Source organism: Pseudomonas japonica (assembly GCF_900188455.1).
Taxonomy (GTDB): Bacteria; Pseudomonadota; Gammaproteobacteria; order Pseudomonadales; family Pseudomonadaceae; genus Aquipseudomonas; species Aquipseudomonas japonica.
On sequence record NZ_FZOL01000008.1, the window covers coordinates 57672 to 115144 of the forward strand.

49 protein-coding genes (2 of these 49 cut by a window edge) are annotated in these 57473 nt (G+C 66.2%); 33 read left to right on the forward strand and 16 right to left on the reverse strand.

Annotation, left to right across the window (positions count from 1 at the left end):
- The 5 genes from CHB99_RS11990 to CHB99_RS12010 all read left to right on the forward strand — a co-directional run.
- Positions 1 to 43 carry the 3' portion of a phytanoyl-CoA dioxygenase family protein gene (locus CHB99_RS11990; protein ID WP_042129317.1) on the forward strand. It extends 632 nt beyond the left edge of the window, so 43 of the gene's 675 nt are visible here — the last part of the coding sequence; its start codon lies off the left edge, out of view; the stop codon is at positions 41 to 43.
- Between the two features lie 31 nt (positions 44 to 74).
- Positions 75 to 440, forward strand: a complete 366-nt coding sequence (locus tag CHB99_RS11995) for an avidin-fold protein (RefSeq protein ID WP_042129315.1) — start codon at positions 75 to 77, stop codon at positions 438 to 440.
- Between the two features lie 72 nt (positions 441 to 512).
- Positions 513 to 809, forward strand: a complete 297-nt coding sequence (locus CHB99_RS12000) for a DUF3144 domain-containing protein (RefSeq protein WP_042129313.1) — start codon at positions 513 to 515, stop codon at positions 807 to 809.
- A 433-nt stretch (positions 810 to 1242) separates the two neighbouring features.
- On the forward strand, positions 1243 to 1947 hold the full coding sequence (locus tag CHB99_RS12005) for an MgtC/SapB family protein (protein WP_042129311.1): 705 nt from the start codon (positions 1243 to 1245) through the stop codon (positions 1945 to 1947).
- A 545-nt stretch (positions 1948 to 2492) separates the two neighbouring features.
- Complete coding sequence (locus tag CHB99_RS12010; protein WP_042129588.1) at positions 2493 to 3122, forward strand: LysE family translocator; 630 nt, start codon at positions 2493 to 2495, stop codon at positions 3120 to 3122.
- A gap of 51 nt (positions 3123 to 3173) precedes the next feature.
- On the opposite strand, the gene CHB99_RS12015 is transcribed toward CHB99_RS12010, so the two are convergent.
- The 6 genes from CHB99_RS12015 to CHB99_RS12040 all read right to left on the reverse strand — a co-directional run bounded on the left by CHB99_RS12015 (position 3174) and on the right by CHB99_RS12040 (position 11435).
- Positions 3174 to 3659 carry a P-loop nucleotide/nucleoside kinase family protein gene (locus CHB99_RS12015; RefSeq protein WP_042129586.1) on the reverse strand — a complete coding sequence of 162 codons (486 nt, stop codon included), beginning with the start codon at positions 3657 to 3659 and terminating at the stop codon, positions 3174 to 3176.
- Between the two features lie 217 nt (positions 3660 to 3876).
- Positions 3877 to 4977 (reverse strand): type VI secretion system protein TssA, encoded by a 1101-nt coding sequence (gene tssA / locus CHB99_RS12020; protein WP_042129584.1) that lies wholly within the window; start codon positions 4975 to 4977, stop codon positions 3877 to 3879.
- A complete protein-coding gene (locus tag CHB99_RS12025) occupies positions 4974 to 8783 on the reverse strand; it encodes a type VI secretion protein IcmF/TssM N-terminal domain-containing protein (RefSeq protein ID WP_042129582.1) in 3810 nt (1269 codons plus the stop codon). Before CHB99_RS12025 ends, tssA begins: the two co-directional genes overlap by 4 nt.
- Complete coding sequence (locus CHB99_RS12030; RefSeq protein WP_042129581.1) at positions 8780 to 9550, reverse strand: DotU family type IV/VI secretion system protein; 771 nt, start codon at positions 9548 to 9550, stop codon at positions 8780 to 8782. Before CHB99_RS12030 ends, CHB99_RS12025 begins: the two co-directional genes overlap by 4 nt.
- A 17-nt stretch (positions 9551 to 9567) precedes the next feature.
- A complete protein-coding gene (gene tssK / locus CHB99_RS12035; protein WP_042129579.1) occupies positions 9568 to 10908 on the reverse strand; it encodes a type VI secretion system baseplate subunit TssK in 1341 nt (446 codons plus the stop codon).
- A 56-nt stretch (positions 10909 to 10964) separates the two neighbouring features.
- A complete protein-coding gene (locus CHB99_RS12040; RefSeq protein WP_042129577.1) occupies positions 10965 to 11435 on the reverse strand; it encodes a hypothetical protein in 471 nt (156 codons plus the stop codon).
- A gap of 200 nt (positions 11436 to 11635) precedes the next feature.
- Here CHB99_RS12040 and tssB point away from each other — a divergent pair, with 200 nt between their 5' ends.
- The 9 genes from tssB (at position 11636) to CHB99_RS12085 (ending at position 23058) form a co-directional block, all read left to right on the forward strand.
- Entirely contained in the window at positions 11636 to 12214 is a 579-nt protein-coding gene (gene tssB, locus CHB99_RS12045; protein ID WP_042129575.1) for a type VI secretion system contractile sheath small subunit, read from the forward strand.
- 58 nt (positions 12215 to 12272) lie between these two features.
- On the forward strand, positions 12273 to 13766 hold the full coding sequence (tssC, locus tag CHB99_RS12050; RefSeq protein ID WP_042129572.1) for a type VI secretion system contractile sheath large subunit: 1494 nt from the start codon (positions 12273 to 12275) through the stop codon (positions 13764 to 13766).
- Between the two features lie 77 nt (positions 13767 to 13843).
- Positions 13844 to 14341, forward strand: a complete 498-nt coding sequence (locus CHB99_RS12055; protein WP_042129570.1) for an Hcp family type VI secretion system effector — start codon at positions 13844 to 13846, stop codon at positions 14339 to 14341.
- Positions 14342 to 14365: 24 nt separating this feature from the next.
- Entirely contained in the window at positions 14366 to 14791 is a 426-nt protein-coding gene (gene tssE / locus CHB99_RS12060; RefSeq protein ID WP_377697271.1) for a type VI secretion system baseplate subunit TssE, read from the forward strand.
- The gene (gene tssF, locus CHB99_RS12065) at positions 14775 to 16577 is read left to right on the forward strand and encodes a type VI secretion system baseplate subunit TssF (protein WP_042129565.1); all 1803 of its coding nucleotides are present in this window, start codon (positions 14775 to 14777) and stop codon (positions 16575 to 16577) included. Before tssE ends, tssF begins: the two co-directional genes overlap by 17 nt.
- A complete protein-coding gene (tssG, locus tag CHB99_RS12070; protein ID WP_042129563.1) occupies positions 16541 to 17605 on the forward strand; it encodes a type VI secretion system baseplate subunit TssG in 1065 nt (354 codons plus the stop codon). The genes tssF and tssG overlap by 37 nt, the downstream gene beginning before the upstream one ends.
- Positions 17568 to 20123, forward strand: coding sequence for a type VI secretion system ATPase TssH (tssH, locus tag CHB99_RS12075; protein WP_042129561.1), 2556 nt, complete (start codon positions 17568 to 17570; stop codon positions 20121 to 20123). The genes tssG and tssH overlap by 38 nt, the downstream gene beginning before the upstream one ends.
- 386 nt (positions 20124 to 20509) lie before the next feature.
- Complete coding sequence (gene tssI, locus CHB99_RS12080; protein ID WP_042129554.1) at positions 20510 to 22516, forward strand: type VI secretion system tip protein TssI/VgrG; 2007 nt, start codon at positions 20510 to 20512, stop codon at positions 22514 to 22516.
- A 5-nt stretch (positions 22517 to 22521) separates the two neighbouring features.
- Positions 22522 to 23058, forward strand: coding sequence for a toxin-antitoxin system YwqK family antitoxin (locus tag CHB99_RS12085; RefSeq protein ID WP_042129558.1), 537 nt, complete (start codon positions 22522 to 22524; stop codon positions 23056 to 23058).
- Here CHB99_RS12085 and CHB99_RS12090 read toward each other — a convergent pair.
- Both CHB99_RS12090 and CHB99_RS12095 read right to left on the reverse strand, forming a co-directional pair.
- Complete coding sequence (locus CHB99_RS12090; RefSeq protein WP_084702973.1) at positions 23055 to 23513, reverse strand: type II toxin-antitoxin system YafO family toxin; 459 nt, start codon at positions 23511 to 23513, stop codon at positions 23055 to 23057. The genes CHB99_RS12085 and CHB99_RS12090 overlap by 4 nt on opposite strands.
- A 298-nt stretch (positions 23514 to 23811) precedes the next feature.
- On the reverse strand, positions 23812 to 24204 hold the full coding sequence (locus tag CHB99_RS12095) for a DUF4280 domain-containing protein (RefSeq protein WP_042129550.1): 393 nt from the start codon (positions 24202 to 24204) through the stop codon (positions 23812 to 23814).
- A gap of 368 nt (positions 24205 to 24572) precedes the next feature.
- Between CHB99_RS12095 and msuE the strand changes: the two genes are divergently transcribed.
- The 5 genes from msuE to CHB99_RS12120 all read left to right on the forward strand — a co-directional run bounded on the left by msuE (position 24573) and on the right by CHB99_RS12120 (position 29483).
- Positions 24573 to 25139, forward strand: coding sequence for an FMN reductase (gene msuE, locus CHB99_RS12100; RefSeq protein ID WP_042129548.1), 567 nt, complete (start codon positions 24573 to 24575; stop codon positions 25137 to 25139).
- 9 nt (positions 25140 to 25148) lie between these two features.
- Entirely contained in the window at positions 25149 to 26333 is a 1185-nt protein-coding gene (locus CHB99_RS12105; protein WP_042129556.1) for an acyl-CoA dehydrogenase family protein, read from the forward strand.
- A 9-nt stretch (positions 26334 to 26342) separates the two neighbouring features.
- Positions 26343 to 27443 (forward strand): sigma-54 interaction domain-containing protein, encoded by a 1101-nt coding sequence (locus CHB99_RS12110; RefSeq protein ID WP_042129547.1) that lies wholly within the window; start codon positions 26343 to 26345, stop codon positions 27441 to 27443.
- Positions 27444 to 27504: 61 nt separating this feature from the next.
- Positions 27505 to 28641 (forward strand): FMNH2-dependent alkanesulfonate monooxygenase, encoded by a 1137-nt coding sequence (gene ssuD / locus CHB99_RS12115; protein WP_042129545.1) that lies wholly within the window; start codon positions 27505 to 27507, stop codon positions 28639 to 28641.
- A complete protein-coding gene (locus tag CHB99_RS12120; protein WP_042129544.1) occupies positions 28638 to 29483 on the forward strand; it encodes an amidohydrolase family protein in 846 nt (281 codons plus the stop codon). Before ssuD ends, CHB99_RS12120 begins: the two co-directional genes overlap by 4 nt.
- Before the next feature lie 644 nt (positions 29484 to 30127).
- On the opposite strand, the gene CHB99_RS12125 is transcribed toward CHB99_RS12120, so the two are convergent.
- Positions 30128 to 32017, reverse strand: coding sequence for a propionyl-CoA synthetase (locus tag CHB99_RS12125; protein WP_042130268.1), 1890 nt, complete (start codon positions 32015 to 32017; stop codon positions 30128 to 30130).
- 143 nt (positions 32018 to 32160) lie between these two features.
- On the opposite strand from CHB99_RS12125, the gene CHB99_RS12130 reads away from it, so the two are divergent.
- Positions 32161 to 33447 (forward strand): leucine-rich repeat-containing protein kinase family protein, encoded by a 1287-nt coding sequence (locus CHB99_RS12130; RefSeq protein WP_042130270.1) that lies wholly within the window; start codon positions 32161 to 32163, stop codon positions 33445 to 33447.
- Between the two features lie 123 nt (positions 33448 to 33570).
- On the opposite strand, the gene CHB99_RS12135 is transcribed toward CHB99_RS12130, so the two are convergent.
- The gene (locus CHB99_RS12135; protein ID WP_042130272.1) at positions 33571 to 34281 is read right to left on the reverse strand and encodes a YebC/PmpR family DNA-binding transcriptional regulator; all 711 of its coding nucleotides are present in this window, start codon (positions 34279 to 34281) and stop codon (positions 33571 to 33573) included.
- Between the two features lie 115 nt (positions 34282 to 34396).
- Complete coding sequence (locus tag CHB99_RS12140; protein WP_042130274.1) at positions 34397 to 35713, reverse strand: MFS transporter; 1317 nt, start codon at positions 35711 to 35713, stop codon at positions 34397 to 34399.
- A gap of 251 nt (positions 35714 to 35964) precedes the next feature.
- Between CHB99_RS12140 and CHB99_RS12145 the strand changes: the two genes are divergently transcribed.
- Both CHB99_RS12145 and CHB99_RS12150 read left to right on the forward strand, forming a co-directional pair.
- Entirely contained in the window at positions 35965 to 36843 is an 879-nt protein-coding gene (locus tag CHB99_RS12145; protein WP_042130276.1) for a LysR substrate-binding domain-containing protein, read from the forward strand.
- Between the two features lie 104 nt (positions 36844 to 36947).
- The gene (locus CHB99_RS12150) at positions 36948 to 37535 is read left to right on the forward strand and encodes a LysE family translocator (RefSeq protein WP_042130278.1); all 588 of its coding nucleotides are present in this window, start codon (positions 36948 to 36950) and stop codon (positions 37533 to 37535) included.
- On the opposite strand, the gene CHB99_RS12155 is transcribed toward CHB99_RS12150, so the two are convergent.
- The 3 genes from CHB99_RS12155 to CHB99_RS12165 form a co-directional block, all read right to left on the reverse strand.
- Positions 37524 to 38309: an AraC family transcriptional regulator gene (locus tag CHB99_RS12155; protein WP_042130281.1), complete on the reverse strand. Its 786-nt coding sequence runs from the start codon at positions 38307 to 38309 to the stop codon at positions 37524 to 37526. The two genes, CHB99_RS12150 and CHB99_RS12155, sit on opposite strands and share 12 nt — an antisense overlap.
- A 70-nt stretch (positions 38310 to 38379) precedes the next feature.
- Complete coding sequence (locus tag CHB99_RS12160; protein ID WP_052419570.1) at positions 38380 to 40806, reverse strand: hypothetical protein; 2427 nt, start codon at positions 40804 to 40806, stop codon at positions 38380 to 38382.
- A gap of 73 nt (positions 40807 to 40879) precedes the next feature.
- The gene (locus tag CHB99_RS12165) at positions 40880 to 41419 is read right to left on the reverse strand and encodes a helix-turn-helix domain-containing protein (protein ID WP_042130283.1); all 540 of its coding nucleotides are present in this window, start codon (positions 41417 to 41419) and stop codon (positions 40880 to 40882) included.
- A 162-nt stretch (positions 41420 to 41581) separates the two neighbouring features.
- On the opposite strand from CHB99_RS12165, the gene CHB99_RS12170 reads away from it, so the two are divergent.
- Together CHB99_RS12170 and CHB99_RS12175 are read left to right on the forward strand one after the other, a co-directional pair.
- Positions 41582 to 42364: an aldolase gene (locus CHB99_RS12170; protein ID WP_042130284.1), complete on the forward strand. Its 783-nt coding sequence runs from the start codon at positions 41582 to 41584 to the stop codon at positions 42362 to 42364.
- Between the two features lie 19 nt (positions 42365 to 42383).
- Entirely contained in the window at positions 42384 to 43271 is an 888-nt protein-coding gene (locus CHB99_RS12175) for a dihydrodipicolinate synthase family protein (protein WP_042130286.1), read from the forward strand.
- 569 nt (positions 43272 to 43840) lie between these two features.
- On the opposite strand, the gene CHB99_RS12180 is transcribed toward CHB99_RS12175, so the two are convergent.
- Entirely contained in the window at positions 43841 to 44362 is a 522-nt protein-coding gene (locus tag CHB99_RS12180; protein WP_042130438.1) for a DUF4123 domain-containing protein, read from the reverse strand.
- Positions 44359 to 45063, reverse strand: a complete 705-nt coding sequence (locus tag CHB99_RS12185; RefSeq protein WP_042130439.1) for a hypothetical protein — start codon at positions 45061 to 45063, stop codon at positions 44359 to 44361. The genes CHB99_RS12180 and CHB99_RS12185 overlap by 4 nt, the downstream gene beginning before the upstream one ends.
- Before the next feature lie 251 nt (positions 45064 to 45314).
- Between CHB99_RS12185 and CHB99_RS12190 the strand changes: the two genes are divergently transcribed.
- From CHB99_RS12190 to CHB99_RS12230, 9 genes are all read left to right on the forward strand, one after another.
- Positions 45315 to 45917 (forward strand): tetratricopeptide repeat protein, encoded by a 603-nt coding sequence (locus tag CHB99_RS12190; protein ID WP_042130441.1) that lies wholly within the window; start codon positions 45315 to 45317, stop codon positions 45915 to 45917.
- Between the two features lie 252 nt (positions 45918 to 46169).
- Positions 46170 to 47072: a LysR family transcriptional regulator gene (locus CHB99_RS12195; RefSeq protein ID WP_042130443.1), complete on the forward strand. Its 903-nt coding sequence runs from the start codon at positions 46170 to 46172 to the stop codon at positions 47070 to 47072.
- Positions 47073 to 47306: 234 nt separating this feature from the next.
- Positions 47307 to 48887 (forward strand): flavin monoamine oxidase family protein, encoded by a 1581-nt coding sequence (locus CHB99_RS12200; RefSeq protein ID WP_042130444.1) that lies wholly within the window; start codon positions 47307 to 47309, stop codon positions 48885 to 48887.
- A gap of 20 nt (positions 48888 to 48907) precedes the next feature.
- Positions 48908 to 49408: a RidA family protein gene (locus CHB99_RS12205; protein ID WP_042130446.1), complete on the forward strand. Its 501-nt coding sequence runs from the start codon at positions 48908 to 48910 to the stop codon at positions 49406 to 49408.
- 132 nt (positions 49409 to 49540) lie between these two features.
- Positions 49541 to 51898, forward strand: coding sequence for a TonB-dependent receptor plug domain-containing protein (locus tag CHB99_RS12210; RefSeq protein WP_042130454.1), 2358 nt, complete (start codon positions 49541 to 49543; stop codon positions 51896 to 51898).
- Between the two features lie 303 nt (positions 51899 to 52201).
- Positions 52202 to 53536 carry an LLM class flavin-dependent oxidoreductase gene (locus tag CHB99_RS12215; RefSeq protein WP_042130448.1) on the forward strand — a complete coding sequence of 445 codons (1335 nt, stop codon included), beginning with the start codon at positions 52202 to 52204 and terminating at the stop codon, positions 53534 to 53536.
- A 44-nt stretch (positions 53537 to 53580) separates the two neighbouring features.
- Positions 53581 to 54684, forward strand: a complete 1104-nt coding sequence (locus CHB99_RS12220) for an LLM class flavin-dependent oxidoreductase (RefSeq protein WP_042130451.1) — start codon at positions 53581 to 53583, stop codon at positions 54682 to 54684.
- A gap of 972 nt (positions 54685 to 55656) precedes the next feature.
- Positions 55657 to 56901 carry a multidrug efflux RND transporter periplasmic adaptor subunit MexE gene (gene mexE, locus CHB99_RS12225; RefSeq protein WP_042129306.1) on the forward strand — a complete coding sequence of 415 codons (1245 nt, stop codon included), beginning with the start codon at positions 55657 to 55659 and terminating at the stop codon, positions 56899 to 56901.
- A 12-nt stretch (positions 56902 to 56913) separates the two neighbouring features.
- Positions 56914 to 57473, forward strand: the 5' portion of a protein-coding gene (locus tag CHB99_RS12230) for an efflux RND transporter permease subunit (RefSeq protein WP_042129304.1). 2620 nt of this gene lie beyond the right edge of the window; 560 of the gene's 3180 nt are visible here — the first part of the coding sequence; its start codon is at positions 56914 to 56916; the stop codon falls past the right edge of the window.

Below are 57473 nucleotides of genomic sequence, written 5' to 3' on the forward strand. Positions count from 1 at the left end.
CACCAGCGAACGCTTCGAACCCGCGGATTTCGCCTTTCTCTGAAACCCCTGCCCCACGCAAGGATGCCTCGAACATGGAAACCTTCTTCAGCACGATCAGCGAGCGCCTGCACGATCGCCGCTTCGTCACCACCCACAACGCTCAGGGACTCTCCAACGCCAGCACGGTGTTTCACTACCAGGTCGCCGGCAACGATATCTTCGGCACCTATCAGGGCGGGCACATCCGCCTGGGGCACCAGGTCGGCCGCGCCACCGGCCCCGACAGCATCGAACTGCTCTTTCACTGCCTGACCGGCAATGGCGAAATGCTCGCCGGCTGGTCCCGTGGCAAGGTCGGCGTGGATGCTGACGGGCGCACCACGCTGAGTTTCGTCTGGGGCTGGTTGTCGGGCGCCAGCGGTGGCGGCGAGTCCCATTACGTCGAGGCGCGCGACTGATCGCCAGCGGCTAGCCGCGCGCGGGCCAAACATGCTCCAATCGCGCCCCCCAATCCCGAGGCCTCCGTCCCCATGTCCCAAGCCACCGACGACTCCTTCTACGACCGCGCCGACGCCCATATCGCCCTGGCCAACCAGCAGATCGACAGCCTCCAGGACCTGGGCAAGGTCAGCGCCTCGATGACCTTCGGCGCCAGTCGCTTCAACGCCTGGATGAGCGCGCGCAGCTTCAAGTCCGCCGACGAGATGGCCGCGGCGCGGGAGGAGTTGCTGAAGTACTTCTGCGAGCAGTACCGGATGATGCTGGAAGACAACCTCGACGATCACATCCAGCATTTCGACCGCTACAGGCTCGGCAAGCAGGACTGATCGCAAGCGCTCCACGAACCTGTCGAATCTTTCATCAAACCCGCCCTCCGCGGCCTGCGCGGCGGCTCTGCACTGCGCGTGTGAAAGGCAAAGCGCAGCGCTTGACCCAGCACTTTCACGGGCGTAAGGTGCGCCGCAATTTCTCATCACACAGGAGTCCTGCCTTGGACAGTTGCCCCAGTCGATTGCGACAGGTCTGAACAGCGAGCACGTCCGGCAGCCTTTCTCCTGCCACTGTCTCGCTGATCACAGCGGACAGTGGCGATCCGCATCCCGCCCGGGATGACGCATCCCCATTCTCCCTCCCCGCTTCCCCTGGCCGCACGCGCGCGGCCTGGCGACGCCCGGTGACCTTTCGCCATCCGGAACCCGAATTCGCGCCGGTCGACGACCTGCGTCAGCACCGGCCCCTGGCCGGAGAAAGAGGTGAATCATGGATTGGAAAGTCTTTCTGCTGCGCGCCGCCGCAGCCCTCGCCCTCGGTGCCCTGATCGGCGCCGAACGGCAACTGCGTCAGCGCCTCACCGGCCTGCGCACCAACGCCCTGGTCAGCACCGGCGCCTGCCTGTTCGTGCTGATGACCCAGAGCGTGCCCGGCCTGGCCAGCGACGCCTCGCGCATCGCCGCCTACGTGGTCTCCGGTATCGGTTTCCTCGGCGGTGGCGTGATCATGCGCGACGGCCTCAACGTGCGCGGCCTCAACACCGCCGCCACCCTGTGGTGCACCGCCGCCATCGGCGTGCTGTGCAGCATGGGCCTGCTGCTGGAGGCGGCGCTGGGCAGCCTGGTGGTGCTCTGCGCCAACATCCTCCTGCGCGATATCGCCCAGCGCCTGAACCATCAGGACGTGGTGCCCGCCAGCGAGTCCGAACAGCGCTACAGCGTCGAGATCGTCTGCCGCGCCGAGGATGAAATCCAGGTGCGCAGCCTGATGCTGCACAGCTTCGACGGCGCCAGCCTGCGCCTGCAGTCGCTGCACAGCGAAGACCAGGCCAACCCGATCAAGCTGGAGGTACGCGCCGAACTGCTTGGCAATCACGACGCCACCAGCCAGCTGGAACGCCTGGTCAGCCGCATCAGCCTGGAAAAAGGCGTCAGCTCGGTGCGCTGGCAAGTGTTCGAAGCGGTCACTGACTGATGGGCATGGGCATGGGTATCTACACAACGCTGAGCGTCTGGCAGGAAAGCGCGTCAGGGGCGCCGGGGGTTCGCCTCAAGATGTGCAGCGCCCTCAAGATCGAGCGCCGCCCGCGCGGCGCTTCGCGAGCAAGCTCGCTCCCACAGTCTGTTGCAACGCGCCATGGCCTGTGGGATTTGAGTTGCCAGCCTTTGGCGCCTGGCGATCTATCGTGGGAAAGCTTTTGGGGTCGACGCAATACCGCGTCGTACACACAAGGCGTTCAACCATGGCCTGTCAGGCATAGGTTCGTTGCAACAAACTGTGGGAGCGAGCTTGCTCGCGAAGCGCCGCGCGGGCGGCGCTCGATCTTGAGGGTGCTACACATCTTGAGCCGAACACCTCGCGGCCCTGATGCGATTTGCTGCCAGGCACTCAGCGCTGTGTAAATCCCCATACAGAGATGACACCGACAACAACACAGCCGAACAAAAGCGCGCAGCAGTTCCCAGCCACCCCGCTTTTCGGCAACATGGCCCCACCCTCTCCGCCCGCCCGGTCCCGCCATGACCTACCTCTACTCGCTCCTGCTGATCACCGGCATCTACCTGGCGGTCCTCGCCAGCCCCGGTCCGAACTTCTTCATCCTCAGCCAGATGGCCCTGGCCCAACGCCGTCGCGACGCGCGCTATGTCGCCTTCGGCATCGGCACCGGCTCGGTATTCTGGGTCATCGTCTCGATCGCCGGCCTGGCCACGCTGCTGGCGCAGCACCCCTGGCTGTCCTCGGCGGTGCGCCTGCTCGGCGCCAGCTACCTGGTCTGGTACGGTGCGCGCCTGCTCTGGTCGGCATTCCATCCTACACCCCGCGGCGGCCCCATCGAGCAGCCACACCTGGACGGCTCACGCCTGGCCGCCTTCCGTACCGGCCTGCTGACCTGCATCACCAACCCCAAGGGCGCGGCCTTCTGGACCAGCGCCTTCGCCGCGATCTTCCCGAGCCATCCGCCGCTGTGGTTCTACGCCGCCACCGTGGTGCTGATCGGCGTGCTCTCGTTCGGCTGGCATGTCGGCCTGGGCATGGTCTTCGGCACCTCGCACCTGCGCGGCCTGTACCTGCGCATCGAGCGCTGGATCAACGGCTGCGCCGGCGGCGCGCTGGTGGCGCTGGGGCTGCAGCGGATGTTCAGTCGCTGACGCCGAGGTCCCTGGACAAGGTGTGACATCGAGGCAGGGCAGCAAGCAGGCTCAGGCGCGATGTCGACTGATCGCCAGCCCCTCCTCCTCATCCGGGACTTCGAAGTAGCGGGTGATCAAGTCGAACTCGGCATCGGTGGCGGCGAACTCATATTCGCCGCGGGCATTGCGTGCATGCAGGCGGGCGCGGCAGGTGGCGTCGTCGACATCGAGGTGATGCAGGCGATGAGGAACCTCGGCAGCTTCGGCGAGGCCGCGCAGCCATTGCCGGGCAGCGCGGGTGTTGGCCGGAAAGTCGAGGACCAGCGTGACCCTGGCGCGCAGCAGGTCGATGACCAGGGGGCCGACCACTTCCTGTACGCGCCGGGCGCATTTCACATAGTCGCTCACAGAGCCGATCTCGCCGGGATACAGGCGGGCCAGCCACTGGTCTTCGCTGAGCAGCAGCGCCGAATGCTCGGCGACCAGGTTGCGGGCCAGGGTGGATTTGCCGGCGGCGATCTTGCCGCAGAGCAGGTGCAGTGTGGGTGGGATCATCGGGCAACGTCCTGTTTGTCGGTACGAACGACGCGGTACCTGTAGGAGCGGATTCATCCGCGATTGGGCGCGAAGCGGCCATGAAACCTGAGTGCACGGTGTGTCAGGCAAACCCGGGACTCAGCCTCTACGACGGCTGCGCCGCCGTTCGCGTGGTACGGCATTCCGGCTAAAGCCGCATCCAATTACAGGTTCCGCGTACACCGTCCTCAGCGGTTCACAACACCCCCAGCAACGTCCACAACCGCCGCGCTTCCGCGTCGGACTCGATCAGCTCGGCCAGCAGGTCGCGCAGCGGTTTGTTGCCCCACTCCACGCCGCGGCGAATCAGGTACGGCACCGGGCTGTGCGGTTCGGTGCGGGCCAGGTAGTCGGCGATCACCAGCAACTGGCGATAGGCTTCGTCACGGGTACGCGGTTCGGCGAAGGGCTGGCGGCTTTCCACGAATGCGGGCACGTCCATCGATTGCGAATTCTCCTGTTGCGATTGCACCACCGCCGGCGCTTCGGGCTCGGTCGGCAGCAGTTGCGGCGGATGCAGGGCGATGAACTCGCGCACGGTTTCTTCCAGATGCTGCAAGGTCCGCCGCAGGTCGGCGAAGCCGGGCGCATCATCCCCCAGGTTGCGGTCGCACCAGCCATCCAGCAGGACCAGTTGCGCCTGCGCCGTGGCGATGGTCTTGACCCCCTGCAACCACCAGGTCACCGGGGTGTTGCGGGCCAGCTCGGTGACCTTCTTCTGCAACGCCTGGGCCGCCTCGGCGGCGGCCTTGGCCGGCTTGCTGTCGTTGACCGGCACCTGGCGCCGTTTCATCTGCGACCACTGGTACAGGCTGAAGCCATCCAGGTCCGGCGGCGATTCAGGGAACAGCTGCACGCGAGTCAACAGCACCTGATCGTAACGCCGGGCCATCCACGCCAACGGCGCCGCGCGCCAGGCCAGGTCGCCGTCCTCGGGCTGCGGATGGAGGTCGTCGGGGAAGCGTTCGCACAGCCCGCCGATCAGGGCCAGGGCATCGGTGATGCCCTTGAATCCTTCACGGTGCAGCCAGGCCTCGCCCAGCCAGATGGCGATCATCAGTTCCTTGCTGCGCTCCTGCAGCACCTGCGTGGCCAGACGCTCGACGCCTGCCCAGTCGGCGCGCTTGACCTCGCTGGTGGACCAGACACCGGTGGGCAGGCTGGTGTCGTCCTCGCGGCGCAGGTCTTCGAGGCGATCGAAGACGGCGTCGTAACGCATGCTCTTGCCGCAGGGCAATTCGCCGGGAATCGGTTCGAGCAGTTGGCTGACCCGCTGGGAAAAGCCGGGTGTGGTCATGGGTAATCTCCTGAATCGGCCACCGAACGCGGTGCGTAGCCGAACGGTGAATGCGGTGCCTGTACCGGCAACGGGTGAATGGACAGCGGTGCCTTGCCGCCCTGACTCATCAGCGACAGGCGCAGGAACATCTGGGTCTGGTTGTCTTCCTCCGGCTGGGCGTGCACCGGCACCTCCAGGCTCAACGGGAATTCGGTGTAGTCGACGTTGGGCTGGCGCAGCATCGAGCTGTGCGCGGCCATCATCCGCAGCAGCGCCCAAGGGCCCTGGTACTGCCACTCGGCCTCCAGGCCACTGACGTGCAGTTGCTGCTGCAACGGATCGTTGACCGGCCGCTGGGTGCCGTCACGGGCCCAGCGCAGACGCAGACTCAGCGGCTGGCCGACGCTCCAGTGCAGGACCTGCTCGTCGCCCGGCCAGGCGATTTCACGCACGCCGCTGCCGAGGGTCCAGGCGATCACCTGGTCGGCGCCGCGCTCGCTGTCGCGGTCGGTGCGCCAGGTCACCTCCAGGTCGATCCCCGACAGCCCCGCCTTGTCGCGCACCAGCATGGCCCCCAGCCACGGCCGCGCCTGGGCGATGCGGTCGAGGAACTCGCCGGCCGCCGCGCGCTCGCGCAGGGTCAGCAGGCCAAGGCCATCGCGGGCCTGGGCCAGGCGGTTGTCGATCAGCGTGAGGAAGTACTGCACCCGCGCCGGATCGGCGTCCGGCGCATGACGGTCGAGGGCGAACGGGAAGCGCCCGGCCAGGTACTGGTTGAAATAGCCGGCCAGGTCGTTCCAGGCACTCGCTACCGCCTGGCGCTGGAGCCACTGGCAACGCTGCAGGGCCGCCTGCTGCAGGCTGACCCAGCGCTGGGTCAACTGCCCGGTGGCATGCGGGGCAGTGGCCGAACCGAGGATCTTCAGACAGTTGCTCTGGTCCATGTCGTTGAAGTCGCGAACGATCAGCTGGGTGATCAGCGCCGGCGAGCTGGACGGGTTCTGCCCCTTGTACTTGACCATCTCCTCGCCGAGGGAGTTGAAGCGGCTGACCAGCTCCGACTCGGTGAGGTTGAGGTTGGCCAACTGGGTCATCAGCCAATCCTTGGCCGGCGCCGACTCCTCGGTGATCGCGGTGATCACGGCGAACTGCTGGTCCAGGCTGCTCCTCAGGTCCTGCGCATCGATCGCGCGGAACAGGCGCAGGCCGAACTCCTTCGAGCCGTCCCACTGGTTGATGTCGGCGCGATCACGGAACATCGGCTGCTGGAACACTTCGTCGATGGCCTGTGAAACGTCGGCCAGGGCGCTCTGGTTGAGCGCACCCTGCAGACCGCTGGCCAGGTCCGGGCGCTGCAACTGGACAAAGGCGCGATGCACGGCCAGGGCCTGGTCGGTACGCACCTGGAAGCTCGGCGCGCTGAGCAGCTGGCGTTCCGCGGTCTGCCGGTTGAGGCTGGCCCACATGGCATCGCCGGCGGTGTTCTCGGCGGTCTTGAGCAGCGCGTTGCGGTATACCGGGGGAATGCCCGAGAGGGATTCGTGGGCATACTGCTTGTAGCTGTCGTAGTAACTCTGGGCCAGGCGCAGCCCTTCGCTGTCGACATGGGTCAGTTGCGCCGCATCGCCCAGCGGCTCTTCGCGCAGAGCCCGGGCGACGAAATCACGCTTGAGCAGCAGGTTGATCGCACTCTGCAGGTGGAGGATGCGCTCCTGCAACGACAGCTGGCCGGTGCTGCTCTGCACCAGCAGGTGCTTGCTCGCCCCGCCCTGGGCGACCCACTGGTCCTTGAAGCGATACTGCAGCTGCTCGGCCACGCGCTCGGTTTCATCGGCGATGGCCGGCCCCAGCAGCTTGCTCTGGCGGACCTTTTCCAGCATCTCGCCGTAACCGGCGACCAGGTCCTGGCCCTTGCCGCGGCTCCAGGTGGCGTTGGTCAGGTCGATGGAGGCCTGCAGGTCCTCGATCAGCGCGTCCATGTGCTCCAGTTCGCGCAGGGTCTGCCCCGAACCGTTCTCCAGGCGGTCGAGGTACAGCTTCAGGTAGCCGGCCGAGGTGACATAGCCATCGGTGCGGAAGTAATGCCCCAGCCAGGTTTCCATCAGCTGGTTGAAGCTGGCCTGGATCGCGCTGCGGTGCAGCGACAGGTCGATCGGCTTGAGCGGGCTGATGCCCTGGTTGACCAGCAGGCGGTTGTAGTACTTCTCGTTGGGCAGGGTGCCGACGTTGAGGTTCATGTCCAGGGTCTGGTTGCTCAGCGGAATCAGCTGGTCCAGCGGACTCTTCTGGTTGGCCTGGGCCTGGGCGTAGAGCGTGGCCGCCTGCTCCAGGCGCAGCGTCTTGTCCACCAGTTCGCGGGCCTTGAGGTAGCTCGGCCACTGCGCCGGATCGCCGCCCTGGGGGGCGCTGCCGCGCCGGCCGGCTTCGCCGAGGGCGAGGACATCGCGCAGTTCGGCCTGCAGCAGATTGTGGATCGGCTGGTTCATATGGCTCATGGCGGTGTGCTGCAGCACCTGGTCCATCTGCCCGTCCAGCGAGGAGAACCACGAGGTCGGGTAGGCCAGCGAGGTGAAGTGCCAGCGCGGCGCGCGTTCGAGCACGTTCCAGAAACTCTGCACGTTGTGCCGGGTCAGTTCCTGGCGATGGCTGTCGTCGCTGATGGCGACGTAGTCGTTCTGCGCGTTCTGCAGCAGCCGCGACAACTCGCCGGCATCGCGCAGCGAATCGCGCCAGACCCAGACCATGGCGATGGCCCAGATCACCCCGACCAGCGCGGCGCTGAACGCGGCGACACGCTGCCAGCGCTGGCGCAGTTGCAGCAGACGCGGAATCGGCCGGGCCAGGCCGCGCTCGGCATTGATGCGCTGCTGCCACAGACCCTGGGCGAAGACGTTCTGCAGCGGCGGCTGGTCCAGCGCGGTGAAGCTGTCGGCCGCGCCGGCGATGGCCTGGGCGCCGGTGAAATACAGGCCGCGCAAGGCCGGCGCCTCGCCGTGGGTATTGCCCTGGAACACCGGCCAGAGCAGCATCTGCAGGTTGCGCCGCATGCCATCGAAACGCTGCGGCAGGGTGTCCAGGTCGCCGCTCAACTGCCCGGACAGGGTGCCCATCTGCACGATGGCTTCGGACAGCGCGTAGGTGATGCCATCCAGCGCATCGTCGGTCCACTGCGACTGCCAGGCGGCATCCGCGGCGAACGGCGACGACCAGCCGAGCACCTGCCGGCGTGCCTCCTCCGGCAGGGCCCGGGCCAGTTCCTGGAAGCCCGGCACTTCGTCCATGCCGGTGATCACCACATACACCGGCAGGCTGATGCCCAGGCGCTGCAGCAGATCGATGAAGCGCCGCCGCGCGTCCAGGCCAAGGGTGGCGGCGCGGTCGGGATCGAGCAGGTCGGCGGCGGCGACGGTCCAGACCACTCCGTCCAGCGGCCGCCGCGCGCGCAGGCGCAACAGCAGGCTGATCAGGTTCCACCAGCCACTGGACTGCTTCATGCCCTCGCCGGGCATGAACAACGCCTGCGGCACCACCAGCACGGCGCCGCTGGGGTCGGCCCACCAGCGGCCGAACCAGGCCGGTTTGTCCACCGGGTTGAGGTTCCAGCTGGCGCACAGGCGCTTGCCCTCGACCTCGTCGCCGAGCATCAGCAGCCAGGGCGCCTGGTAGCGATCGCTGACCCCCTGTTCGTGTTCCATCTGGCGCACGGCCAGGTAGAAACTGCGCACCGCCGCGCCATTGCGATTGCGCAGCCAGAGCACCAGCAGCAGGACGATCAGCAGGACAACGACGAGGCCCACCACCCAGGCCAGCATGGACAGGCTCATGAGCTGCGCTCCTGGATCTGGAACGGCGTCGCCAGGTGCAGCACCGGCGACAGTTCCTGGCCGATATCACGCCAGAACAGATGACCGACGCCGATCAGCAGCAGGGCCACACCCAGCACCAGCAGCCCCAGGCGCAACCCGTCGCCGAGGGTTTCCCGCATCGGCGACTGCTGCGGCGCCTTGCTGGCCGGCTCGGCCAGCAAGGCGCTGACGTTGGCGTAGTCGGGGTCGCGCTGGCGAGTGAAGTTGAACAGTGCGTAGCGCCACTTGGCATGCAGCGCCTCGCCAGCGGGGCCGCGCAGGCGACCACGGAAGCCAAGGATCATGCACAGCAGGTAGACATTGCCCAGGTCATGGCTGGTGGGCGCCTGCTCGTCCAGCAGGCGCTTGATCTCCACCGGCAGGCGATCACCGGCCTGGCGGCTGGCATACAGGCGCAGCTCCAGCGGTCGTTCCTGCCAGGCCGGCTGGCCGGGCCAGTCGGCGAACAGCAGGGTCTCGTCGACCAGGGCGACGAAGGCATAGACCATCGACTTGATCTGCAGCGGCGCGGAATCACCGACACTGGCGAAGGCCGTGCGCCACAGGCGACGGGTCGCGGCGGTGGACAGCTCGACCACCTGGTCGAGCAGTTTGTCGGTGTCCTCGGCGCGCTTGTCCAGCTCGTCCCAGGCCTGCGCCCAGTCTTGCCAGACCTCGCGAAAGGCGCTGGTCAGCGGCGCATCCTGCACGCCGCGAAAGCGCGAGACAGCAATCCCTTCTGGCATAGGCTTCCCTACCCTTGTCAGGCATCTTGTTGTTCGTGGTTGTCATCGATCAGCAGGACGATCTGCCAGGGCCGGAACGTCTCCCCGCCCGCCGCCGATACGATCTGCAACGGCAGTTGCGGATCGAAGCTCTTGCCATCGGCCTCGATGACGAACAGGCAGGTGTCGTCGCCAACGCCGTAGGCGACCTGGTCCTTGCGGCTCATGGGCATGTGCCCCAGGCCCGGACTGCGCTGGCGAGCCAGGTCGGGAACATGAGCGGCGGAGGCGATGATGGTGCGTCCCAGCCACAGGCTGGCGTCCTGTTCCGGCGAACCGGCCGGCATGCGCAGGCCGATGACCAGTTGCTGGCTGGCCTCGCGGGACGGCAGCTGGATCTCGTAGACATTGCCCTTCTGTTCGAACGGCACACTGCGAAAGCCCAGGCGCAGGTTGCCCAGCACCCGCTCCATCCAGCGCAGCACTTCGTCGAAGCCGCGGTACAGGTCGAGGAAATCCAGCGGGGCGAAAGCCGGCACGCCCTTGATCGGGTCGAGCACCGACCAGCTCCCGGCCATGCCCAGCAGCAGCCCGTACAAACCTTGCGGCGTGGCGATGCGGCTGTTCAGCGCGCCCTCCAGTTCCGGCAGGCGCGCCCACAGCGCCGCCGACTGCCGGCGCAGTTCCAGGGCCGCGGACGGATCGCCGTCGAGCTGCACGTCGCGCAGGCGCGCGCCGAGGAACACGCACTTCTCGCGGATCATCGCGCAGAGCAGGAAGATGCGCTGGCCGAGGATCGACTCGGGGAGAATCCGCGGGGTCGGCGCGATGAAGTCGTCGCGCAGACGGTAACCGCCGTCTTCCTTGCGTACCCGCAGCAGCGGCAGGCAGATGCTGTCGCCCTTGTCGGCGTCGGTGACCAGGCGCGGGGTGGGCTTCCAGACCTTGATGCGCTCTTCGTCGAGACTGCTGTCGAGGTTGGGCACCGGCTCGCTCTCGTCGGAGCGCCAGCGACCGTCCAGGCTGCGCAGGCGCTGGCCCTGCCAGAGCGGGTTGACCGCCAGGTACACGGTCACGGTGGAGGTGCTCGACGCCGCCACCGCTTCGCCGAGGTCCAGCTCGGCCAGACCGCCCTGGGCCGGGTCGATGCTGATCGGCATGCCGTCGGGCAAGGTGGCCTCCAGGCTCAGCACCCGCAGCTTGCCGGCGACCAGCGCGGCGGGTTCATGGGTAAACCGGGAAACCCCCCAATACCAGGGGTTGGCGGCCTGGGCCAGGTGGGCCGCCATGGCCTCCGCCCGCAGCCCTTGCAGCTGAAAATGCTGGGGCAGCAATTGCATGCCTTCGTACCAGCAGACCACATCAGGTCGCACGCTCATAGGTTCCCTTGACGTCCTGTATTTGCCGTATGGCCGGCGCGACGGACAGGCCGCGCTCAGCGAATGTTCTGATCCAGCAGGGTCATCTCGCGCGCATCGAACTTGAGGCGGATGCTGCGCTGGTCTTCCAGGCGCAGGCGATGCGCCCCCGGACTCTGGTAGTTGGCGAAGGCCAGCAGCCCCACCGAGGGTTTGCCATCCAGGGGGAAAGTTGACGATTCAATCAACTGTCCCGGTACCAGTTCCATGCCCCAGACATACAAATATTGGCGGAAATCGCGCTGGTATTGATCACGACTTGCAAACCATTGTTTTGCTGTCAGTCCGGACAACTTTGCGAGCAAATCAACATCATTCACCGCAATAAAGTCGACCGCGATCGGCGCGTCGTCGTTTGCACGCAAAGCAACATCGAAGGTAACTCCCTCGACACTTACCTTGGATCCAAACAATGAGCAACCGCTCATCGGGGCGATGCCTAAAAGTACCACCAACAATCTGAAAAATATGAACTTTTTAAGATGCATGACGATCCAAGAAAAGTTTTATTTGCATTTCGGCATGCCTGTTATAGCATCCATGCCAATTCGCCACCACGACGAATTGAGGTGATTGCGGAAAACAGGATCCTCCACGCGAGAGTGTCCACTCCGCGGTCTAAGCAAGGGAATGCGATCAGTGGGAAACCGTTGCATTGCGCCCGCCTACTGCATCGGAGTCAGCCACTATGGAAGAGAGTATTCAGCACAAGCTGGACCGGGTTCGCCCGCCTCGCGTGCAGATCACTTATGACGTAGAAACCGGTAACGCCATCGAGAAAAAGGAACTGCCGCTGGTGGTTGGCATCCTCGCCGATCTCTCGGGTTCCCAGGCCAACGCGGCCAAACTTGCCGAGCGGCGCTTCGTCGAGATCGACAGCGACAACTTCGACAAAGTCCTCGATTCCATCTCCCCCAGTGTCACCGTCAACGTCAAGAACACCCTGAGCAACGACGGCAAGACCCTCAGCGCCAAGCTCGAATTCAACAAGATCGAAGACTTCGACCCGATCAACGTGGTCAAGAAGGTCGATTCCCTCAAGGTGCTGTTCGAAGCCCGCGAACGTCTGCGCGACCTGCTGACCAAGCTCGACGGCAACGACAAGCTCGACGAACTGCTCAAGGAAGTCCTGGCCAGCGCCGACAAGGACCTGGAAGCGATCAAGGCTGCCCGCTCCGGTGCCGACACGGCAAAGACCGACGCCACCCCCGATGCCAAGAACGATGACGCGGACGCCGGCGACAACCCCGAGGCGAAGACCGAGTAAGCGGTCCGACGCCTGATTCGCCTGTCCGATCATTCCATCTGCTCCCGGAGACTTCACCATGCCCGCGTCCAGCACCGAGAATCAAAGCGAAGGCAGTACCCAGACCCTGACCCTGCTCGAAAAGATCATCAAGGAAGGCCAGATCGTCCATGACGAGAGCCAGAAGATCTACGCCCAGGACATGATCGCCGAGTTCGCCAGCCAGGTCCTCGACAAGGCCCTCGCCGTCAGTCAGGGCCAGGATCCCGACACCCGCGCCCTGATCAACGACCGCATCAGCCAGATCGACAAGCTGATCAGCGCCCAGCTCAACGAAATCCTCCACGACGAAGGCTTCCAGAAGCTCGAAGCGTCCTGGCGTGGCCTGCACATGCTGGTCAGCAACACCGAGACCAGCACCCGCCTGAAACTGCGCCTGCTCAATGTCTCGCAGAACGAGCTGAGCAAGGACCTGACCCGCGCCGTTGACTTCGACCAGACCGTCCTGTTCAAGAAGATCTACGAAGAGGAATACGGCACCTTCGGTGGCTATCCGTTCAGCGTGCTGGTCGGCGACTACTTCTTCGGCCGTCACCCGCAGGACATCGCCCTGCTGCGCAAGATCTCCGAAGTCGCCGCCGCCGCCCACGCGCCGTTCATCGCCGCGGCCAGCCCGCTGCTGTTCGACATGAAGCAGTTCAACGACCTGGCCGTGCCCAAGGACCTGGCGAAGATCTTCGAAAGCCTGGAGCTGGGCCCATGGCGCGACTTCCGCGCCAGCGAAGACTCGCGCTACACCTCCCTGGTGCTGCCACGCTTCCTCCTGCGCCTGCCCTACGGCAAGGACACCCTGCCGGTGGAAGGCATGGACTTCACCGAACAGGTCGGCGATCCGGACGGCAAGCAGTACCTCTGGGGCAACGCGGCCTGGGCCCTGGCCTCGCGCATCACCGACGCCTACGCCAAGTACGGCTGGGGTGCGGCGATCCGTGGCGCCGAGAGCGGCGGCGCGCTGAGCAACCTGCCGCAGCACACCTTCAAGACCGCCTCGGGTGACCTGACCCTGAAGTGCCCGACCGAAGTGGCGATCACCGACCGTCGCGAGAAGGAGCTGAACGACCTCGGCTTCATCTCCCTGTGCCACAAGAAAAACACCGGGACCGCGGTGTTCTTCGGCGGCCAGACCACCAACAAGCCACGCACCTACAACACCAACGAGGCCAACGCCAACGCGCGGATCTCCTCGATGCTGCCGTACGTGCTGGCCTCGTCGCGCTTCGCCCACTACCTGAAGGTGATCATGCGCGACAAGGTGGGCAGCTTCATGACCCGCGACAACGTGCAGACCTACCTGAACAACTGGATCGCCGACTACGTGCTGGTCAACGACAACGCCCCGCAGGACATCAAGGCCCAGTACCCGCTGCGCGAAGCCCGCATCGACGTGTCCGAAGTACCGGGCAAGCCGGGCGCCTACCGTGCCACGGTGTTCCTGCGTCCGCACTTCCAGCTGGAAGAGCTGACCGCCTCGATCCGTCTGGTAGCCACCCTGCCACCACCGGCCGCCGCTTGACCGGAGCTCCCGCGGGTACGCCCGCGGGAGCCGTTGCCCTTCTTTTTGCCACTTTCTGACTGCAGGAGCTTCACGCGATGGATGCGATCATTCTGGACCTCGGCGACGACATCAAAGGTGACTCGCTGATCGAGGGCTACAAGGACAAGATCGAGATCATGTCCTACAGCCATAACGTCGCCATGCAGGTGACCAACGACGTCAGCAACACCGAACGGACCTCGGGCAAGCCATTCGTTGGCGAATTCACCCTGACCAAGTTCATCGATACCTCCACCCCCAACCTCAACCTGTACTGCGTCTCCGGCAAGCCGATCACCCAGGCCAAGATCACCATCGGCCGCAACGCCGCCGAGAGCAGCGGGCAGATCATGCCGTTCATCGTCTACACCCTGGACAACGTGATCCTGTCGAACCTCAGCGTCAGCGGCGGCACCGGCGGCAAGCCGGTGGAAACCATGTCGCTGAACTTCACCAAGATCAAATGGGAACTGACCACGCAGAAAGACGACGGCACCAAGGAAGGCGTGGCGGGTACCAGCTGGGACATGACCCTGAACAAGGCCGGCAGCTGAGGCCTCGTCTAGATGTCCAGCGGCATGCGTCCCCTGTTGTTCGAACGCCTGGCCGGGAGCGCGGGCGACACCCACTCGCTCGACCGCCAGGCCCTGGCCGCGTCGGTCCGCGAGGAGCTGTCGCGCCTGCTCAACAGTCGCCGCTCGGGCCCGGCGCTGAGCACGCCACCCACCGTGCTCGACTACGGCATCGGCGACTGGAGCGGCCTGCAGGCCAGCAACAGCGACGACCGCCGGCGCATCGCCCGGGAAATCCGCGCCGCCATCAAGCACTTCGAACCGCGCCTGCACCTGGGCGAGGTGGAAGTGCGCCTGGTGGCCGGGCAACCGCGCGCGCTGAACATCCTGCTCAGCGGCATGCTCCACCAGGGTGGCCAGCAATGGCCGGTGGCCTTTGCCCTGGAAACCGGCGATACGGGCGTGGAGGTCAGCCATGAGCGACTCGATTGACCCGCAACTGCTCGATTACTACCAACGCGAACTGACCTGGCTGCGCAACGCCGGCAGCGCCTTCGCCAACCGCTACCCGAAGGTGGCGCGGCGCCTGGAGCTGTCGCCGGGGGAAAGCCAGGACCCCCACGTCGAACGCCTGCTGGAAGGTTTCGCCCTGCTGTCGGCGCGCCTGCAGCGTCGTCTCGACGACGACTACGCGGAATTCAGCGACGCCCTGCTCGAACAGCTCTACCCGCTGGCCCTGCGTCCCCTGCCCTCGTGCGCCATCGTGCGCTTCGAGCCGGACCCGACCAAGGGCGCGCTGGAAACCGGTTACACACTGCCACGCGATACCCCACTGTTCGTCACCACCACCCGTGGCGACAGCATTCATTTCCGCACCGGCGCCGAGGTCACCCTGTGGCCGCTGCAGATCGCCGAAGCGGTGCTTCTGGGCGGCGACGAAGCGCGCGAACTGAGTGGCCGCTACGACGCCGGCTCGGCCCTGCGCCTGCGTATCGACTGCCTGGGCAAGGCCAGCTGGGCCGAGCTTGGCGTGCGTCAGCTGCGCCTGCACCTCGACGCCTCGCCGATGGTCAACGCGACCCTCTACGACCTGCTCGGCGCCCATACCCTCAGCGTCTTCAACGGTGCCAGCCGCGACAAGCTGCGGCGCCTGGCGGACCTGCCGCGGGTGGTCGGTTTCGCCGACGAACAGGCCCTGCTGCCCGACGAAGATGGCGTCCACCCCGGCCTGCGCCTGCTCGCCGAGTACTTCGCCTTCCCGGAGAAATTCCACTTCTTCGATGTCCCGGTCGACCCCACGCACGTCGAGGGCAACAGCCTGTACCTGTACCTGGTCTTCGACCGCCCGGCGCCGCCGCACCTGTACCTGCAGGCCAGCGATATCGCCCTGGGCTGCGCGCCGGCGATCAACCTGTTCCGCCGCACCTCGGAGCCGCTGCGTCCGGACGGGCGCAGCAGCGAATACCGCCTGGTCGCCGACAGCCACCGCGAGAACAGCGTGGAGATCCACAGCATTCGCAGCATGCGCGCCCTGGGTGCCGATGGCGTGGTGCGCCCGCTGGCGCCCTACTACGGCAGCCAGCATGGCAGCGCCACGACGCTGTACTGGCATGCCCGGCGCATCCATGGCCTGACGCCCAACCGCATCGGCAGCGACCTGCTGGTCAGCCTGGTCGACCCCGGTTTCGATCCATTGCGCCAGGCCTGGAACTTCAGCCTCAGCGCCGAGCTGCTGTGCACCAACCGCCATCTGGCACAGAGCCTGGCCGCCGGCACCGTGCTGTCGTTCGAGCGCCCCGGCGCACCGGCCAGCGCGCGCCTGGTCAACCCGCCCAGCTCGCAGGGTGTGCCGAGCCTCGACGGCCAGTCGCGCTGGCGCCTGGTGTCGCAGCTGACCCTCAATCACCTGTCGCTGGTGGAAGGCCCGCAGGCCCTCGATGCCCTGCGCGAAATGCTGACGCTGCACAACCTGCGCAACGAAGCCAGCGCCGGTCGGCAGATCGACGGCCTGAAGAGCCTGAGCAGCGAGCGCCGCGTCGCCCATGTCGGCACTGACGCCTGGCGCGGCTGGCGCAAGGGGCTGGAGGTGCGGGTGCAACTGGACCCGGCGCACTTCGTCGGCCACAGCACCGTGCTGTTTTCCGCGGTGCTGGCGCAATTCTTCTCGCTGTATGCCACCGCCAACCGCTACATCAGTACGGTACTGGTCGACGCCGACGACGCCACCAAGGAGATCAAGACATGGAGCCCGCAGGCCGGCATGCCCCTGAGCCTCTGAGCGACACCCTGCGCGGACGGCCCCAGGGCTTCGAACTGCTCCAGGCCCTGCTGATCCTCGAACACGAGAACCGCAAGGCCACCTCGCTGGGTTGCGGCAGCGTGCCGCAGAACGAGGCGGTGCGCCTGCGCGGTCCGCTGACCCCGGTGTTTCCCGCCAGCCAGGTGGAAAAGCTCAGCCACGACGCCCATGACCCGCGACCGATCCTCAGCACCCCGCTGTTCGGTCTCGGCGGCCCGGACGGCCCGCTGCCCTACGCCTTCCAGGAATGGCTGCAGCAGCGCGCGCTGGCCCGCGACCATGCGCCAGCGGAGTTTCTCGACCTGTTCCAGCACCGCCTGCTCAGCCTGCTCTACCGGGCCCTGCGCAAGCACCGCGTCGCCCTCGGCTTCGCCGAGCCCGGCGCGACCCCGGTACACCAGCAACTGCGCGCCCTCAGCGGCCTGTTGCCGCAAGGCCTGCGCGAGCGCCAGCAGTTGCCGGATGCCGCCCTGCTGGCGCGCACCGCGCTGCTCGCCGGCGGGCGGCGCTCCCTGGCCGGGTTCGTCTCCATCGTTCGGCATCACTTCGACCTGCCGCTGCGCTGCGAACCCTATACCGGCGCCTGGTGCGAAATCCCCCCGGGCAGCCGCAGCGTGCTGGGCCGTGGCCGGCGCAACCTCAGCCTCGGGCGCACGGCGATCGCCGGCAAGCGGATCTGGGACGAGCACGCCGGCATCACCCTGGTTTTCGGCCCGCTGAATGCCCGGCAGGCACAGGACCTGCTGCCGCAAGGCGAAGTGCACCGGCAACTGGCCGACCTCGCCGCGCTGTATTTCGGCCCCGACCTGGACTGCGCGCTGGTCCTCGAAATCGACGGCGCGCAACCGCTCTACCTCAAGCGCGAGCAGCCCCCGCAACTGAACTGGAACTGCGGCCTGCAGCGCGCCGACAACCCGACTCACCGTCAGCGAATCGCAACCCGACTGCGCCAGTCGGCAAGGACAGAACATGGAACTCGGCAGTCTGATCGCATGCTTGAACAGTGACACCCGCGACGCCCTGGAGCGCGCCGCGCAACGCTGCCTGCAGCGAGGTCATCATTTCGTCGAGATCGAGCATTTCCTCCTCGAAATGCTGGAGATCGACGCCGGCGACCTGGCCTGCCTGCTGCCCGCGTTCAAGGTCGAGCGCGATGCCCTCGGCGAGCAGATCAACCGTGCCCTGGAGCTGTTCAAGAGCGGCAACACACGGACCCCGTCGCTGTCGGCGCAGACCGTCAACCTGCTCAAGGAAACCGTGCTCGCGGCCAGCCTGCGCGGCGAGCAGAGCATCCGTTCCGGCCAGTTGCTGCTGACCCTGCTGGAGCGCGATGAATTGCGCGCGCAACTGCTCGACAGCGCCGCGGCGCTGCTGGCGATCCCCGTGGACCGCCTGCGCGGCAGGTTCGTCGAGCTGACCGCCGGCTCCCGTGAACAACCCGTTGCCAATGCCCCGGCCAAGCGTGGCAAGGGCAACGCCAAGAGCGCCGAGGACCCGCTGCTGGAGCAGTACACCCAGGACCTCACGGCCGACGCCCGGGCCGGGCGCATCGACCCGATCATCGGCCGCGAGGGCGAGATCCGCCAGTGCATCGACATCCTCCTGCGGCGCCGGCAGAACAACCCGATCCTGGTCGGCGCCCCGGGCGTCGGCAAGACCGCGCTGGTCGAAGGCCTGGCCCTGCGCATCGCCGCCGGCGACGTGCCGCCGGCCTTGCAGGACGTCTGCCTGCGGGTCCTCGACCTCGGCCTGCTGCAGGCCGGCGCCGGGGTCAAGGGCGAGTTCGAACAGCGCCTCAAGGGCGTGATCGACGCGGTGCGCAGCGCGCCCAAGCCGACCATCATCTTCATCGACGAAGCCCACACCCTGATCGGTGCCGGTGGCGCCGAGGGCGGCAGCGACGCGGCCAACCTGCTCAAGCCGGCCCTGGCCCGCGGCGAACTGCGTACCCTGGCCGCGACCACCTGGCAGGAATACAAGAAGTACTTCGAGAAGGACCCGGCCCTGGCCCGGCGCTTCCAGCTGGTCCAGGTCGAAGAACCCAGCGAAGCCACCTGCGTGAAGATGCTCCGCGGCATCGCCACCAAGCTGGAACAGCACCACGGCGTGCAGGTGCTGGACAGCGCGATCCAGGACGCGGTGAAGCTGTCGCACCGCTACATCTCCGGACGCCAGTTGCCGGACAAGGCCATCAGCATTCTCGACACCGCCTGCGCCCGCGTCGCCCTCGGTCAGCACGATGTGCCACCGCCGCTGGAGCACCTGCGCCACCGCCAGCACAGCCTCAACGAAGAACTGGAACGCCTGCGCCGCGAACAGGCCACCGGCCAGGATCATCGCGAGCGCATCACCACCCTGGAGGCGGAGCTGAAGGTCGACCAGGACGCCACGCGCGAGCTGGAAACCCGCTGGAGCGAAGAGCGCGAGGCAGTCCGCGAGCTGCTGGAGACCCGCCAGGAACTGCTGCGCCTGACCGAGCGCGCCGATGCCGACGGCGAGAAGCGCGATGCCGAAAGCGACAGCCGCATCGATCACCTGGCCGCCGAGCTGCTGCGCCTGGAAGCCGGCCTCGACGCCATTCGCCAGGACGATCCACTGGTGCCCGAACAGGTCGATTCGAAGATCGTCGCCGCGGTGATTTCCGGCTGGACCGGCATTCCCGTGGGCAAGATGCTCGCCGACGAGGCCCACGCCGTGCGCACCCTGGGCCAGCGCATGGGGCAGCGGGTGATGGGCCAGAAGACCGCCCTCGACACCATCGCCCAGCGCCTGCAGGCCTACCGTGCCGGCCTCACCGATCCACAGAAGCCGGTGGGCGTGTTCCTCCTCCCCGGCCCCACCGGGGTGGGCAAGACCGAGACCGCCTATGCCCTGGCCGACGCCCTGTACGGCGGCGAGCGCAACCTGATCAGCATCAACCTCTCCGAGTACCAGGAGGCCCATACCGTCAGCCAGCTCAAGGGCGCCCCGCCCGGCTACGTCGGCTACGGCAGCGGCGGCGTGCTGACCGAAGCGGTGCGGCGCAAGCCCTATTCGGTGGTGCTGCTGGACGAGATCGAGAAGGCCCACCCGGATGTCCTGGAAGCCTTCTACAACGTCTTCGACAAGGGCGTGATGGAAGATGGCAGCGGCCTGATCGTCGACTTCAAGAACACCGTGATGCTCGCCACCAGCAACGTCGGCGCCGAGCTGATCCTCGACACGCCCAAGGCCGAGCTGGACGGCGAAGGCTTCAACGAACGCCTGCACAAGGTGCTGCTGCAGGCCTTCCGCCCGGCGTTCCTGGCGCGCATGACGGTGGTGCCCTATCACCCGCTGGACGAGGCGACCCTGGAGGGCATCGTCCTGCACAAGCTGGAAAAACTCCGCGATCGCTACAAGGCCGCCACCGGCAAACAGTTCGATTTCGACCGCGGCATCGTCAAGGCGGTATTGGCCAAGTGCAGCGGCGCCGGGGCGCGGGATATCGAGAACGTGCTGATGAAGCAGGTCACCGGGACGCTGGCGGAATGGGCGCTGGAGTAGTGCTTGTCTTGAGATTTTTTGCGCTCTTGAGACCGAGCGCCGCCCGCGCGGCGCATCGCGGGCAATGCCCGCTCCCACATTCGTTGCAACGTGCCATGGCCTGTCGGATTTGAGTTGTCAGCCTTTGTTTTTTTCGGCGATGCATCGCGGGGAGGCTGTTGGGCTCGACTCGGTATCGCGTCGTGCCGACAAGGCGGACAACCATGGCCTATCAGACATAGGTACGTTGCAACAAATGTGGGAGCGGATTCATCCGCGATGCGCCGCGCGGGCGGCGCTCGATCTGGAGAGCACTGCAAGTCTCAAGACCAGCGCCACCGCGTCACCGCAAAACCCCATCACCGTGTAGAGTCACCCTTTCCGCCTGACCGTTCCGAGAGCCCTCGATGCCCCGCGCTACCGACAGCAATACCAGCCTTTCCCTCAGCGCCAGCGCCGTCAGCGACCTCTATCCCGAATCGCTGAGCGGCACCGAGGTACTCAACGGTCTGGGCATGTGCATGCTGCGCGGGCATGCGGACAGCGCCCTGACCCTGACCAGCGCGGTGGCCAGCCATGTCACCGCGACCCTGCACAACGACGCCCAGTCGCGCCCGCTCGACGGCCTGGTCGCCGAGATCCGCCAACTGCCCGGCGACGCCAGCGCCGACCACTACCAGCTGCTGCTGCGGCCGTGGCTGTGGTGGCTGAACCTGGCCAGCAACAACCGGGTATTCCAGAACCAGACCACCTCGGACATCGTCACCACGATCTTCGATGCCCACGGCTTCAGCGACTACAAACTGTCCCTGACCGGCAGCTACACCGCGCGGGAGTACTGCGTGCAGTACGGCGAAAGCGATTTCGCCTTCGTCTCGCGGCTGCTGGAGGAAGACGGCATCTTCTGGTTCTTCACCCATGCGGACGGTGTGCACACCCTGGTCCTGGCCGACAACAACGATGCCTTTCCGGCGATCCCCAACGGCCCGGCGCTGAAGTACCTGGGCCAGGAGATGGGCGTGCGCGAGCTGCACGGCATCCGCTCCGGGCAACGGGTGCTGCAGGCGGTGGCCGGGGTCTATTCGGCCAACGACTACGCATTCACCACCCCGACCACGGCGCTGTACAGCCAGGCCGAGGCCAAGGCCGGGCCGCTGACCCTGTACGAACACCCCGGTGGCTACATCGACAAGTCCCGTGGCGATGCCCTGACCAAGCAGCGCGTCGACGGCCTGCGCAGCCAGGAGCAGCGTTTCGTCGGCGAGAGCGACTGCCGCTGGCTGGTGCCGGGACACTACTTCACCCTCAGCGGGCACGACGACGACAGCCTGAACAGCGACTGGGTGGTGACCTCGGTCACCCATGACGTCAGCCACCAGCACTACCGCAACCGCTTCGAGGCCATTCCCAAGGCCACCCCCTACCGTCCGCCGCGCACCACCGCCAAGCCGCGCATGCACACCCAGACCGCCACGGTGGTAGGCAAGTCCGGCGAAGAAATCTGGACCGATGAATACGGCCGGATCAAGATCCAGTTCCCCTGGGACCGCGACGGCAAGAACGACGAGACCAGTTCCTGCTGGGTGCGCGTGGTCCTGCCCTGGACCGGCAAGAGCTTCGGCATGCAGTTCGTGCCGCGGATCGGCCAGGAAGTGATCGTCACCTTCATCGACGGCGACCCGGACCGGCCGCTGGTCAGCGGTTGCGTGTACAACGGCGACAACAGCCTGCCCTGGGCCCTGCCGGACAACCAGACCCAGTCCGGGATCAAGACCAACTCGTCGAAGGGCGGTGGCGGTTTCAACGCCCTGCGCTTCGAGGACAAGAAAGACAGCGAGGAAGTCTTCCTGCAGGCGCAGAAGGACTTCAACACCAACGTGCTCAACGACGTCAGCGTGACCATCGGCCACGACGAGACCCAGACCGTGCAGAACGCGCGCACACGCACGGTCAAGGAAGGCGACGAGAGCATCACCCTGGAAAAGGGCAAGCGCACGGTAGCAATCCAGACCGGCAGCGACAGCCTCGACGTCAAGGACACGCGCACCGTCACCGTGGGCGGTGACCAGACCCACAAGACCGGCGGCAACTACACCGACAAGGTCACGGGCAACTACAGCCTGACCATCGACGGCGACCTGACCATCAAGGTCAGCGGCGCCATCACCCTGCAGAGCGGTGCCAGCTTCAGCATCAAGAGCGGCGCCGACCTGGCCGTGCAGGCCAGCACCTCGATCGCGCAGAAGGCCGGCACGTCCTTCGCCAACCAGGCCGGCACCTCGCTGGAGAACAAGGCCGGCACCACCATGACCAACGACGCCGGGGTCAGCCTGACCAACAAGGGCGGCGCCGAACAGACCGTCGACGGTGGCGGCATGCTGACCATCAAGGGCGGCCTGGTGAAAATCAATTGAAGACCGTGAGCAAGGGTGATGCCTTCCAGCTGGAGCGTGGCGATTCGCGGCTCAGCGGGCGCCTGCTCGACGGCGAGCTGAACGGGCCGTTGCGCATCGACGAACAGGCGCGGCCGCAGGCCTTGCTCAACTATGCCGGTGGCGTGCTGCAGGGCGAGAGCCAGACCTTCCACGCCAATGGCCGGGTGTCGGCGCAACTGCCCTATCGCAACGACAGGCTCGACGGACTGGCGCGCTTCTACTCCGAGGAGGGTCAGTTGGTCCGCTCGGCCAGCTATCGCCTCGGGCTGCTGCATGGCGAAACGACCAGCTATTACCCGGATGGCGCCATGGCCGAGCGCGAGCGCTACAACAACGGCGTGCGCGAAGGGCTGCAGGAGCGTTTCCATGCCAACGGCAAGCTGGCGTTGAAGGCGCAGTACCTCAATGGCCAGTTGCTCGATCCGGGGCAGCGCTATGCCGAGGATGGGCGGCCGCTGGATGCGGCGGGCAAGCCGGTGTCGCGGTTGAAGTGGTGGTGGACGAATGGGGCGGAAAACTAGCCGTCCACACGAGGAAAAAGACCGGCCCCTTCGAGCCATTCCTCAGCGGCGCGACCGAGTGCCTTGAGAAAACGATGCTGGTCGCTCCGTGCTGCCTGATGAGCGTCGTCCTGGAAGTAATAGAGCATCAGACGATCATTCTCGTCGGACATCGCATACACAAGATGCCTGTCGGATGTCTTTCTATAGGGATCGGCATGTCGGTCCGCCCAGAGTCGTCGCTCTCGTGGGGGAATATCGCCTTCCGGTCGCAGATGGACATGGCGCAAGCCGACCTTGGGAACGACCGAACCGGCTGGGTCGCGGTAACTGGCATCCCGCCCGAAATCGGGATGATGACCATGTTCGGCCCAGAACTTGAAAGCCTCGATCAACTGGTCGCGAAACTCGACCTCGACAGGATCCGCAGGATCGAATTGCCCTATGAAAACGTCATGTATTTCAACGCTATCCATGCGGCAGTCGGTTACCTATTCGGGTGCGTAGCGGTCAATGAGCGACTCCCGGCCTCGCTCGGAGATTGCCCGGGACTTGTCGTTTGCAAGGGGAGGAAGCGAGGGTGGGGGCTTGCGTACAGGTTGTTCGGAGATTTCGCGCTTTTTACGCGAAGCCGGGGCTTTGACGCTCATCACGAACTCCAGGGGATTCGAAGGGACAGATGGCGATCATTTTTGAGCAACGAACCCGTGCAGTCAACGAACAGTTGAAAACAAGGCAGCGTCTGCCCGGGGACTCTGAACAGCGCCCTCAGGTTCAGGGAATCAGCGTCTGCACCTGCCCCGCGAAATTCACCTTGATCACCCCCGCCCAGTTGCACATCAGGGTGCAGTTGGCGTCCAGCGCCGGCATGTTGCCGAGCAGTACCGTCGGTGCCCCGGGGATCCACGGTGAAGCGGTGGCCGGGATGCACGGCATCGGCGTCAGCACGCCGAGCGCCGCGGCGGTGGCTGCGGCGACCATGGGGTTGGCCATGCTCGTGCACATGCCGAAGGTGGGGATATTGACCAGCGGAATATGGTCCATGATGTTCGCCGCCGGCACGCCACCGACCATCGTCCGGTTCACCGGCAACACGTTCAATGCACATGGCGCGGCACCGAAACTGCATTGCAGCAAGGCACCGGTAACGACCTGGGGGCACGACATCCCTGACTCCGCGGGTGGGGCTCTGTGGGTGTCGACTGTAGCCCATTTGTAGGAAATTTCCCTCATCGAAAAGCATCGCTGGCAAGCCAGCGGAGGGGCCCTGTCGGCCACCTTATATTCCAATAAATTATTAATTTATCTTTATTGATAATTGGACTGAATATCACATCCCCTCTAAAACTCCCTCCACCCGGCCACTGTTGCCCGACCAACTGTTTACCCGCCAACACCCGATCAACAGTTACCGCACAAAGACAACAGCCACGCCAGCCACGAATCAAGTACAACTCATTGATTCAAAAGACTTTTCATAACTGGAACGGCTCTTGCTCAAGTCAGGACATCAACGCAGCCAAGGAATCCGCACCATGAGTACCGCTTTCAACATCGTCGCCGTTTCCGGCGGCGCCTGGCGCCCGTCGCGCACCCTGGTCCTGACCGAAGCCCTGATCGCCGCGCTCGGCCAGCACCTGGACTTCAGCGTGCAGGTCATCGAACTCGGCGACATCGCCCGCCCGGTCGGCGGCGCCCTGTCGCGCAGCGAACTGCCCGCCGAGGTCGAGGCGCAACTGTTCGCCATCGAACAGGCCGACCTGCTGATCGTCGCCGCCCCGGTCTACCGCGGCTCCTACCCGGGCCAGTTCAAGCATCTGTTCGACCTCATCGGCCAGGACGCACTGATCGACACCCCGGTGCTGCTCGCCGCCACCGGCGGCAGCGAGCGCCATGCGCTGGTCATCGATCATCAACTGCGCCCGCTGTTCAGCTTCTTCCAGGCCCTGACCCTGCCCATCGGCGTCTACGCCGCCCAGGCCGATTTCCACGACTACCAGATCACCAGCCCGGCGCTGCAGGCGCGTATCGCCCTGGCGGCGGAGCGCGCCGCCGCCGTGCTGGGTGGCGTGATCGACAATGCCCCGCGCAAGATCGCCTGAGGCATGACCATGACCCTGCCCTCCCAGCACCTGCAAACCCCGCTGCAGATCGCCCGTGAACTGGCCACGCGCTTCGCCGAAACCGCCGTCGAGCGAGATGCCCGCGGCGGCACCCCAAAAGCCGAGCGCGACGCCCTGCGCGCCAGCGGCCTGCTCGGCCTGGTGATTCCGACCCAGTACGGAGGCCTCGGCGCCAGCTGGAGCGAGACCCTGGAAGTGACCCGCGAATTCGCCCGGGTCGACAGTTCCATCGCCCATGTCTTCGGCTTCCAGCACCTGATGCTGGCCACCGTGCGCCTGTTCTCCCGCCCCGAACAATGGGAGCCGTGGTTCGAACAGACCGCGCGCAAGCACTGGTTCTGGGGCAACGCCCTCAACCCGCTGGACACCCGCACGGTGGTCAAGCGCTTCGACGGCTGGTGCGAGTTCTCCGGCAAGAAGAGCTTCTGCTCCGGCGCCAGCGACTCGGAAATGCTCATCGCCTCGGCGGTCGACGAAAGCGCCGGCGGCAAGCTGCTGATCGCCGCGGTGCCCAGCGCGCGCAGCGGCATCACCCTGCACGGCGACTGGGACAATATCGGCCAGCGCCAGACCGACAGCGGCAGCGCCACCTTCGAGCGGGTCCGCGTCGAACACGCCGAGCTGCTTCTCGATCCCGGCCCGCTGAGCACGCCGTTCGCCTGCCTGCGCCCGCTGATCGCCCAACTGCATTTCGCCAATCTGTTCCTCGGCATCACCGAAGGCGCCTTCGCCGAAGCACGCCAGTACACCCTCAACGAAAGCCGGCCGTGGTTCCGCTCGACGGCCCGGCACAGCGGCGAAGATCCCCACGTGCTGCGCCATTACGGCGAATTCTGGGTCGGCCTGGAAAGCGCGCGCCTGCTGATCGAACGCGCCGCCGCCCTGCTCGACCAGGCCTGGGCCAAGGGCACCGGCCTGGGTGCCGAGGAGCGCGGGCAACTGGCCCTGGCCATCGGCACGGCCAAGGTGGCCGCGACCCGCCATGGCCTGGATATCTGCAACCGCCTCTTCGAAGTCACCGGCGCCCGCGCCACCCATGCCTCGCTGCGCTTCGACCGGCACTGGCGCAACCTGCGTACCCAGACCCTGCACGACCCGGTGGACTACCGCATCCACGAGCTCGGCGAATGGGCGCTGAACGCTGTGCGCCCGACCCCGACCTTCTATTCATAAGGCCTGCCCATGCAACTGCTCACCCTGCCCCCGTCCCCGACCCTGGCCACCTCGATCCGTGCCACCGCGCAGGTCTTCGAAGACCCACGCTCGCAGGCGCTGCTGGCCCACCTGCAACAGGTCGCGCCCAGCGAGGCCAGCGTGCTGATCATCGGTGCCACCGGGACCGGCAAGGAGCTGGTGGCACGGCACATCCACAACCTCAGCGCACGCCGCAACGGGCCGTTCGTGGCGGTCAACTGCGGGGCGTTTTCCGAGTCGCTGGTGGAAGCCGAGCTGTTCGGCCACGAAAAAGGCGCCTTCACCGGCGCCCTGGCGGCCAAGGCCGGCTGGTTCGAGGAGGCCGACGGCGGCACCCTGTTCCTCGACGAGATCGGTGACCTGCCGATGCCGATCCAGGTCAAGCTGCTGCGCGTGCTGCAGGAGCGCGAAGTGGTGCGCCTCGGTTCGCGCAAGAGCATCCCGATCAACGTGCGGGTGCTGGCGGCGACCAACGTGCAACTGGAGAAGGCGATCAACGCCGGACACTTTCGCGAGGACCTGTACTACCGCCTGAACGTGGTCAGCCTGCAATTGCATCCACTGCGCGAGCGCCCCGGCGATATCCTGCCGCTGGCCCGCCATTTCATCGCCGAGTACAGCCGGCGCCTGGGCTACGCCGAGGTCAGCCTCAGCGAAGAGGCCCGCCAGCGCCTGGCCGGCTACGACTGGCCGGGCAATATCCGCGAGCTGGAAAACGTCATCCACCACACCCTGCTGCTGTGCCGCGACCAGGTGATCCGCGCCGAGGACCTGCACCTGTCGAACCTGCGCATCGAGCGCGAGGACAGTACCCGACCGCGCCAGGAAAGCGCCGACGAACTGCTGCAGCGGGCCCTGCTGCAACTGTTCGAGGAACAGGGCGAAGGCCTGCATGAAAAGGTCGAGGACGCCCTGCTGCGCGCCGCCTACCACTTCTGCCACTACAACCAGGTGCACACCGCGCAGTTGCTCGGGCTGTCGCGCAATATCACCCGCACCCACCTGATCCGCATCGGCGAACTGGTGGTGAACAAGCGCCGTCCCGCTCCCGGCGGCCTGGACGGCCGGGTGATCAACCTGTCGATCTGAATTTCAAGAAAACCCTTGCTACGCGTGCCTACCTACCAACGATGGCAACAAGGACACTGCAATGAGCCTCGATATCTTCTGGTTCCTGCCGACTTCCGGCGACACCCGTTACCTCGGCCATTCGGCCAGCGGCCGCCCGGCGACCAACGCCTACATGCGCCAGATCGCCGTGGCCGCCGACCAGCTCGGCTACGACGGCCTGCTGATCCCCACCGGCGCCAGTTGCCTGGACCCCTGGGTCACCGCCGCCAGCCTGGTGCCGGTGACCCAGCGCATCAAGCTGCTGGTCGCCCTGCGCACCTCCCTCGGCAACCCCACCGCCTCGGCGCGCCAGGCGGCGAGCCTGGACCAGGCCAGCAACGGCCGCCTGCTGCTCAACGTGGTCCCCGGCGGCGATGCCACCGAACTGGCCGCCGACGGCGTGTTTCTGGAACACGACGAGCGCTACGAAGCCTCGGACGAATTCCTGACCATCTGGCGCCGCCTGCTGCAGGGCGAGAACGTCGACTTCGAGGGCAAGCACCTCAAGGTCGAAGGCGCGCGGAACTTCTTCCCGCCCGTGCAGCAGCCCTACCCACCGCTGTATTTCGGCGGATCCTCGGCGGCCGCCCATGAGCTGGCGGCCCGGCACGTGGATGCCTACCTGACCTGGGGCGAGCCGCCGGCGGCGGTGGCCGGAAAGATCGCCGACGTGCGCGCCCGCGCCGCTGCACACGGTCGCAGCGTGCGCTTCGGCGTGCGCCTGCACGTCATCGTGCGCGAAACCAACGAAGCCGCCTGGGCCGCCGCCGACGAACTGATCAGCCATCTCGACGACGCCACCATCGCCGCCGCCCAGGCCAACTACGCGAAGATGGACTCCGAGGGCCAGCGGCGCATGGCCGCCCTGCACGGCGGCGACCGCAACAAACTGGAAGTGGCGCCGAACCTCTGGGCCGGGGTCGGCCTGGTGCGTGGCGGCGCTGGTACCGCGCTGGTGGGCGATGCCGCCACCGTCGCCGCGCGCCTGCTGGAATACGCCGAGCTGGGCGTCGACAGCTTCGTGCTGTCCGGCTATCCGCACCTGGAGGAAGCCTACCGCTTCGCCGAGCTGGTGTTCCCGCTGCTGCCGGGCAAAGGCAAGGTCACCGTGGACGGTGCCTTCACCGGTGGCGCGTTCGATATCCGCGCCGGCAAGGACAAGGAGCAGGCGGCATGAAGATCATCGACCTGCGCTGTCGTCCGGCCTTTCTCCATCCGTTCTTCGGTGGCGTGCCGGGCTCGCCGGAGCATGACACCGCCCGCTGGCTCAACCGCCGGGTCGGTACGCGTGGCGCCGACAACCATTTCGAGCGCTCGCTGACCCCTGAAGGCTTTCTTGGCGAGATCCGCGAGGCCGGGCTGGACAAGGCCGTGGTGGTGGGTCGGCATACGCCGGGCCAGCACCTGCCCAACGACCTGATCCACAGCGTGGTCCAGGGGCATGCCGAGCTGCTCGGCATCGGCGCGGTGGAGCCGGTGTTGCAGGGCGTGGAAGGCGCACTCGCCGAGATCGACCGCGCCATCGACGTGCTGGACCTGGCCGGCATCGACCTGGAACCGGGCTTCGCCGAGCCGGCGCGGCACCCGGACGATCGTCTGTACTGGCCGATCTACGAGCATCTGCAGACGCGTGGCGTGCCGCTGTTCATCATGAGCGGACCGACCACGCCCGATCCGGCCTACAACGACCCCGGGCGTCTGGCGGCCGTGGCCCGCGCGTTCCCGCAGTTGCGGATCGTGGTCAGCCATGGCTACTGGCCCAACGTGCAGCAGGCCATCGGCCTGGCGTTCCGCTACGAGAACGTCCACCTGGTGCCGGACATGTACCTGTTCCAGGCCGGCAGCGAAGGCTATGTGCAGGCGGCCAACGGCTTCCTCGCCGAGCAGTTGCTGTTCGGCTCGTCGTACACCTTCCGGCCGATCGGGCAGAGCATCGAGGATGCACAGCGCCTGGGCCTGCGCGATGACGTGCTGGAGAAGTTCTTCTACGGCAATGCGCGGAGGCTGTTCGGTCTCTGAGCGACCTCTCGGCAGAGCCTGGACCCCAGGCCCTGCCCTGATGCCAGCGTCCCTGTGGGAGATTCTATGGCCAGGGGCAATTCTGGGGTTTTTCACGGAATCCCGGGAGCTTGGGGTTGAGTGTCGGTGGCGCGAGCTTATCCATTGCCGGTGGTGACGCTACAGGCCCCTTCTGCCTTCACGGCGGGTCCATTTTGAAAGGCTTGCCGGGGGACCGTATCAAGGCCGCCAGGTGCCTGTCTTGAGTGTTGTAGCGCCTGTGAGATCGAGCGCCGCCCGCGCGGCGCATCGCGAGCGCGCTCGCTCCTACATTTTTTGCAACGTGCCTATGCCTGACAGGCCATGGTTGACCGCCTTGTGTGCACGACGCGGTATCGCGTCGACCCAACAGTTTCCCCGCGATAAATCGCCAAGCGCCAAAGGCTGGCAACGCCGCTCTCACAGGCCAGGGCACGTTGCAAAAAATGTAGGAGCGAGCGCGCTCGCGATGCGCCGCGCGGGCGGCGCTCGATCTCACAGGCGCTACAACACTCAAGACAGGCAACTGGCGGCCTTGATGCGGTCCCCCGACAAGCCTTGCGTCACCGCCTGCAACGGATAAGCTCGCGACACCGACGCCTCCCACCCCTCTCCCGGCAACCGGGTCAGGCGCTACGCGCCAACCCCGCCAGCACCTCCTCGATCTCCACCAGCACCGCCGGATCGTCGAGGGTCGACGGCGCCACGTAGGCCTGCTGGTCGGCGATCTTGCGCAGCACCGCGCGCAGGATCTTGCCCGAACGGGTCTTGGGCAGGCGCTTGACCACCCGCACCCGGTTGAAGCAGGCCAGCGCGCCGATCTGTTCACGCACCGTCGCCACCAGCTCCGCCTGCAACTGCGCCTCGCCGCCGTCCACGCCATCCTTGAGCACCAGCAGCGCCAACGGCACCTGGCCCTTGATCTCGTCGCGCACGCCGACCACCGCGCACTCGGCCACCGCCGGATGACGGGCCACCAGGTCCTCCATTTCGCCGGTGGACAGGCGATGCCCGGAGACGTTGATGACATCGTCGGTGCGACCCAGGATGTAGACGAATCCGTCATCGTCCAGGTAGCCGCCGTCACCGGTGTGGTAATAGCCGGGATAGGCCTGCAGGTACGACTCCAGATAGCGCGAATGATCGCCCCACAAGGTCTGGCTGCAGCCCGGCGGCAACGGCAGGGCGATGACGATCGAGCCCTGCTGGTTGGCGCCGAGGACCTGGCCGTCCTCGTCCAGCACCCGCACGTGATAGCCCGGCACCGCGCGGTTGCTGGAGCCGGCGCGCCCGCCGCTGCCGTGCAGGCCCAGGCACGGCGCGGTCACCGGCCAGCCGGTCTCGGTCTGCCACCAGTGGTCGTGGACGGCCTTGCCGCTGACGCTCTCCAGCCATTGGTGGGTACTGGAATCGAGGCGCTCGCCGGCGAGGAACAACTGACGCAGCGAGCTCAGGTCGTAGCGCCGCAACAGCTGGCCGTGCGGATCCTCCTTGCGGATCGCGCGCATCGCCGTCGGCGCGCAGAACAGGCCATTGACCCGGTACTGCTCGACCACCCGCCAGTAGGCCCCGGCATCCGGCGTGCGGATCGGCTTGCCCTCGTAGAGCACCGTGGTGCAGCCACTCATCAGCGGCCCGTAGACGATCAGCGAATGCCCCACCACCCAGCCGACATCGGAAATCCCCCACCAGACCTCGCCGGCCTGCATGCCATAGATGCTGCGCATGGCGAAGCGCAGGGCCACGGCATTGCCGCCGTTCTCACGGACGATGCCCTTGGGTTTTCCGGTGGTGCCGGAGGTGTACATGATGTACAGCGGATCGCCGGCGCGCAGTTCCACCGGCGGCACCGGCCGCGCGCCCGCCAGTTCGGCCTGCCAGTCCAGGTCGCGGCCCGCGAGCAGCGTCGCGCGCACCTGCGGGCGCTGCAGCACGAGCACTTTCTCCGGCGGGTGCGCGCACTGCTCCAGGGCACTGTCCACCAGTGGCTTGTAGGCAATGACGCGGTCGAACTCCACGCCGCAGGACGCGGTCAGCAGCACCGTCGGCCGCGCATCGTCGATGCGCAGGGCCAGCTCGTGCGGGGCGAAGCCGCCGAACACCACCGAGTGCACCGCGCCGATACGCGCGCAGGCCAGCATGGCCATGGCCGCCTGCGGCACCATGGGCATGTAGATGACCACCCCGTCGCCTTGCTTCACCCCGAGCGCGCGCAACAAGCCGGCCAGCCGCGCCACTTCGTCGCGCAACTGATTGAAGGTGAAGGTCTGCTGGCTGCCGGTGACCGGCGAATCGTAGATCAGGGCGAGCTGCTCGCCACGGCCTTCTTCGATCTGCTGATCGAGGGCCAGGTAGCAGCTGTTCAGGCGGCCGTCGGCGAACCACTGGTGGGTGCCGTCGGGGTTGTCGCGGAGGATTTCGGTGGGTTTGCGAAACCAGGCCAGGTTGTCGGCCTGCTCCGCCCAGAAATCGGCGGGCGCGGCAATGGAGCGGTCATAGCTGTGCTGATAGCTCATCGGTACATAACCCTACGTTTGTTGTTGTTAAAGGGCGAACCTCGAGTATGCCGGGATGACACCGCGCTGCCATCGAACTTAAGTCGCATGAGCGCTGGCGTTTGCCGTTATCATGGCCGCCGTTTTTCGCCACGACAGCCCCCATGCACAGCCTTGAAGACCTGAAAGCCGGCCGCCTGGCAGGCACCGTTCGCCTCGACCTGGCCTGCGGCCTGGAGCGCTTTCCCGAAGAAATCTTCGACCTGGCCGACAGCCTCGAAGTGCTCAACCTGACCGGCAATGCCCTGACCACCCTGCCCGCCGACCTCGGCCGCCTGCACAAACTGAAAGTGCTGTTCTGTTCGGACAATCGCCTCAGCGACTTGCCGCTCGGCATCGGCGGCTGCGCACAGCTGCAGGTGGTCGGGGTGAAGAGCAACCGCATCCACCAGGTCTCGGCCGCCGCCCTGCCGCCACGCCTGCGCTCGCTGGTGCTGACCGACAACCGGCTTGAAACCCTGCCGGATGCCCTGGGCGATTGCCTTGAACTGCAGAAGCTGATGCTCGCCGGCAACCGCCTGCGCGAGCTGCCGCAAAGCCTGGCTCGCTGCGAGAAACTGGAACTGCTGCGCATCGCCGCCAACCGTCTGGAAGCGCTGCCGGAGTGGTTGCTGCGCATGCCCAACCTGGCGTGGCTGGCCTATGCCGGCAATCCGTTGCACGGCGACCTGCCCGCGCAGGAGTGCGCGCGGATCGACTGGCACGACATCACGCTGGAACAGCAGCTTGGCCAGGGTGCCTCGGGCATCATCCACCGCGCCCGCCTGCGGGGCCACGACGCGGCGGTGGCGGTGAAGCTGTACAAGGGCGACATCACCAGCGACGGCAGTCCACTGCTGGAGATGCAGGCGTGCATCGCCGCGGGCAACCACCCACAACTGATTCCGCTGATCGGCCGGGTGGACAATCATCCGAAGGGGATTGCGGCGCTGGTCATGGAACTGATCGATCCCGCCTGGTTCAACCTCGCCGGCCCGCCGAGCCTGGACAGCTGTACCCGGGACATCTACCCCGCCGGGCGCAGGCTGGAGGGCGCCGCGGTGAAGCACCTGGCCCGGGGCATCGCCTCAGTGGCGGCTCACCTGCACGGTCGCGGCATCAGCCATGGCGACCTGTACGGGCACAACATCCTCTGTGACGAACAGGGCCATGGCCTGCTGGGGGACTTTGGCGCGGCGTCGTTCCATGGCGGAGATGGGCGTGTCGAGGCGAGGCTGATCGAGCGGATCGAGGTGCGAGCGTTCGGGGTGTTGCTCGGGGAGTTGCTGGAGCGCTGTGGTGAGGAACTGCCAGCGATGGCGGAACTGCAGCAGGACTGCTTGCAGGCAGATGCTCTGCTGCGGCCCGGATTTGCCGAGATCTTGCAACGTTTGCCGGCCCTCTCCCTGTAGGAGCGTGGCTTGCCCGCGAAGGACCGTGAAACGGTCCCCAATGGCGTTGCTGTCGGGGACCGCTGACGCGGTCCTTCGCGGGCAAGCCACGCTCCTACGGGAGACGCGGCACGAGCAGGTGACTCAGGCAGTCAAACCGACATACACGTTCTGCACATCGTCATGCCCATCGATGGCATCGAGGAAGGCTTCCACTTCGGCCAGTGCCTCGGCGCTCAGGCTCGCGGCGCTGACCGGGTTCTTCGGGGTGTAGCCGATCTTCGCCGCGGTCACGGTGAAGCCCTGGCCCGGCAAGGCTTTCTGCACGCTGTCCAGGTCGGTGGTTTCGGTGATGAACAGGGTCGCGCCTTCATCGGCCGGCTCGAAGTCCTGGGCACCGGCTTCGATGGCGGCCAGTTCAGGGTCGGCATCGGCGCTGTCCGGAGTGGCTTCGATCAGGCCGACGTGGTTGAAGTCCCACGATACCGAACCCTCGGCGCCCAGTTGGCCCTTGCGGAACAGCACGCGGACTTCGGCGACGGTGCGGTTGACGTTGTCGGTCAGGCACTCGACGATCAGCGGCACCTGGTGCGGGGCGAAACCTTCGTACTTGACCGCGTGGTACTGGATCTGCTCGCCCAGCAGGCCAGCGCCTTTCTTGATCGCACGCTCGAGGGTCTCGCGGGTCATCGAGGCTTTCTTGGCCTGCTCGACCACCAGACGCAGACGCGCGTTCATGTCCGGGTCGGCACCGCTGCGCGCGGCGATCTGAATTTCCTTGGCCAGCTTGCCCATGATCTTGCCCTTGGCATTGGCAGCTGCTTCTTTATGCTTGGCTTTCCACTGTGCGCCCATTTCGACTCTCTTGTTTCAGGTGTCGGTTCAGGAAACGACCGACAAAGTGGCCAGCAGTTTATACGGCCTCCGGCGGGCAATCGACAAAAAATCGCGATTGCCCGCCCCGCCCGTCTCAGGTGCGCAGCGGCTTGATCGCCATGGCGGTATTCGGCGCTACCTGCGGATCATGCGCGGGACTGGCCGGACGGCTGTTCCAGTGCGGCAGCAGGACCAGCGCGGAAAACAGCGCGCAGGCGGCGAAGATGACGAACACCGTGACCCCGTCGAAATAGCCCGGCAGCAAACCACCGAGAATCGCCCCCACCGAACCGCAGCCGTTGACGAAACCGGCGGCGGTGGCCCCGGCCCTGGCGGTGCCGAAATCGATGGCCGCGGCGCCGCTGATCATCGAGTCGGGACCGTACAGGGTCAGGCCCATGACGAACAGCAACGCCACCACCAGCACCACGCTGCCGCTGTGCAGCGCCCCCATGAACAGCGCCAGGGCCACTGTCAGCAGGACCAGGCTGATGACGCAGGCCGGCATGCGTCGGGCGCCGAACAGCTTGTCCGAAGCCAGGCCGATCATGATCGGGCCGAGCAGCCCGGCCAGCTCGAAGGCGGTGGGAATGATCGCCGCGCCGACCTTGCCCACGGACGGCATCTGTTCGAAGACGATCACCGGCCCCCACAGCAGGATGGCGTAGCGCGCCGGCTTGAGCAGGAAGTAGGCCAGGCCGAGGACCAGCACGGTGCGGTTGCGCAGGATGTCGCGCAGCGGCGCCCAGAGGCTGCACAGATGACTGGCCGCGGCCATGCTCTGCGGCTCGGGCTCCACCGCCGGCAGGCCGACGTCCTCGGGTTTGTTGCGCTGCAGGAAGAAGAACAGCAGCGCCACCGCCGCCACCACCGCGGCACTGGAGAAGAATGCCGCGTGCCAACTACCGATCAGGGTGTAGGCCCACCAGCCGGCGAACGGCGAGGCCACCAGGCCGCCGAAGGCGTAGCAGGAACTCCACAGCCCCAGTACCCGGCCCCGTTGCGCGGCCGGGAAGAAGCTGCCGATGTTCTTGCACAGCCCGGCCCAGCCGGTGGACTGGGCCAGGCCCTGGACCAGCATGCAGCTGGCGAACACCGGGAAGGTCGCGTAGCTGCCCATCACCAGCGCCGCGCCGGCGGAAATCAGCAGGCCGCCGAGTACCACCACGCGCGGGCCGAAGCGGTCGGCGAGCATGCCCCAGGTGAACTGGCCCACGGCATAGGCGGCCAGATAGAGAGCATCGAGGTTGGCCATGGCCATCTTGTCGAGGGTGAAGTCGGGGTCTTCGGCGATGCCGAGCTTGGCCACCGAAAAGGCTTTGCGGGTGAAGTAGAACGCCGCGTAGGCAAGCCAGGTGATGGCGAAGATCTGCATGCGCCAACGCTGGATGCTGGGGGTGTGCTTGCTCATGAATCTGACCTCGGATCTGAGTGTGCCGGCAGAATTGGAAGAAAACGCCTGTGTTGTTGTTGTGTTGCGCACTCCGGTGACGAACCGCCGTCACCGGGTCAGATGGGTCGCCTGATCATGCCAGACGCCCATGACCGAACAGTCATTCCATGGCTGTCAGCGGTCCGAGAGATGGAAACAAATTGCACACTGATAAATAAAATCGATTTATCGTATTTCAAATATAAGTTCAGCTTGTTACAGGAGCAGCGATGTCGGTTTCCCAGGCTCAACTCAAGGCTTTCCATGCCGTGGCCCAGCACGGCAGCTTCACCCGCGCCGCCGAACGGCTGTTCCTGACCCAGCCGGCGATCTCCGATCAGGTGCGCAAGCTGGAGGAGCGCTACGGGGTGCTGCTGTTCCATCGCAACAAGCGCTCGGTGCAACTGACCGACCTTGGCGAGCGCCTGCTGGGCATCACCCAGCGCCTGTTCGCCTGCGAAGCCGAAGCCAACGAACTGCTGCAGGACTCCCGCGCGCTGCAGACCGGCACCCTGGTCCTGGCGGTGGATGCGCCGGTGCATGTGCTGCGCCAAGTGGCGCGCTTCTGCCAGCGTTTTCCCGGCATCAGCGTGAAGATCGAGACCGGCAATACCGACGATTCCCTGGCCCGGCTGTTCAGCTACCAGGCCGATATCGCCCTGCTCGGCCGCGATGTCGAGGATGCGCGGCTGTTCTGCCTGCCACTGCGCGACGAAGCCATGGTCGCCTTCGTCTCCCGTGACCATCCCTGGGCCGGTCGCGAATCGATCCATCTCGCCGATCTCGACGACACGCCCTTGGTGCTGCGCGAACCCGGCTCGGTGACCCGGCAGACCCTGGAAGAAGAAATGCGTCGCGCCGGCCTGCGCATCCGCGCGGCGATCCAGGTCGAAGGCCGCGAAGCGGCGCGGGAGGCGGTGGTGGTGGGGATCGGCGTGGGCGTGGTCTCGGCGGCGGAGTTCGGTGCCGATGCGCGGGTCTGCGCGCTGCCCATCGTCGATTGCCAGCGGCGCCTGAAGGAGACCCTGGTGTGCCTGAACGAACAGCGCTCGCGGCGGCTGGTGGCGACGTTCATGGAGATGTTCGAGGACGATTTGCCCGCCGCGTGATTGTGGGAGCGAGATCGCAATCAACCCGAGGGCAGTTTTCTTCAATACCGGCACATTCCGCCCCGATAGTCTCCAGGCTCCCTCCCCCACTCGAGAGCGCCTTCATGAGCCTGTCGCTATCCATGGCCGCCTTTGCGCTGGCCGCTTCCATTTCCCCCGGTCCGGTCAACCTGGTCGCCCTCGCCGCCGGTGCCCGCCACGGCCTGCGCGCCGCGCTGCGGCACGTCACCGGGGCGACCCTGGGTTTCTGCCTGCTGCTGTTGCTGGTGGGCTTCGGCCTGCACGCGGTGCTGCTGCGCTGGCCGGGGCTGACCGAGGCGCTGCGCTGGGCCGGCATCCTGTTCCTGCTGTACATGGCCTGGAAACTGGCCAGCGACGACGGCCACCTCGGCGACGGCCACCCGCGCAAGGCCCCCGGCTACCTCCACGGCGCCGCGATGCAGTGGCTCAACCCCAAGGCCTGGCTGGCCTGCGTCGCCGGGGTCGGGGCCTTCGTCGGCCAGGGCGAGAGCGCGCTGCTCTGGCAGTTCACCCTGATCTACCTGGTGATCTGCTACCTGTCGGTAGGCTGCTGGGCCTGGGCCGGCACGGTGATCCGCCACCATCTGCAACAACCGCAACGCATGCGTCTGTTCAACCGCTCGCTGGCTGGCCTGCTGGCGGCCAGCGCCGGCTACCTGCTACTGGGCTGAGCGATAGTGCCCCGGCGTGGCCGCCAGGTGCTGCTTGAAGGCCCGCTGCAGATGGGCCTGGTCGGCGAACCCGGCCTCATGGGCGACCTCGGCGATCAGGCGGCCCTGGCGCAGTTGCGCGCGGGCATAGCGCACCCGGTGATCGAGCAGATAACCATGGGGCGTCAGGCCGAAATGCTGCTTGAACGCGCGAATCAGATAGGAGGTCGATAGCCCCGCCGCGTCGCCGATGTCCTCCAGTTTCAGCGGCTCGGTGCAATGCGCGCGAATATAGTCCGCCGCCCGCTGCAGCCGCGCATTGCCCGGCTCGACCGCCAGCGGCGCTGCCTCGATCTGCTCGCGCAACTGGCCGAAGAAGCACTCGGCGGCGAGGCGCTTGTCCTCGCTGGCGCACTGGCGGTCGGTCAGGCGCCGGTACAGCGCGGTCAGCGCCCGGTACAGCGCCGGCGAGGTGCTCAGGGTGCGTCCCAGCGGCTCGAAGCCCTGCTCGCCCAGCCACGGCATGTCGACGTAGAGCATCAGATAGGACCAGGGCTGGTCGGCAATGGGATTGCAGGCATGGACCACGCCGGGATTCATCATCACCACGCTGCCCGCTTCGATTTCGTGCCAGCACTGGCCATCGAAATAGGTGCTGCGCCCGGCGGTGATCGCCCCGATGGAAAAGCCTTCGTGGGAATGCCGGGCATAACAGACCTTGCGGCCATCGGCGACCGCCCGGGCCTCGATGAACGGCAGCGACGGATCGCGCCAGAAAGTCGAACCATTGCTCATCGAAACATCTCCCGGGGCTGTGCGAAAACGTCAACGAGCCTATCACCCGCCAGCCTGCCGCTCCAGCGACTCAGCCGCCACAATAGCGCGCCACGCTCAAGTGCTCGGCCGCCGCCAGGTCGCGGTTGACCAGCGCCAGGATCAGCGCCATGGCCCCGTCGTACAGCGCCCCCGCGGGGGTGCCCACGGCACTGCAGCGCTCGAACAGTGCCTGCAGGCGCGCGCCGATCGCGTCCTCCGCCGGCGGCTCCTCGCACGCCGCGACGTACAGCGTCTCGAACAGCGAGTGGTAGCCGTTGCGCAACCAGAAGGCGCTGTTGGCCAGCTGGAAACGCCAGTAGGTGGTCACGCTCGGCGGGCCGTCGAATAGGCCTGGCAAATCCCGGCAGAGGGCTTCGGTCACGCCGCTGACGCCGCCGCTGAAGGGGGTGTCCAACTGGTCCATGTAGTCGGTGTGCGGGTGCCGCGGATCGGCGCTGTACTGGTGGTAGCCGCGGTACTTGTCCTCGGCGATCAGCCAGCTGTTGTCCGCCGCCAGCAGGGTTTCCGGGCGCGCGTTGAGGATCAGGTACGGGTCCGGGCGCAGCAGGCGATTGCCTACGGCGGGCTGTCCGGCGAGCACCCGCAGGCACTGGAACAGCACCTGCATGCGCAGGCTGCGGCCATCGTCGCTGTCCAGCAGCGGTTCAGCCGGTTCGTCAGCCAGGAGGATGTCCAGCAGGCGCAGCGCGCGGGCCTGGTGCGGCAGCGCCGGGAGCCGCTCGCCCAGCAGGTGGCGGGCTTGCGCCAGTGTGCTTTGCAGGTAGGCGTCATCCAGCCAGGTGTGCCGATCCTCGCGACGGCGCAGGCGCCCGGCCAGCGCCGAGAGCAGCGGATCCAGGGCCCGCCAGCGCCACACCCGGTCCGCGAAGGCCCGCTCCCAGAGCACCTTGCCCAGGTGATTGCCCTTGATATCGCGGCGGCCGTCGCGCGGCGCGTCAGGCACCGGCAACAGCCCGCCCGGGGTCAGGTGATTGCGCTCCAGCAGGCGCAGCCACTGCGCCATGAACGCACTGCGCTCGCGCGGATGGTTGAGCCAGGGGCAAGCGCCCTCGCCAGCATCGCGCAACGCCTCCAGCCGGTCGAAGAAGGCGGCGTTGTGGGCATAGGCCGCCTGCACCTCGCTCACGCACAGATGCCGGCTGTTGACCCGCTCGCCCTGGAGTTCCATCACCCCGAACGGCGTCGCCGCCAGGTACTCGCCATCCCGGGGCAGCTCCAGCAGGTACAGATGCTCGCCAAAGCCCAGGGTGCGCTCCACTTCGCGCACGTCGACGAAGCGGCCATCGCGGTCCGGATCGTAGTGGCTGCGGGCATAACTCTGCACGGCGATGGTCTGGAAGCTGGCGATATCGGCGTAGCGATTGAGCAATTGATCGAGGCGCCGCGGCACGCTGACGTTGCGCGTCCGTGCTTCGCCATTCGGGTCGTCGAACGCTTCGATGCCGATCTGGTTGCAGACCTTGCGATCGACATTGACCGCCCGCAGCCAGTAGCCGTCGTCCAGCACCCGCACCAGGAAGCCGCCACGCAAGGTGCTTTCGGAGACCAGGTAGTCGCCGAGAAAGGCCTCGATGAACGCGGTACGCACCAGCACCGAACGAATCGGCGCGAAGGTCGGCGACCAGGCCTGCGCCGGCTCGTGCTTGAGCCGGTACTGCTGCTGCCACGCCAGGGAGCGGGCCAGGGTGCCGAACGAGAAGTTCATCAGGCCGCGGGTGCGGGTCGCCAGGCGTCCATGCTCCAGGTAGAGGTCCTTGTAGCGGCGTTCGTAGCTGGGGTCGACCAGCGCGACATTCATCCGCACATGGCCGGGGCGCTCTTCCATCAGCAGCAACGACAGGTTGACCGGCAAGGCATCGGAGGCCGAGGGAATCCGCTCCAGGGCGGCGACGGTATTGTCCGACGGCGCCGCGAGCAACGCCCGATAACGCTCGGCCACGGCCTTCCAGCCCTGCTGGCGGGCGAACGGGGTGATGCGCGAGGCGCCTTCGACGTCGATCTTGCGTTGCAGCAGATCGATCATGCGTTGCAGGCGCACCAGCAGCCCGGGACATGGCGCGCGCAGGCCATCGCCGGCACGGAGCAGACGCAGGGCCTTGCGCCAGGCGCCTTCGAAGCCATGCATGGCGGCTTGCTGGCGGCTGTACAGGGCAATGTCGCGGTCGAGCGCCTGGCGATAGGCACTGGCGTCGCCCAGCCGCTCGCGGCGGAGGCGCAGAAGCTCCAGGTGCTCGTCGATGTCGCGGGGGTTGTCCTGCATGCTGTAGCACTGCGCGGCGAGCACGCTGAGGGTGGTGCGCTGGATCTCCAGCAGGCGCGCATCGACTTCGCCAAGGAAGTCGGCGCGCTCGCCGGGGTTGAGGTGGAACCACGGACTGCGCCGGGGCGCGGCGGCGATGCGCTGGTCGATGAGTGTGTTGAGCAGGCGGGTGTAGTCCCGCGAGGGCTGGGTCATGGCGATCATCCTTGAGGGCCGGGGAAAGCCACGATGCTAGCGCGCCCACCCACCCCGAAAGGACCGGCAAAACCTACCCGGCGTCGTGCACCACCACCAGCAACTGCGCCGCGACCTCACCCAGCGAACGCAGGCGATGCGGGGTCTGCGCATTGAAATAGAGGGCGTCGCCGCGTTCCAGGACGACACGCTCGTTCATGAAATCCACCTCGACCTGGCCGTCATGGACGAACAGGAACTCCTCGCCCAGGTGCTCCTTGAAGGTCGAGTCGCTGAAATCCATGGGCGGACTGATCAGGAACGGCAGCAGGCTGCGCTGGCCGATCTGGTTGGCCAGCACCGCGTAGCCCGGCCCCTGGGCGCTGCCGGAGAGCAGCTGGCGCTCGCCGCTGCGCACCAGGCTGTAGCGCGCCGGGTTCGGCGCATCCTCGGCGAACAGTTCCTCGACATTGACGTTCAGCGCCCGCGCCAGCTTGAGGGCGGCGGCGATGGACGGCGTGTTCAGCCCGCGCTCGACCTTGGACAGGTAGCTTTTGGTCATGCCGGACTTTTCCGCCAGCACCTCGAGGGTGATCCCGAGTTTTTTTCTCAATAACTTCAAACGGATAGACATGCGCCGTGATCGATTCCAGGCAGTGGGGAAACTTTTTCCTTGCCTATGACACTTTGTGTCATATAGCCTTGTCTGTGTCATCTGACCGCCCCATCGGTTTCTCAGGCTCGCGGGGCGGGCCAGCCAGGACATCGCACTTCACACCACCGAGGACACACCCCAATGGCCAACACAATGGCACTGCCCAAGGACCAACTGGTCCAGCAGGCCCTTGCGCGGATGCAAGGCTCGCTTGCGGATAATACGTGGACTGTCAGGGAAAAGCTGGCCCTGACCTGCCGCATTCTCTTCGACCGCGGTCACGATTCCGGCCTGGCCGGGCAGATCAGCGCCCGCGGCCCGCAACCCGGCACCTTCTACACCCAGCAACTGGGCCTGGGTTTCGACGAGATCAGCGCGAGCAATCTGCTGCTGGTCAACGAAGACCTGGAGGTCCTCGAAGGCCAGGGCATGGCCAATCCGGCCAACCGCTTCCACAGCTGGCTGTACCGCGCCCGCCCGGACGTCAACTGCATCATCCACACCCACCCCACCCATGTGGCGGCCTTGTCGATGCTGGAAGTGCCCTTGCAGGTATCGCACATGGACGTCTGCCCGCTGTATGACGACTGCGCGTTTCTCCAGCACTGGCCGGGCGTGCCGGTGGGCAACGAAGAAGGCGAGATCATCGCCGCCGCGCTGGGCGACAAGCGTGCCATCCTGCTGTCCCACCACGGTCAGTTGTCCACGGGCAGCAGCATCGAGCAGGCCTGCGTCATCGCCAACCTGATCGAGCGCGCGGCGCAGTTGCAACTGCTGGCGATGTCCGCCGGAACCCTGCAGCCGATCGACCCGGCCCTGGGCCGCGAGGCCCACGACTGGATCGACCGGCCCAAGCGCCACGGCGCGGCTTTCGACTATTTCGCCCGGCAAAGCCTGCGTTCCCACGCCGACTGCCTGAACTGACCGAACCGGAGCAACGCACATGAGCAATCTCTTCCACGGCATCATCGGCTACACCGTTACCCCGTTCAGCGGCCACGATGGCGAAAGCCTCGACCTCGCCGCACTCGGCCAGTCCATCGAGCGCCTGATCGACGGTGGCGTACAGGCCATCGCCCCGCTGGGCAGCACCGGCGAAGGCGCCTACCTGAATGACCGCGAATGGAGCCAGGTCGCCGAGTTCAGCCTCAGCCGGATCGGCAAGCGCGTGCCGACCATCGTCAGCGTGTCCGACCTGACCACCGCCAACGCCATCCGTCGCGCGCGCTTCGCCGAAGAGCACGGCGCCGATGCGGTGATGGTGCTGCCGGCGGCCTACTGGAAACTCAGCGAGGCGGAGATCCTCCGTCACTACCAGCGCATCGGCGACAGCATCGGCATCCCGATCATGCTCTACAACAACCCGGCCACCAGCGGCACCGACATGTCGGTGGAACTGATCCTGCGCATCGTCAGGACGGTGGAGAACGTCACCATGGTCAAGGAGAGCAGCGGCGACATCCAGCGCATGCACGCCCTGCAGCAACTGGGTGAAGGTCAGGTGCCGTACTACAACGGCTGCAACCCGCTGGCCCTGGAAGCCTTCATTGCCGGCGCGAGCGGCTGGTGCACGGCGGCGGCCAACCTGATCCCGGTGCTCAACCAGCAGTTGTACCGCGCGGTGGTGGGCAATGACCTGGAGCGGGCGCGCGAGCTGTTCTACCGGCAGTTGCCGTTGCTTGAGTTCATCCTCAAGGGCGGCTTGCCGGCGACGGTCAAGGCCGGCCTGAAGCTGACCGGGATCGATTGCGGGGTACCGCGGGCGCCGGTGTTTCCGCTGGATGAGGGGGGCTGTGGACGGTTGAAGGCGCTGCTGGATCGGCTCGCTTAGCTCAGGACGGGCAATTCCCGTAGGAGCGGGCTAGCCCGCGAAAGACCGCGCAGCGGTCCCAAAATCGCATGGACAGCACCCCTTTTGCTTGGGTATCTACACATCTCTGAAAACCTGGCGGAAACCGCATCAAGGCCGCCAGGTGCCTGTCTTGAGTCTTGCAGCGCTCTGAAGATCGAGCGCCGCCCGCGCGGCGCTTCGCGAGCAAGCTCGCTCCCACAGTTTGTTGCAACGCGCCTATGCCTGACAGGCCATGGTTGACCGCCTTGTTGGTGCGACTCAATACCGAGTCGAACCCAACAGCCTCCCCGCGATGCATCGCCGAAAAAACAAAGGCTGACAACCCAAATCCCACAGGCCATGGCGCGTTGCAACAAACTGTGGGAGCGAGCTTGCTCGCGAAGCGCCGCGCGGGCGGCGCTCGATCTGGACGGCACTGCAAGACTCAAGACAGACACCTGGCGGCCTTGATGCGGTCCCCCGACAAGCCTTCAAAGATGTGTAGATACCCAAGCCCCTTTTTGGGACCACATTGCGGTCCTTTCGCGGCGGTTCGGCGCGGCAGGCGCCTACGGAACCAGGCCACCCGCCTCGAAAACCTGCCACGCCTCGCCCTCGCCCAGCTCCACCACCAAGCGCTGCACCGGCCCCAGCAACGCACGGTACTGCGCCGCATCGCAGGTCGGCAGGAACACCGACAGCACCCGCGGATCATAGAAGCGGAACATCAGCACCCGCCGGTCCTCGGTACGCACCCGGAGAAACTTCTTGCAGTGCCGGCGCAGGTCCGCCATCGACACCCGCGCCGGCACCCGCAAGGCAATACCCCACGCCTTGCCCCAGCCCAAGCTCAGCAGTTCCAGGCTTTCGGCACAGCCCGCCTGCAGCCTGACCAGCCACGGCGCCGCCGCCTTCAAGCGCGGGATCAGCACGCCGGCATACAGGCAATCGCGCTCCAGCCGGCTGCCTTCGAGCCATGCCAGGATCGCCGGATCCCGGGCACCGTCGAGCAGCAGGTAGACCTGATGCTCCCGCGTCGCTTCGTCCTCGGGCCAGAGCAGATCGATCACCGCCGGCAGATTCATGTTCATGCACCACGCTCGCAGATTTCACAGAAAGGCGTGCCATTCTCGGCCGCCTGCTCCAGGACGCCCGCCTGTGCGTCCTGTACCGCTTCGACCCTGGCCTGTTCGGCGCTGGTCGCCGCGGCGACCTGTTGCGCCTTGACCTGCTCGCACACTTCGCAGAACGGCGTGGCCTCCTGCGCCGCCTTCTCCAGCATGCTGGCCAGTGCCTCCTGGACCTGCGCCACGTCGTCCGCTGGCGCGGCCACCGGCGCTTCGACCGGCACGGGCGTCTCGGCCGGCGCCACCGTGGCGATCGGCTCAGGCTCGACCGCCTCGACCCGTTCGGGCACCGGCGCGGGCTTCGCGAGCGGCGCGACCACCTTGACCGTGGCGGCGGCGACCGAACGCGTCGGTACCCGCTCACGCCAGGTGTAGCGATCGGCGCGCAGTGTGCCGAAGCGCAGCTCGTTGGCCACCTGCTGCAGCACCTGTTCGTCGCTGAGCCGATGGATCGGCAGGGTCTGTCGGGCCAGCAGACCACGCAACTCATGCACGCGGCTGGCTTCGCGCAGGTGGCGCTGGACGAACGCATCGGCCTGCCAGGCATCGCCCAGGTCGAGGCGTTGCTGCCAGGCCAGGGTCGGATCGGACGGCAAGGTGACATCGAACCCGGCCTGTTCGCACAGGCCGATCTGTTCCACGCCATCCGCAATCCATAACTGCATGATCCCGTTCCTGGAAGCTGTTGAGCAAAGGGGTCACCACACTAGCGCGCACTATGGCCTTTAGCCAGATCAGCCGCGCAATTGCGGCCGGCGGCCCTCGCCAGGCACCTCGATACGAACCTCAAGCGAACTCATGTCAATAAGCCACAAAAAAAGCCGTGATTTGCTTGACCCACCGCGGAAACCTCCCATTAAATCCGCACATTCCTACAAAAATAACGGCCGCCGCCGGCACCCTCAAGGGACGTCCAATGCTAAGCACCGCCTTCGACAACGCACGCGTCATGGCTCTCAACGACCAGGCCGTGCAGTACCGGAACCAGGGCTGTCTGGACGAAGCGGAGCAGTGTTTTCACGAGGCCCTGCACCTGGCGGAAAACGTCGAGGGCTTCGATCCCGCCAGCCTCGCCACCCTGCGCGACGGTCTCGCCGGGCTGCGCTGGGCCCAGCAGCGTCATGCCGAAGCCGAAGCGCTCTATCTCGATGTGCTGAGCACCCGCGAAAGCCTGTTCTCCCCCAGCCACCAGGTGGTCGGCCAGAGCCTGCAGACCCTGGGCAACTGCTACCTGAAACAGGGCCGTATCGGCGAGGCCGCGAGCATGCTCGAACGCGCCGTGCAGGTCTACCGCGAAGACACCCCCGACGACCTCGAACCGGTCAGTGCCTGCCTCGCCTCGCTGGGCCTCGCGCACCTGCAGCAGGACAATCTGCGTGCCGCGCACGAGGCCTTCAGCGAATCGCTGGTGATCTACCAGGTGCAGACCCCGCGCAACGAACAGGTGATCGCGGTTCTCGGCGAGCAACTGAAGATGATCGAACACCTGGGCAAGGGCGCCTGGTGGAAATTCTGGTGAGCCGGCCAAAACCGGACTGAGGCGACGCGGCCCCCGTAGGAGCTGGCTTGCCTGCGAAAGGACCGTACAACGGTCCCTGATAGCGGTGAGGTCTGGGACCGCTGCGCGGTCCTTTCGCAGGCAAGCCAGCTCCTACGGGGACCGCGTCGCCAGGCCGTCGAGCGCCGCTCCACACAATCCCCCTGCAAAAACACGCAGGAGGGATTATTCTGCAAAAACATTTCCCCGCCAGAAACTATGTGAGAAGCGAATATGAAGATCGATGACATGGACGCCTTCGTCGCCGTCATCCGCTGCCAGTCGACCAACCTCGCCGCCGAGGCGTTGCAGTTGACCCAGCCAGCGATCACGCGGCGGGTGCAGAATTTCGAGGAAGACCTCGGCGCCAACCTGCTCGACCGCAATACCAAGCCGCTCAAGCCGACGCCCATGGGCTGGCGGGTCTACGAACAGTGCAAGGCGATCCTGCGCGAGATCGATACCCTGCGCGAGCTGGTGGCCAGCGACGGCGCGCCCAGCGGCACGCTGCGCCTGGGGGTGCCACAGACCATCGGTGACGTGGTTCTGCTCGACGCCCTGGCGAAGATCCGCGAGGCCTATCCGGAACTGCGCACCCAGGTGGTCAGCGGCTGGGGCAGTTCGCTGATCTCGCGCATGGAAAACGGCGACCTGGACGCCGCCGCGGCGCTGTTCCCCACCGGCAAGATCTTCCCCGAAGGCATCGCCAGCCGCTCCATCGGGCGCATGCAACTGCGCGTGGTGGCCGCCAGGGGCAGCGCGCCCAAGCGCAGCTACAAGCTCAAGGACTGCTATCTGCGCGGCTGGGTCCTCAACCCCGATGGCTGCGGTTTCCGCGCCGGTCTGCAGCGCGCACTGAGCGAACAGGGCCTGTCGCTGCAGATCAACCTGGAGACCTTCGGCACCGAACTGCAACTGGGGCTGGTCGCCAACGGCCAGGGCCTGGGCCTGGTGCCGGAACCGCTGCTGGCGGCGAGCAGGCATCGCGAGCAACTGGAAGTCCTCAACGTCAGCGACTTCAAGCCGCAGGTCGATCTATGGCTGTTCCACCCACGCTACCTGGGCAATCTGCAGGAGCCGGTGGAGTTGTTCGGCGCGGTCTCGGCGCAGCGCCTGGACAGCAGCAAAATAGCCTGATTGCATTTTGAAAAAAATCTTTATGCTTTTTTCTGATAATTAACTTAGAACCAAAAAGCCTTTCACAAGCGTGTTTAAGGCGCTTATGTTCGTTTCACCGACCCCGACCTGGTGGAGGCAAATGGATTTTCGCCGCCGCCAGAGGGCCTGCCCGCCTTCGCTCCCCCCCGCTCTCGTGGGTTCTCCCTGGCCGCACGCGGAATGCCGATATTCCGACCTCATGGAGAACGCGATATGGGGCTCACCCGTAGAGATCTGGTAACCCGCCTGGCCGCCATCGGCGGCTATTCGGCGGCACTCGGCGGCCTGTCCGCCCTCGGCCTGCCCGGCAATGCCCGGGCGGCGAGCTTCGAACCCCTGAACCTGGCCAGCCGTGCCGGCAACGGCAAGCGCGTGCTGATCGTCGGCGGCGGCATCAGCGGCCTGGTCTCGGCCTATGAGCTGCGCAAGGCCGGTTTCAACGTGAAAGTGCTGGAGGCCCGCGATCGCATCGGCGGGCGGGTCTGGACCCTGCGCAACGGCGATCGCATCGAGCACAACGACGGCAGCCGGCAGACCGTGGAATTCGACGACGGCCTGTTCTTCAACGCCGGCGCCGCGCGCCTGCCCAGCCATCACCTGACCATCCTCGGCTACTGCCGCGAGCTCGGCGTGGAGCTGCAGGTGCTGGTCAACAGCAGCCGCAATGCCCTGGCCCAGCCAGACCTGGCGCAGCCGCCACTGCTGCTGCGCCAGGCGGTCAACGACACCCGCGGCCACCTCAGCGAACTGCTCGCGCGCAGCGTGCAGCGCAACAGCCTCGACCAGGAGCTCGACGCCGGCGAGCGCAAAGCGCTGCTGGACTTCCTCAAGGTCTACGGCGACCTCAACGACGAGCGCCAGTACCGCGGCTCGGTGCGCTCGGGCTACACCCGCTTCGCCGGCGCCGGTGACCAGACCCCGGTCCAGCGCGACCCGGTGGAGCTCAAGCGCCTGCTCGACAGCAACCTGCTGCTGCCGCTGGTGTTCGACGAGATCCCGGAGTTTTCCTCGACCATGTTCCAGCCGGTGGGCGGCATGGACCAGATTCCCAAGGCCTTCTACCGCCAGGTCAAGGACGCGGTGCAGCTCAACGCCGAGGTGCAGTCGATCCAGACCTCGGAGACGGGCAGTCGGGTGGTCTGGCGCGATCGCCTCAGCGGACGCCAGCACACCGAGGACGCCGACTACGCGGTGGTCGCCCTGCCCCTGCCGCTGCTGCGCAAACTCGACAGCAACTTCACCCCGGCCTTCAAGAACGCCCTCGGCCTGGCCCAGGGCGACAAGGCCAACAAGGTGGCCTGGCAATCGCCGCGGTTCTGGGAAACCGACTTCCAGATCTATGGCGGCCTCTCCTACATCAACCACGAAGCGCGCACCCTGTGGTACCCCAGCGACCGTCTGAACAGTGCCCAGGGCGTGCTGGTGGCGACCTACAACAACGGCGAGGTGGCCGACGGCTTCGCCGCCAAGTCGTGGCAGGCGCAGTTCGCCTCGTCCCGCGCCGCCGTGGAATCCCTGCACCCGGGCCACTCGCACAAACTGGGCCGGCCGGTGGCGGTGAACTGGTCGAAGATTCCTTTCAGCGAAAGTCCGTGGATCGTCCACGACGAAGTGGCCCAGCCGGGCTACGACATTCTCAACCAGCCACAAGGCCGCACCTGGCTGGCCAGCGACGCCCTGGCCCATGGCGGCGTCGGCATCTGGCAGAACAGCGCCGCCGAATCGGCGCGGCGGGTGGTCGGCCTGATCGCCCGGCATGCCGGCCAGACCTCCGCCAACGTTGCCGCCGCCTGAATCACGACAAGGAACGTCCCATGAAAAAGACCACCGTATTCGCGCTCGGAGCCCTGATGAGCCTGACCCTGAACACCGCCCACGCCGACAGCATCCAGCGCGTCGACCCGCCGGGCTCGAACTTCCCCATTTCGCAAGTGGTCAAGGTACCGGCCTCGGCGCAACTGATCTTCGTCAGCGGCACCCTGCCCGACGTCGCCGATGCCAAGGCGCCGAAAGGCACCATCGCCGCCTATGGCAACACCGAAACCCAGACCCTCTCGGTGCTCAACAAGCTGCGCGGCATTCTCCAGGCCCAGGGCCTGGACCTGGGCGATATCGTCCAGTTGCGGGTGTTCCTGGTGGGCGACCCGGACAAGGGCAACACCCTCGACTTCGCCGGGCTGCAGGCCGCCTACACGCGCTTCTTCGCCACCGCCGAACAGCCGAACAAACCGACCCGCACCGCCTTGCAGGTGGTCGCCCTGCCGCTGCCCGGCGCGCTGGTGGAAATCGAAGCCATCGCCGCCAAGACCCCGTGAGCCGGGGTCGTTCACCGCTATAACCAGAAAAGGAAATCTGCCTTGAACACTGCCCGCCTCTCCCGCTGGCCGGCAGCGACGGCGCGCACCCCTCTGTTGGGTGCCGCGCTGCTCGCCAGCCTCAATCTCCCCGTGGTCGCCGCCGAAGAACCGAGCGACAAGCAGCAGAGCTCGCGCCTGGATACCGTGATCGTCACCGGTAACCGTGGCAGCGAGAAACGCACCGTGACCACCAGCCCCGCGCCCATCGATGTGATCAGCGCCAAACAACTGCAGGCCACCGGCAAACCCGGCCTGATGGAAGCCCTCAGCGCCACGGTGGCCTCCTTCACCCTGCCGGAAAAGACCGGCTGGGACGCCAGCGGCATGGCCCGCGCGCCTAGCCTGCGCGGCCTCAACGCGGCGCAGGTGCTGGTGCTGGTCAACGGCAAGCGCCGCCACACCAGCGCCACCCTGAACATCAGCGGCATCCACGCCGGCGCCGCCCCGGCCGACCTCGACCTGATCCCCATCAGCGCCATCGACCATGTCGAGGTGCTGCGTGACGGCGCCGCCGCGCAATACGGCTCGGACGCCATCGCCGGGGTGATCAACGTGATCCTCAAGGCCGATACCAGCGGCACCGCGGTGACCAACGTCGGCCAGGGCTACGACGGCAAGAAGCAGACCGTGCAGCAGAGCCTGAACAAGGGCTTCGAGATCGGTAACGACGGTGTCCTGCAACTGGCCCTCGACGCCCGCAGCCAGAACGACGACAACAAGGCCAACGCCAACGGCTACAGCCAGGCCGAAGCCCATAAGAAAGCCGGCAAGGCGACCTATGGTGGCTACGGCACGCCGAAGATCAACCTGCTGACCCTCGGCTACAACGCCGAGCTGCCGGTCAATGACGACCTCAGCCTGTACTCCTTCAGCACCTGGTCCTACCGCAAGGCCGAACAGGGGCAGAACTTCCGCCTGCCGACCATCGTCAACACCATCACCACCGGCCCCAACGGCCGGCCGTCCGGCTACACGCCGACCTGGTACATCGAGGAGCAGGACTTCCAGGCCGCGTTCGGCGCCAAGGGCCTGGCCGCCGAATGGGACTGGGACCTGTCCAGCACCTACGGGCGCAACGACGCCGAACAGGGCACCTGGAACAACCAGAACCCGTCCCTCGGCGAAGCCACGCCGAACCACTTCAAGTCCGGTACGTGGATCTCCACTCAGTTGACCAGCAACCTCGATCTGCATCGCGGTTTCGAGGTCGGCCTGAGCAAGCCGCTGGACCTGTCCTGGGGCCTGGAACAGCGCCGCGACGGCTACGAGGTGGAGAAAGGCGACTGGGCCAGCTGGGCCAATGGCGGCTATTGCCGGGCGCCAGGCCAGTGCGCTTCGTCCGGGGCCCAGGTGACCAACGGCATCTCCCCCGAGCAGACCGCCAAGACCCACCGCAACAGCGTGGCCAGCTACGTCGACGTAGGCTTCAACCCGCTGCCGCAGTGGTATGTCGGCACCGCCCTGCGCTACGAGCACTACGACCAGGGCATCGGCGCGACCCGCAGCGGCAAGCTCAGCACGCGCTACGAGTTCACCCCGCAACTGGCGCTGCGCGCCACGGTGAGCAACGGCTTCCGCGCGCCGTCGCTGGCCAACAGCCTGTTCAGTGCGCGGTCCACCACCTTTGGCGTGGTCAACGGGGTCTACCAGTCGATCAACTACGGCGTGCTGCCGGTGGACTCGGCGGCGGCCAAGGCCCTCGGCGCCGAACCGCTGAAGCCGGAGAAATCCAGCAACTACAGCCTCGGCCTGACCTTCCAGCCCAGCGATCGGCTGTCCTTCACCGCCGATGCCTACGTGATCAACGTGCGTGACCGCATCACCCTGACCGGCACCCTGCTCGGCCCGGAAGTGCTGCAGACCCTGATCGCCAACGGCATCAACTCCACCTCCGGCGGCCAGTACTTCACCAACGGCGCCAATACCCGGACCAAGGGCGTCGACCTGGTGGGCAACTACGACCAGGACCTGGGCGGCTTCGGCAGTGTGAAATGGACCGCGGCGTGGAACTGGAACGACACCGAGATCCTCGACTACAAGGAGGGCGTGAGCATTCTCGGCAAGCAGTACGACCTGATGAACCGCCAGGCGCGCAACTTCATCACCGGGGTGCAGCCCAAGACCAAGCTGATTCTCGGCGGCAACTGGCGCCTGGATCGCTACAACGTCAACCTCGGCCTGACCCGCTACGGTTCGTACCTCGAAGTCAACGATGCCAGCGACCGCTCTCTGGACCGGGTGTACAAGGCGCGCTGGATCACCGACCTGGATGTCGGCTACCAGCTGACCAAGGACCTGAACCTGGCGGTGGGGGCGAAGAACCTGTTCGACATCTATCCGGAACGGCAGAACCCACCCAACAAGACCATGACCAAGGGCTACGGCGCGTATTCGCCGTACGGCTTCACCGGGGGCTATTACTTCACGCGCCTGACCTATGAGTTCTAGGTGACTTGCACGGGCGGTGTGGCTGCGGATTCATCGAGGCGTCGGACCGGCGCCGCTGTGAATCCGCGGCCACACCGTCCGCGCATGAAGCTGGCGCTATAAAATTCAATTTTCTGATATTGAAAAACACATTTAATGCTTTATTTACATAATTAGCATAGAAGAAAACGGTCCTTCACAGACGCTCCACACCCGCATAAGGTCTATCCCAGACCGACCCCTTTCCCGGCGGAGGCCCCTTTTCGCGACGCAAGCCGGGCCTCGCCGCGCTTCGTCGCCTCACCCTCCGCGCAGGAACGAAGCATGAGCAAACGACAGATCAGACTCGGCGCCATGATCCACGGTGTCGGCCACGGCTGGGGCGAGTGGCGTCACCCGGACGCACTGGCCGACGCCAGCGTCAACTTCACTTACTACAAACAGCAGGCCCGCCTGGCCGAAGCCGGCAGATTCGACTTCGCCTTCATCGCCGACAGCCTGCATATCCACGCCAAGTCCAGCCCGCATTACCTCAACCGTTTCGAGCCGCTGACCATCCTCTCCGCCCTGGCCGCGGTCACCGAGCATATCGGCCTGGTGGCGACCATCACCGTGAGCTACACCGAACCGTTCCAGGTCGCCCGCCAGCTGGCCTCGCTGGACCATATCAGCGGCGGTCGCGCCGGCTGGAACGTGGTCACCTCCTGGCTGTCCGGGACCGCCGACAACTTCGGCAAGAGCGAGCACCCGCCGCACGCCGAGCGCTACCGCATCGCCGAGGAGCATGTGCAGGTGGTCCAGGGCCTGTGGGACTCCTGGGAAGACGACGCGTTCACCCGCGACAAGCAGAGCGGCGAGTTCTTCGATCCGGACAAGCTGCACACGCTGAACCACCACGGCGAGTTCTTCAAGGTCAAGGGGCCGCTGAACATCGCCCGCTCGCGCCAGGGCCAGCCGCTGATCTTCCAGGCCGGCACCTCCGAGGACGGACGCAACTTCGCCGCGCGCCAGGCCGATGCGATCTTCGTCAGCCCCGAGGGCTTCAGCGACGCCCGCGCCTACTACCTGGACCTCAAGCAACGGGCGAAGAACTTCGGGCGCAACCCGGACGAGCTGTTCATCCTGCCGGGCATCCGCCCCCTGGTCGGCAGCGATGCCGAGGATGCCGAACGCCTGTACCAGGAAGCCCTCGCGCTGGTCGGCATCGACGATGCCCTGGTCGCCCTCGGCCGGCCGTTCAACGACTACGACTTCAGCGTCCATGACCTCGACGCACCGTTTCCCGACCTGGGCGATCTCGGCAGCCAGAGCCACAAGGGCTCGTCCGATCAGCTCAAGCGCATCGCCCGCGAGGAAGGCCTGACCCTGCGCCAGGTGGCACTGCGCTTCTCGGCGCCGAGCCGGGATTTCGTCGGCACCGCCGAGGAGGTGGCGAACGCCGTGCAGGACTGGTTCGAACACGACGCGGCCGACGGTTTCATCATCAACGCGCTGCTTCCCGACGGCCTGCAGCGCTTTACCGAGCTGGTAGTGCCCGTGCTGCAGGAACGCGGCCTGTTGCGCCGTGACTACGAGGGCCAGACCCTGCGCGACAACTTCGGTCTGGCCGTGCCGGACAACCGCCATACCTTGCGTCGCACCCGCGAAGCGGTCGCTTGAACCGCCCGGACAGAACCTATCAACGGACAAGGAGTTTTGCCCCCATGAGTCTCGAATTCATTGGCCTGATCGGCCCCCAGGAAGGCAGCGAATCCCAGGCCCCGCGCGGCCCGTCGGTCGACCTGGAATTCATCAGGGCGTTCGCCCAGGCGCAGGAATACGGCGGTTTCGACAAGGCCCTGCTGGCGGTCAACACCAGCGCCGCCGACTCGCTGATCATCGCCAGCCACGTCGCCGCCTACACCGAGAAGCTCGGTCTGCTGGTGGCCCACCGCCCGGGCTTCCAGGCACCGACCTTCGCCGCCCGCCAGTTCGCCACCCTCGATCACCTGAGCCGTGGTCGCGCCTCGATCAACGTGATCACCGGCGGCGACAGCGGCGACCTGCAGCGTGACGGCGACTTTCTCGACAAGGACGCCCGCTACGCGCGCACCAGCGAGTACCTCGACGTGGTCCGGCAGACCTGGACCGCGACCGCGCCGTTCAACCACGAGGGCGCGCACTATCGCGTGGAGGACAACCTGACCCTGATCAAGCCGCTGCAGAAGCCGCATATCCCGATCTACTTCTCCGGGGCGTCCGACGCCGCGGTGGAAGTGGCGGCGAAACATGCCGACGTCTACATGATGTGGGGCGAGCCGCTGGAGCAGGTGCGCGAGCGTATCGCCAAGGTGCGCCGGGCGGCGGCGAAGTACGGGCGGGAGAAGCATATTCGCTTCAGCCTGTCGCTGCGCCCGATCCTCGGCGCCACCGAGGAACAGGCGTGGGCCCGCGCCGAGCGCATCCTCGCCGATGCCCGGGTGCTGCACGAACAGCGCGCGAGCAAGCGTCGCGAGCTGAATGTGGGCAAGAACAACAGCGGCTCGGCGCGACTGGTGGAACTGGCCAGCCAGAAAGTGGTGCACGACACCCGGTTGTGGACGGCGATCGCCGCGCTGACCGGGGCGGCGGGCAACTCGACCTCGCTGGTGGGCACGCCGGACCAGGTGGCCGAGGCGGCGCTGGAGTACTACAACCTCGGCGTCACCACCTTCCTGTTCCGTGGCTTCGACCAGTTGCGTGATGCGGTGGAGTACGGCCAGGAACTGCTGCCGCGGATTCGTGCCAAGGTGGCGCAGCAGGCGCAGGGCAAGCGGGCCAACGGCTGAGGCCAGGCTTCACGCGATTGGCCCCCCGTAGGAGCTGGCTTGTCGTGTGACGAACCACTGCGAAAGGACCGCGTAGCGGTCCCAATCCGGGCAATAACATTTTCGGGACCGCTACGCGATCCTTTCGCGGGCAAGCCCGCTCCTACAGAGAGCCAGACGAAAAAAAACCGCCAGCGACCCTGCTGGCGGTTCAAACGTAGCGCAGATATGAAGATATTGCCGTCGCACCCAGAGGGACCTACCAAAGGGGCAGCATCAGTATCGCCATCCCGCCGCCACACTGCTTGTCCTTCCCTGCCAGTCGTTTGTACCTCGATGCCAGGGCACCGCGGCGGGACTGGATTATCGGTTCTGGGTGATGGGGTGACTGTTCCGGCCCTATCGCTGCATGGGTATCTACACATCCTCGAAGGCTTGTCGGGGAACCGCATCAAGGCCGCCAGGTGCCTGTTTTGAGCCCTGCAGTGCCTGTGAGATCGAGCGCCGCCCGCGCGGCGCATCGCGGATGAATCCGCTCCCACATCTATTGCAACGTGCCATGGCCTGTGAGAGTTGAGTTGCCAGCCTTTGTCTTGCGGCGATGTATCGCGGGGAGGCTGTCGGTTCGGCTCGGTATCGCGTCGTGCCGACAAGGCGAACAACCATGGCCTGTCAGGCATAGGCACGTTGCAACCGATGTGGGAGCGGATTCATCCGCGATGCGCCGCGCGGGCGGCGCTCGATCTTGAGGGCGCTGCAGGGCTCAAGACAGGCACCTGGCGGCCTTGATGCGGTCCCCTGACAAGCCTTCGAAGATGTGTAGATACCCAAGCCAGCAATAGGCCCCTCAAGTCCACCACAACTATCAACGCCACACGATAAAGCCCGACTACCATCATTCCCCGTGATAGTTACCTTCGCTTCGTTCGATTCGTCGCCGCCCCTGGTAAAACGCAGAATCCGCCCACTATCAATACATTGGCGGAGTTCTCCATGGAGCAGTCACTCAAACCCTTGCGCTACCCCCTTGCCGCTTTGGCACTTCTGGTGATGAGTGCCTGCGGTCGCACCCCGGAAGCGGTGCATGCGCCCTCGGTGCCGAAGGTCAGCGTGGCGAAAGTGATCGAACAGCCGATCAATGAATGGGACGAGTTCACCGGCCGCCTCGAAGCCCCGGAAACCGTCGAAGTCCGCCCGCGTGTCTCCGGACAGATCGACCAGGTGGCCTTCACCGAAGGCGCCCAGGTGCAGAAAGGCGACCTGCTGTTCCAGATCGACCCGCGTCCGTTCCAGGCCGAGGTCCGCCGCCTCGAAGCCCAGCTGCAACAAGCCCGCGCCACCGCCATCCGCTCGGAAAACGAAGCCCAGCGCGGCGAACGCCTGCGCAACAGCAACGCCATCTCCGCCGAACTGGCCGAGTCGCGCAGCAGCGCCGCCGCCGAAGCCCGCGCCGGCGTCGCGGCGATCCAGGCACAACTGGACCTGGCCAAGCTGAACCTGAGCTTCACCCGCGTCACCGCGCCGATCAACGGCCGGGTCAGCCGCGCCCAGTTCACCGCCGGCAATATCGTCACCGCCGACGTCACGCCGCTGACCAGCGTGGTCTCCACCGACCGCGTGTACGCCTACTTCGATGCCGACGAGCGCGTCTACCTCAAGTACAACCAACTGGCCCGCGACGGCCAGCGCGGCCAGAGCACCCCGGTGTACCTCGGCCTGTCCAACGAGACCGGCAACCCGCACCTGGGCCAGATGAACTTCGTCGACAACCAGGTCAACCCCAAGACCGGCACCATCCGCGGCCGCGCCGTGTTCGACAACCGCGACGGCCAGTTCACCCCGGGGCTCTACGCGCGCCTGAAACTGGTGGGCAGCGCCACCTACGACGCGGTACTGATCAACGACGAGGCGGTCGGCACCGACCTGGGCAAGAAGTTCGTGCTGGTCATGGACCAGGACAACAAGGCCGCCTACCGCCCGGTGGAGCTCGGTCCGAAACTCGAAGGCCTGCGCATCGTGCGGGCCGGCCTGAGCAAGGACGACCGCATCGTGGTCAGGGGCCTGCAGCGGGTCCGTCCCGGCTCGCCGGTCACCCCGGAAGAAACGCCGATGGCCAGCGAAGCCACCCTCGCCGCCCTCGCCCAGCAACGCCAGGCCCTGGAAGCCGCCAACCGTCAGCCCGTCGATAACGGCAAGGCCACGGTCAAGCTCGCCAGCGCCGCGACCCCACGCGGTTAAGGGACGACGCCAATGAATTTTTCCAAGTTCTTCATTACCCGGCCGATCTTCGCCGCGGTGCTCTCGCTGCTGATCCTGATCGCCGGTGCGATCTCGCTGTTCCAGTTGCCGATCAGCGAATACCCGGAAGTGGTGCCGCCCACCGTGGTGGTGCGCGCCAACTTCCCCGGGGCCAACCCCAAGGTGATCGGCGAAACCGTGGCCGCACCGCTGGAACAGGCCATCACCGGTGTCGAGAACATGCTCTACATGTCCTCGCAGTCCACCGCTGACGGCAAGATCACCCTGACCATCACCTTCGCCCTCGGCACCGACCTGGACAACGCCCAGGTCCAGGTGCAGAACCGCGTGACGCGGACCCAGCCCAAGCTGCCGGAAGAAGTGACGCGCATCGGCATCACCGTCGACAAGGCCTCGCCCGACCTGACCATGGTCGTGCACCTGACCTCGCCGGATAACCGCTACGACATGCTCTACCTGTCCAACTACGCCATCCTCAACATCAAGGACGAGCTGGCGCGCCTGGGCGGTGTCGGCGACGTGCAGCTGTTCGGCATGGGCGACTACTCGCT

Excerpts from the sequence above, each read along its gene's own strand:
- CHB99_RS11995 (WP_042129315.1), top strand. The coding sequence starts at position 75 with ATGGAAACCTTCTTCAGCACGATCAGCGAGCGCCTGCACGATCGCCGC.
- CHB99_RS12000 (WP_042129313.1), top strand. The coding sequence starts at position 513 with ATGTCCCAAGCCACCGACGACTCCTTCTACGACCGCGCCGACGCCCAT.
- CHB99_RS12005 (WP_042129311.1), top strand. The coding sequence starts at position 1,243 with ATGGATTGGAAAGTCTTTCTGCTGCGCGCCGCCGCAGCCCTCGCCCTC.
- CHB99_RS12010 (WP_042129588.1), top strand. The coding sequence starts at position 2,493 with ATGACCTACCTCTACTCGCTCCTGCTGATCACCGGCATCTACCTGGCG.
- CHB99_RS12015 (WP_042129586.1), bottom strand. The coding sequence starts at position 3,659 with ATGATCCCACCCACACTGCACCTGCTCTGCGGCAAGATCGCCGCCGGC.
- tssA (WP_042129584.1), bottom strand. The coding sequence starts at position 4,977 with ATGACCACACCCGGCTTTTCCCAGCGGGTCAGCCAACTGCTCGAACCG.
- CHB99_RS12025 (WP_042129582.1), bottom strand. The coding sequence starts at position 8,783 with ATGAGCCTGTCCATGCTGGCCTGGGTGGTGGGCCTCGTCGTTGTCCTG.
- CHB99_RS12030 (WP_042129581.1), bottom strand. The coding sequence starts at position 9,550 with ATGCCAGAAGGGATTGCTGTCTCGCGCTTTCGCGGCGTGCAGGATGCG.
- tssK (WP_042129579.1), bottom strand. The coding sequence starts at position 10,908 with ATGAGCGTGCGACCTGATGTGGTCTGCTGGTACGAAGGCATGCAATTG.
- CHB99_RS12040 (WP_042129577.1), bottom strand. The coding sequence starts at position 11,435 with ATGCATCTTAAAAAGTTCATATTTTTCAGATTGTTGGTGGTACTTTTA.
- tssB (WP_042129575.1), top strand. The coding sequence starts at position 11,636 with ATGGAAGAGAGTATTCAGCACAAGCTGGACCGGGTTCGCCCGCCTCGC.
- tssC (WP_042129572.1), top strand. The coding sequence starts at position 12,273 with ATGCCCGCGTCCAGCACCGAGAATCAAAGCGAAGGCAGTACCCAGACC.
- CHB99_RS12055 (WP_042129570.1), top strand. The coding sequence starts at position 13,844 with ATGGATGCGATCATTCTGGACCTCGGCGACGACATCAAAGGTGACTCG.
- tssE (WP_377697271.1), top strand. The coding sequence starts at position 14,366 with ATGCGTCCCCTGTTGTTCGAACGCCTGGCCGGGAGCGCGGGCGACACC.
- tssF (WP_042129565.1), top strand. The coding sequence starts at position 14,775 with ATGAGCGACTCGATTGACCCGCAACTGCTCGATTACTACCAACGCGAA.
- tssG (WP_042129563.1), top strand. The coding sequence starts at position 16,541 with ATGGAGCCCGCAGGCCGGCATGCCCCTGAGCCTCTGAGCGACACCCTG.
- tssH (WP_042129561.1), top strand. The coding sequence starts at position 17,568 with ATGGAACTCGGCAGTCTGATCGCATGCTTGAACAGTGACACCCGCGAC.
- tssI (WP_042129554.1), top strand. The coding sequence starts at position 20,510 with ATGCCCCGCGCTACCGACAGCAATACCAGCCTTTCCCTCAGCGCCAGC.
- CHB99_RS12090 (WP_084702973.1), bottom strand. The coding sequence starts at position 23,513 with ATGGATAGCGTTGAAATACATGACGTTTTCATAGGGCAATTCGATCCT.
- CHB99_RS12095 (WP_042129550.1), bottom strand. The coding sequence starts at position 24,204 with ATGTCGTGCCCCCAGGTCGTTACCGGTGCCTTGCTGCAATGCAGTTTC.
- msuE (WP_042129548.1), top strand. The coding sequence starts at position 24,573 with ATGAGTACCGCTTTCAACATCGTCGCCGTTTCCGGCGGCGCCTGGCGC.
- CHB99_RS12105 (WP_042129556.1), top strand. The coding sequence starts at position 25,149 with ATGACCCTGCCCTCCCAGCACCTGCAAACCCCGCTGCAGATCGCCCGT.
- CHB99_RS12110 (WP_042129547.1), top strand. The coding sequence starts at position 26,343 with ATGCAACTGCTCACCCTGCCCCCGTCCCCGACCCTGGCCACCTCGATC.
- ssuD (WP_042129545.1), top strand. The coding sequence starts at position 27,505 with ATGAGCCTCGATATCTTCTGGTTCCTGCCGACTTCCGGCGACACCCGT.
- CHB99_RS12120 (WP_042129544.1), top strand. The coding sequence starts at position 28,638 with ATGAAGATCATCGACCTGCGCTGTCGTCCGGCCTTTCTCCATCCGTTC.
- CHB99_RS12125 (WP_042130268.1), bottom strand. The coding sequence starts at position 32,017 with ATGAGCTATCAGCACAGCTATGACCGCTCCATTGCCGCGCCCGCCGAT.
- CHB99_RS12130 (WP_042130270.1), top strand. The coding sequence starts at position 32,161 with ATGCACAGCCTTGAAGACCTGAAAGCCGGCCGCCTGGCAGGCACCGTT.
- CHB99_RS12135 (WP_042130272.1), bottom strand. The coding sequence starts at position 34,281 with ATGGGCGCACAGTGGAAAGCCAAGCATAAAGAAGCAGCTGCCAATGCC.
- CHB99_RS12140 (WP_042130274.1), bottom strand. The coding sequence starts at position 35,713 with ATGAGCAAGCACACCCCCAGCATCCAGCGTTGGCGCATGCAGATCTTC.
- CHB99_RS12145 (WP_042130276.1), top strand. The coding sequence starts at position 35,965 with ATGTCGGTTTCCCAGGCTCAACTCAAGGCTTTCCATGCCGTGGCCCAG.
- CHB99_RS12150 (WP_042130278.1), top strand. The coding sequence starts at position 36,948 with ATGAGCCTGTCGCTATCCATGGCCGCCTTTGCGCTGGCCGCTTCCATT.
- CHB99_RS12155 (WP_042130281.1), bottom strand. The coding sequence starts at position 38,309 with ATGAGCAATGGTTCGACTTTCTGGCGCGATCCGTCGCTGCCGTTCATC.
- CHB99_RS12160 (WP_052419570.1), bottom strand. The coding sequence starts at position 40,806 with ATGACCCAGCCCTCGCGGGACTACACCCGCCTGCTCAACACACTCATC.
- CHB99_RS12165 (WP_042130283.1), bottom strand. The coding sequence starts at position 41,419 with ATGTCTATCCGTTTGAAGTTATTGAGAAAAAAACTCGGGATCACCCTC.
- CHB99_RS12170 (WP_042130284.1), top strand. The coding sequence starts at position 41,582 with ATGGCCAACACAATGGCACTGCCCAAGGACCAACTGGTCCAGCAGGCC.
- CHB99_RS12175 (WP_042130286.1), top strand. The coding sequence starts at position 42,384 with ATGAGCAATCTCTTCCACGGCATCATCGGCTACACCGTTACCCCGTTC.
- CHB99_RS12180 (WP_042130438.1), bottom strand. The coding sequence starts at position 44,362 with ATGAACATGAATCTGCCGGCGGTGATCGATCTGCTCTGGCCCGAGGAC.
- CHB99_RS12185 (WP_042130439.1), bottom strand. The coding sequence starts at position 45,063 with ATGCAGTTATGGATTGCGGATGGCGTGGAACAGATCGGCCTGTGCGAA.
- CHB99_RS12190 (WP_042130441.1), top strand. The coding sequence starts at position 45,315 with ATGCTAAGCACCGCCTTCGACAACGCACGCGTCATGGCTCTCAACGAC.
- CHB99_RS12195 (WP_042130443.1), top strand. The coding sequence starts at position 46,170 with ATGAAGATCGATGACATGGACGCCTTCGTCGCCGTCATCCGCTGCCAG.
- CHB99_RS12200 (WP_042130444.1), top strand. The coding sequence starts at position 47,307 with ATGGGGCTCACCCGTAGAGATCTGGTAACCCGCCTGGCCGCCATCGGC.
- CHB99_RS12205 (WP_042130446.1), top strand. The coding sequence starts at position 48,908 with ATGAAAAAGACCACCGTATTCGCGCTCGGAGCCCTGATGAGCCTGACC.
- CHB99_RS12215 (WP_042130448.1), top strand. The coding sequence starts at position 52,202 with ATGAGCAAACGACAGATCAGACTCGGCGCCATGATCCACGGTGTCGGC.
- CHB99_RS12220 (WP_042130451.1), top strand. The coding sequence starts at position 53,581 with ATGAGTCTCGAATTCATTGGCCTGATCGGCCCCCAGGAAGGCAGCGAA.
- mexE (WP_042129306.1), top strand. The coding sequence starts at position 55,657 with ATGGAGCAGTCACTCAAACCCTTGCGCTACCCCCTTGCCGCTTTGGCA.